We start from the raw sequence: 57671 nt of genomic DNA on the forward strand, positions 1-57671 counted from the left end.
GAGGTGGTACCTGAAGATATCGGCTACGTCTTGTCAACCCCTACAGTACCTGAGTTTTTGACGGGCAGGGAATTTCTTAAGTTTTTCCTTGATATCAATGAAACGTCCGTAAAAGACATAAAACCTATCGATGAATACTTTGAATATATGAGAATTGCACCTGCAGACCGTGATAAGCTTATGAAGGACTACTCACATGGCATGAAGAACAAGATGCAGATGTTGGTAAATATTATTGCTCAGCCTAATATACTCCTTCTTGATGAACCGCTGACATCCCTTGATGTCGTTGTGGCCGAAGAGATGAAGCAGATGCTTCGTACTTTAAAACAAGGTCGTATTACCATCTTCTCCACACACCTTTTAGATCTCGCTCTTGATCTGTGTGACGAGATTATCTTACTCAGCCACGGTGAACTTGAGGTTGTCGAAAAGTCCAATCTTGACAGCCAGAACTTCAAAGACAGAATTATCTGTGCTCTTCAGGAGGAAGGATATGAATAAGACGTTAAAGATTTCATTCTCCCTGAAAAATACATACCGTGTGAATACCATACTTTATTCACTCAAGCAGATTCCATTGCTGAAAAAAGTGCTTCCGGAATCCCTTTACAAAGTTAAGGCATTTAAAATTCTGGCCAATATATTCTCCTTTTGCTGGGAGATCATCTCGGTGTTTTTAGGGAAGTTTATCTATCTGGCCTTTATGATTTGTGAGGCTGGTCTGTTATATTCAGGTTCTCCGAAACGCCAGACTTTTCTGCATTTGCTTTTACTCTTAACCATCATGGGTGACTATCTGAATACGAGCGTTTTTAATCCGTCAAAGGATAAGTATTATGCGATGATCCTCATGCGGATGAATGCCAAAGAGTATACCCTGGTCAATTATCTATACTCTACGCTGAAAGTGATCATCGGTTTTCTTCCCTTTACCTTGTGGTTCGGTGTTAAGTGGGGATTGCCCGTATGGCTGTGTATCCTGCTTCCTTTTTCAATTGCAGGATCAAAGCTTGCTTTCACTTCCGTAAAATTACAAAATTATGAGAAGGGCAAAACCGTATACAGCGAAAACAGTATAGGGAATTTCACCTGGCTGTTCACCGGAATTCTTCTGGGAATTACGTACGGTCTTCCTGCTCTTGGAATCACGCTGCCGGAACTCTTATCTGCCGGAATTCTGCTGATCTTTATCCCTGCGGGATTGATCGGACTGAAAAAAGTTCTTTCTTTTGGTTCTTATCGGGAAGTCAATCAACAGCTGCTTTTCCAGACGATGAATCAGATGGATGCCGTTGCTAACATGACAAAGGAGATGAGCCAAAAAAACATCTCCGCAGATCTTTCAATCAACAGCAGCCGAGAGGGATTTGAATACCTGAACGATTTATTCATCAAGCGTCATCAGAAAATACTCTGGAAATCAACGAAACGAATTGCTATTGTCTGTACCTGCCTGATCAGTGCTGTTATACTTGCCTTACATTTAAAACCGGCAGCAAAAAAAGAGACCAATGAATTGATTTTGACATGGCTGCCTTACTTTGTATGGATTATGTATTGCATTAATCGGGGAACAGATTTTACAAAAGCTCTGTTTATGAACTGCGACCACAGTCTTCTGACCTACTCGTTCTATAAACAGCCGGGTTATATATTGAAGCTTTTTCAGATTCGTCTTCGTGAAATTATCAAGATCAATGTATATCCGGCTTTTATCATAGGAATTGGTCTTGTGCTGATTCTGTGCTTCTCGGGCGGTACAAAAAACCCGGTAAACTATCTGGTGATCCTTATATCGATCCTATGCATGAGCATCTTCTTCTCCATTCATCATCTTACGATCTATTATCTGCTGCAGCCTTTTAATTCCGGAACTGAGGTAAAAAGCGGAACCTATCGGATCGTGACATCGCTAACTTATATCCTCAGCTTTTTCATGATGAAGCTTCATATGTCAACGCTGATCTTTGGAATAATGACAATCGTGTTCTGTATCATATATAGCATTGCCGCCTGCATACTGGTCTATAAACTGGCACCGAAAACTTTCAGACTGCGGACATAAAATTCATGATTTTTATTTTGCACTTCCCTTTTTCTCTAATCTGTGGTAGAATAAGTCGGCCAGACTGGTATCTTTATGCCAATTGGTCGTGCAACATTCAACCACTAATTATCATTTACAGATAAAAAGGAGCAATGTTCAATGGAAAATGTTTCAAAAAGCTATGATGTCATCATCGTCGGAGCAGGTCCGTCCGGAATTTTCTGCGCATATAAATTGATTGCTGAAAAACCGGATCTCAAGATTCTGATGATTGAAAAGGGTCGTCCCATCGAAAAGCGTAACTGCCCCAAACGCCTGACAGGTGTCTGTGCGGGATGCAAGCCATGCGCCATCACCACCGGATTCGCAGGTGCAGGTGCATTTTCAGACGGGAAGCTGTCACTTTCCCCGGATGTAGGCGGAAATCTCCCTGAGATACTGGGATATGACCAGACACTGGATCTGTTAAAGCAGTCGGATGATATTTACCTGAAGTTCGGTGCGGATACCAATGTCTATGGTATCGACAAGCAAAAAGAGCTTCGTGAAATACGCCGCAAAGCCATCAATGCCAATTTGAAGCTTATTGAATGTCCCATCCGCCATTTGGGCACAGAAGAAGGGTACAAAATCTATACCCGTCTGCAGGAGCATCTTCTTGCTTCTGGTGTTGAAATGAAATTTAACACGATGGTAAAGGATATCATCATTGAAGATAATGAAGCAAAGGGAATTGTAACCGATAAGGACGAAACTTTCTGTGCCCCGGAGATTGTCTCCGCCATCGGGCGCGAGGGATCTGACTGGTTCAGCCACATCTGCCATGACCACGGCATTCATACTGAGGTCGGAACCGTAGATATTGGTATCCGTGTGGAAGTCCGCGATGAAGTCATGGAATTCCTGAATGAAAATCTGTATGAAGCCAAGCTTGTATACTATACACCAACCTTCGACGACAAGGTGCGTACCTTCTGTACTAACCCGTCCGGCGAGGTTGCGACGGAATATTATGAAAATGGACTCGCCGTTGTCAACGGACATGCCTATAAATCCCAGGAGTACAAGACGAACAACACAAACTTCGCTCTCCTGGTATCCAAGAACTTTACGAAGCCTTTTAAGACACCGATCGAATATGGAAAACATATCGCCCAGCTGAGCAATATGCTCTGTGACGGAAAAATCCTTGTACAGACATTCGGAGATTTTCAGCGCGGACGTCGCACCACAGAGGAGCGTCTCTGCCGGAACAACCTGATCCCGACCTTAAAGGACGCAGTCCCCGGCGATTTGTCTCTGGTACTTCCGCATCGTATCATGGTCGACTTAAAAGAAATGCTTCTTGCCCTTGATAAAGTGACACCGGGAATCGCAAGTGATGAAACTTTACTCTACGGCGTGGAAGTCAAGTTCTACTCCAACAAAGTCGTTGTAAACAAAGATTTCGAAACCAGCGTCAGGGGACTTCGCGCCATCGGCGATGGTGCATCCGTAACGCGTGGACTCCAGCAGGCATCTGCCAATGGGCTGTCTGTAGCGGGAAGCATATTGGAGAAGATAGGATAAGCATAAACAAAACTTTGTAAAAGCCAATCAACAAAAAGATAATAATACTTGACAATAACAATAAACCAATCAAAATATAAAGGCGGCAGAAATCCACAACAGATTTCTGCCGCTCTCTTAACATAGCTGGATATTTTATTCGCTCCAGTTAAAATCAGTTCAGATTACGACCTGACTTTTCCAGTATTGCCTTTACTTTCTCTCTTTGTTCGGTATCCAGTTTTGGCTTATTGCTCTCATATTTCTTTAACAGCCGCTCCATCTCTGTGTCGATGCTTTCCTTAAAATAGGCATCTCCTTTTCCACTTCGCGGTCCGACATGCGGAGAGTAAAGATCCCTGAAATTTTCCAACGTATAGTCTGCGGTGACAAAGCTTCCATCATGGCCGATCTCTTTGATCTCTTCCAGGTTTAAGGTCTCTTCGTTCACTTTAATCGGTGCAAAAGATGCTTTCACCTGACGGATGATCTCAAAATCGACAACCATTTTTTCAAATGATGTTGCATTTACACTGTCCATGACTCCGCCGGCTTCCATGATCAGATTGATTCCATGGCGATATGCGGATGAAAATGTCAGCATTGATTCATACCCGGCCTGACAGTTGATACGCGGTGCATCTGTCTGACATCCGCCTCCTCTTGAGGGCAGCCCATAGAATTTTGCCATATTTGTGGCAAATCCCTGCATCAGAGTTCCTTCGGGTGCCGCGCATGCAAAGGTGATCCCACCTCGCATATCCGCTGCGGTTGACTGAATTCCGAACACAACCGGTGTTCCGGGGCGAATCATCTCGGCCAGAACAATTCCGGCAAGACTCTCGGCTGCGCCGCTGGCAATCGTCCCCGCCATGGAAAGAGATCCCGTCGCACCCAACATGGCCGCAGGACAAACGATCACCGGCTGTCCATACTCGGCGAGTATCATCAGGCAGTCCAGCATTCTCTCATCTAACGTCAGCGGAGAGACTGTGTTGATCAGCGCAATCATTCTCGGTTTTTCTATGAAAGCATCTTTACCGCCAAACAGTTCACAGCCCGCTTCTACGATTAATTCCATCTCATCTTTAAAACCTGTCGGAAGCATAATGGCTTTTTCAGAATGCAAAAGCGCTGTATAGAACAATTCGACTGCGGCGGTTTTTTCAGGGATTTCTCCAGGCTGAATCATGATCCCTCCGTTAATCGAATAGCTGTCTTCCGCCTCAACAAGTTTTAAACATTTTATATAGTCATCCATAGTTCCGCGGCGGCGATTTCCATCCCAATCATCAATGAAGGCACATCCGTAGGTGGCCGCCGGATTGATATGATCTTTTCCGATCACTGTGTCATATTTTGGATTTCTTGCATAGAGGGTAAAGGATTCCGGTGCCTTTTTGACCCAGTGCATAACCTGTTCTTCCGTGAAGAATGCGGTGCCGCCTTCCATCTTAATCCCGTGATCCTTTAAAATCGCTGCTGCTTTTTCATTGTGAATTCTAACTCCCACATCGCGCATAATCTCCATAGCCGCGTTATGTATCATCTGTTCTCTTGTCATAGCAAATTGCCTCCTATCTTCCACTAAGTTGTCTATCGATTTCTTACACCAAGTTTTAAAACATCACGCAAATAACGTACACTTTCCTCACAGGCCTGCATCTCTCTGACCCTCGCTTCTTCAATCGGTTCCTCCATGCTCTTAAACGCAATTTCATTTTCAAAAATAATCTTATCCATACAGGAGTTTTCTCGAATCTGTGAAAGCATTTTCGGACAGTCCATAGAACCCTGACCATGTGCAGCCCCGATATCGTGTACGCCCAGAGGGTCGACCACAATTTTGTCATCACTGAAGTGACAGCAATATGCCTTTGGCAGCATACGCTCCATGGCATAATAGGGATTCTCGATGACCTGAAGAGAATTCATCGTATCCACACAGGTGCCGATCAACGGATGATTCAGCTTATCTACCAGCCATAAGATCTCATCTGCAAATGTGTCTGTATGATTCTCAATCGCGATCTGCATCCCATATTCTTCTATCAATGGCATTACTTTCATGAATTCATCATATCTGTCGGCCATCTGGCGCATAACATGCGGATGCATGCAGGATCCGTAGAATTCTTTCGGCCGAAGGATATCAAGGCTGAACTTTACAAGTTCCGCACCCAGATTATGACCAATCTCAAGTGCTTCTTTCGGAACGCAGTTTACACGGGAATCGCTGCCTGCTTGAAAGGAAGCATTAAATTCCAAAAATAAGCCATGATCTTTGGCAGCTTTTGCCACCTTCTTCAAGTTGTTCTCGGAGAAAGGTTCCTCTTTTGAAGTGGTGAGAAGATCCACTTTCGTGATCTGGAGACCATCCAGTTCCCACTCCACCGCCTTGTCCATCAGTTCATAGAGAGACATTGTCTGCTCAAAGAAATAATCCTTTCCAAATCCCCAACTCTCCCCAAAACCGAAAAAGTGCAGCGTGTATGTGTGCATCCCAAGCCGAAAAGGTCTGTTTTTGTTATTCATGTTCTATTCCTCCTTTTTTCATCCTCTTTTTTCATTCTTCTTTATTCGATTTAAGTCTCTTAGCGTATCGTACCGAAACAAAAGAAACCAAAATCCCGAGAATACCACAGCCAATCACCCAGTACCAGATCAGGTCATAGCCAAAGTTTCCATATTTGTCAAGCCAGATTCCGGCAAGCTTTGCAAAAAAGACATCCGGCAGATAGCAAATCAGCGAAATAATCCCCGTCGCGACACCCGTAAGTGAAAGTGGAATACCAACTTCACCCAAAGTTGCAAAGTAAATGCCGCGCATACCACTATAGACTATGGCAAAGACAAATGTGATGCCGATACAGAGAAACATTGCATTTTTTGTCAGAAGCACTGCCACGGTTAAAACCGTCGCGATGGCGAGATAGTATCCCAACGTTTTGATCTTCGACCCAATCTTATCGGAGATAAAACCAATGGCAAGTGTAGAAACTCCTGCGATTATGTAATTACGAACAACTGCAAAGGTGCTTGCCTGGGTCTGAGAAATTCCCAGAACATTTACCGTATAGGAACCCAGATATCCATTCGCCGCCGAAGTAAAGGAAAAGCAGAAAAAGATCAAAAGAGATAGCAGCCAAGTACCTGGCATCTTTAATACTTTGAATATAGATGCAGCTGACATTTTTTCCTGTGTGAGAGCCGTTCCTTTGGACTCGGCAAGTTCTGCATCCTCTGCACCGATGATGTTATCTGGCAGTACAATGAACACGATTACTGCCAATACGAGGAACAGCGCACCGTTAAAGAACAACATATTTCTCCACTGCGCCCCCAAAACAGACAAATCCGTTGTGTTTCCGGGCATAATAGCACGGTTTAGCAAAGCAACACCCAAAAAGCCCAGGAGCATACCCATGATTGCTCTGACAAATTCAGAAGTTGAAAACATGGAACCCTGTTCGTTAGAATTTCCCATCTTGCGCACGGTCTTAAGATATGCATTCCAGATAAAAAAGCTGGTGCAGGCACCATACAGAATATGAATGATAATTATGGACGTGCCACTTGGAACCGTCCCAAACCAGAAAGAACAGACGCCCATTATGACTGCCCCAATTATCAGCAGCCATTTCTCGCCAAATCGATCTACCAAAATTCCTCCAACCGGGTATCCGAATGTACAGACCAATCCAAACCAAAAGCTAAAATCCCCGATAAACTCATTGACATTCGCTGCGGATGCAACTGGTTTATATTCGGAAAACAGCATCACCATCTGATCATAATAACTGTACCGCAAAAAAGGGACATAAACCATAACCCCCGCCAACAGAGATACCATAATAAGTACAAACCAACGTTTCTTTCCTGTTATTACCATAAAGTTTTCCTCCACATGAGTAATTTTCCATACCATACTCCAATACACGGATTACTTCGCACTTTGTGCTCACGTATCTTCGCTCCGCTCCGGTCGGTGCTAAACGAACATCCACTGGATGTTCGTTTAGCACCCTACAAACATATAAAAGTTAACATGTACACTTTTTAAGGTCAAAAAAAGGTAATGTGCTCACGAACATGCAATTTGAATCTCTATCCCTCCTCACCTTCAGGCCTATGTTTCTCCAAAACATATACCTTTTCAAGATTTTTAAGAAGCAGCTGATTACATTCCTGCTCTCCCTGTCTTCTTTCTCTCAGATCGCGCCCCATATACATTTCCAGCATTCCCTTCACTATCAAGGTATTCGTTTTACTGAAATACTCAGCATCTTCATCTGACAGAAGATTATAATTTGCAGCTCGCCTTAAGATCAGAAAATCTCGCTCAATAACATTATCTGAGAACAGAAGTGTATAGTAATAAGCCGGATATCGCTCTGATCCTGTCACCGGAAACAGTTCATAATATTCCATCAGTGCATCGGCGAACAGCGTGTTATATTCACCCCAAAAGAGTCTGTAAAACAAATCCGGCCTGTCAAATGCATATTTGTTATATAACATCCATCCTTGAATATAAGCGTCCATCAGGTTATCATCGTTGTCCATCAGCTGACCATATTCAATCATATAGTCAATAAAGAATCGGATGGAGCCGAGAACAATCAGATATTCCAGACTTTCAAAATGCTTATACAGTGCGGCCGGAGAGCAATTGTTTTCCTTTGCGATCTCCCTGACGGTGATCGTTGAGGCATCCCTTTCTCTTAGTTTATTATACATCGACAAGATAAAACGTCGTTTTGTCTCAATCCCTTTTTCATAAACAGCCATATATATGATCCAATTGCATATTTTTTTGTTTTGTGAACACATTAACTCATTTTTTAATCTTATCTTTTTTTGATGCACTCGTCAAGGAATTTACTTAAGCCAACTGTTGATTAATTCCTCGTGTTCCTTCATCCACTCTTTGGAAACAGAAAGCGGATCACTCTCATCGGCTTCAATTGCCTCTATCAGATTATTTAGATCTTCATTCTTCAGATAAAACTTTTTAAAAAATGCATTTACCTCCGGCATATCCTCTGCCAGACCTTTTCTGACATATTTATAGGCCGTTTCTTTTTCTCCGAACGACTCTTTTGGATCCTCAAGTACCTTAAGGTCCCATTTATGAAACATCCAGTGAGGCGTCCATCCAGTGACAACAATAGGCTTTTGTTCTTTGATCGCCTTGCCAAGAGCTGCTGTCATGCTTGCCGCACTTCCGTTAATCAATTTATAATCCAGCTTATAATCTTTCAGCGCATCCTCGGCTGCAAGCATAAGTCCCGCACCTGCATCAATCCCGATAATCTTGCCGTCAAACAGTTCTTGTTGATCTTTTAGATCCTCGATACTATCAATATCCACATAGGTCGGAACCACAAAACCCAGAAGCGCATCTTCAAAAACAGGACCCAGATCCACCATATCATCCCCATATTTCTCGATATAGCTCTTGTGCGTGACAGGAAGCCAAGTATCCAGATAAGCATCCGTGTTCCCACTCGCCACGGAGGTGAAGATAGGAGCAATGTCCGCCATCTTTATGTCCACATCATACCCCATCTTTTCTTCCAGCACAGCCGCTGCAAGATTTGTTATCGCGACAGAATCAGACCAGTCTACATAGGCAAGATTTACTGTTTTTCCTTCCTCTTTTTTCTTCCCACACCCCGTCAATCCGGTCATAAGAATTACTAATGATAAAACTGCTGCCAACACTCTCTTTTCCATAATAATCTCCTTAGGGATTTTGCTTCTTCAACCGTAACCTGATAAACATTCTACCCGATTTATTATTCTCCTTTCCCAATCCCTGTGTCAGTCTGTCCAGAATCATGGCGATAATGACAACGGCTATTCCCCCTTCCAGACCATCTCCCAGTCTCATCTGTGTAATACCCTGCAGTACAATCTTGCCAAGCCCGTCCGCACCAATCATTGCGGAGATGACAACCATCGAAAGCGAAAGCATGATCGTCTGATTGAGCCCCGCCAGGATTGTCGGCATGGCAAGAGGAACCTGAATCTTAAAAAGCATCTGTGATGTGGTGGATCCAAAAGACTTTGCAGCTTCCACGAGATCGCCCGAAACTTCCCGGATACCCAGGTTCGTCAGCCGAATAATCGGCGGCATGGCAAAAATAACTGTGGATACTGCACCCGGAACTGTTCCCAAGTCAAAAAAATAAACCGCTGGAATCAGATAAACAAATGCCGGCATTGTCTGCATAAAATCCAGAATCGGGCGCAGGATTCTCTCTGCTCTGTTGCTTAAAGACATCCAGATTCCAACAGGCAGTCCAATCACCATGGCAATCAATGTCGTTGTAATAACAAGGCTTACTGTTTCCATAGCAGGCTGCCATAATTCCAGATTATCTATAAGCAGCAGACCAATCCCTGAAAAGATAGCCAGGCCCGTCCCTGACAACCACCATGCAGCCAACATGATAATGGCGACAAATAGAAAAATTGGTATCAGCATTAAAAACCAGCTGATTCCTTCAATGATACTTTCCAGTCCTACTTTTACCCCGTCAAAAAATCCGGAAAAGTTGAGTGTCAGCCAGTCAACAGCCTTCTCGGCATAATCACCGATTGGAATCTTTAAGAGAAAGGACATGTCAGATTTCCTCCTTTCTCATCATCTTCGCAGGAACTTTTGTCTTAAAGATAACCTCATTTTGATTGATATCTTGCGTGAAAGTTCTGACATAATCGTCTGCAGGTTGACAGAGAATCTCTTTTGGTGTTCCAATCTGTATGATACAGCCATCTTTCATGATTGCAATTTTATCACCAATTTTCAATGCCTCATCCAGATCATGCGTAATAAACAGAATGGTTTTTTTTATCTGCGATTGCAGTTCCAGCAATTCATTCTGCATGTTCTTTCTTATGAGAGGATCCAGTGCACTGAAGGCCTCATCCATCAACAAGATATCGGCATCAGTGGCAAGTGCTCTGGCAAGTCCGACTCTTTGCTGCATACCCCCTGAGAGTTCCCCAGGCTTTACATTCTGGTAATCTTGAAGCCCCACCAGTTGGAGCATCTCAAGTGCTTTTTTGTTTCGCTGCGCAGCATTTACTTTCTGAACTTCCAGACCATAGGCGACGTTCCATAGGATATTCCGATGTGGAAAAAGTGAAAAGTTTTGAAAAACCATTGCCGCTTTCTTTCTTCGTATCTCTGTCAGCCGGGACCGGTTCGCAGTTATAATATTTTCTCCATCTATGTAAACTTCTCCACTAGTCGGCTCAATAAGCCTGTTCATGCATCGAATCAGAGTTGATTTTCCACTCCCGGACAAGCCCATGATCACAAAAATTTCTCCTTCTTCCACTGTAAAGGATACATTGTTGACTCCTACAGTATGCTGATGCTTCTTAAACAAAGTTTCTTTGTCCTCTCCTTCCTCCAGAAAATGAAGCATCTGATTAGGTGACGGGCCAAAAACCTTATAAACATTCTTTACTTGAATTTTCTCCATAATTTCTCCATTCCCTCAAGGTTTTCTTTAATCACCAATGTGTCATTTGACTATAGTCTCTAGGTAAACGTGTTTACTTTTCTATATAATAGGATATTTATCATAAAAAGTCAAGTGTTTTTTAGGGAAGGATTGGTATATTAACCCATCTGCGGCTGCTCATGACTCCATATTTTGACCTGTAAATCACACGCAGCCTTTTATGTTCCTCTTATTATTTTTTTTTAATAAATTTCTGAAAACATTTATCAGCCTCGTATTGTGTTTTTTCTTCATCAATTGTTTTTAAATGTCCCTTGCTGACAACAATTTTTCCATTGATCACGGAATAATCCACAGGGCCTTTCAGGCCTACTGTTGCAAGAACGGACTTCGGATCTTCCATGGCACCTACGAATTCCAGTCTATTGGAATCTACCATAAAGAAATCTGCTGCTTTTTCCTTGGCAATTGAGCCTATATCGTTTCTTCCAAGGACACAGGCACTGCCTGTTGTTGCAAGTTTAAGCATATCATATCCAGATGGCGCCCGATTTCCATCATTTAATCTATGCAGAAGATAACCGACTCTCAGTTCTTCCAGAAGGTTGGATCCATCATTGCTTGCGCTTCCATCGACTCCCAGACCTACAGGCACTCCTAGTTTCAGCATATCTGAAATTCTGGCTGTTCCAGATGACAATTTCATATTTGATATTGGACAATGTACTACCCCTGTTCCCGTATCGGCCAGAAGTTGTATTTCTTCATCATTAAAATGAATACCGTGGGCGAACCAGACATCTTTGCCTATCCATCCCAGACTCTGCATATAAGCCAGCGGTCTCATTCCATAAGTCTCTAATGTGAATTTCTCCTCATCTTTCGTCTCTGCCAGATGCGTGTGAAGACGTACTCCCAGACTTCTTGCCAATTTTGCGGATTCTCTCATCAGCTCAGGTGTTACACTGAAGGGCGAGCAAGGTGCCAGAGCAACCTGCCTCATGGAATATGGATTTGGATCATGAAACTTTTCTACAAGTCTCTGGGAATCCCGGATAATCTCATCCGTTTCCTGTACTACACTGTCAGGCGGAAGACCGCCGTCTTTTTTACTCAGGGACATGCTTCCCCTGGATGCATGCATTCGTATCCCTAGTTCTTGTGCGGCACGAAATTGTGTATCTATTAAATCTGACTGCCCCTCCGGAAAGACATAGTGATGATCAAAGCAGGTTGTACAGCCATTTTTTACAAGCTCTCCCATACCAACAAGTGATGTTTTATAGATGACATCCTGGTCAATATTTTTCCAGAGTTCATACAGCGATACCAGCCACGGAAAGAGTTCCATATTTTGGACTTGCGGCAGATTCCGGGTAAAGATTTGATACAGATGATGATGTGCGTTGATGAGACCCGGATAAACACACATGCCAGTGCCGTCTATCACCTCATCCGCCTGTATCTCTTCATCCGTAATGGTTTTGATCACACCATTTTCTACATATAAGTTTACATGTTCCAACACCCGATCCTCTGTATCACAGGTAATTAAGTAACGTATGTTTTTTACAGCTAACGATTGTTTCATTAAGTTATTTCTCCTTATTTCTATCTGTTTTTTGATATATGCAAAAAAACTATTACATAGTGGTTATTGTAACATAGATGAAATATCAATTCCATTAATAAAAAGCACCCACTTTGCTTCCTAAACTTTTTTAGTTGCAAAATGGGTTCTTAGAATTAACTTTTCATGTAAATACTTTGAGTTATCTTAGTTCTTTCAACCTTTAATTCCCCCAGCCTGTATTCCATCCATAAATTGTTTACTTCCAAGGAAGAATAAAATAATAGAAGGTAATAATCCAATTATACTCATCGCAATAATTTGGTTCCAAGGTGTAACACCCCCTGATGTATCCATAGCCATCTTAAGTGCAATAGAAATTGGATATTTCTCGACACTTGAAATATAAATTAATGGTGTCAAAAAATCATTGATTGACCATAAAAACTGAAATAGGGTCACATTTACTAAAGCTGGTTTCAGTATGGGCAACAATATCTTGATAAGTACCTGAAAAGAATTGCACCCATCTATAATTGCTGCCTCATCGTATTCTCGTGGGATCCCACGCATAAATTGTACCATCATAAACACAAAAAACGGTTCCTGAGCAAATATTGTATTTGCAATTAATGGAACATAAGTATCCAACAGGTCTAAATTTTTCCATAAAATATACATTGGAATTCTTGTTACTACAGCTGGTAAAAACAGAGTTGCAATAACAAAGCCAAAGAGTACATTCTTATATGGAAACTCAAAACGGGCAAATCCATATGCCGTCAGACTGCATGAAATCAAAGTAAAAATCACTTTCGGAATAACAATCTTAAAACTATTTATAAAGTAAGTCCCAAAGGTAAACTCTGTTCCAGTCTTCCATCCATTTACATAAGCATCAAACTTAAAATGTTTTGGCCAAAATCCTATTGAAGAAAATATCTCTGCATTCGATTTAAATGATGCTCCAAGTAACCAAATAATAGGGTATAACATTAAAAATGCAATTACTGTTAAAAGAACATATCGGAAAAATGTACTCCATCTAATTTTCTTTTTGTGGTGCACCGAAGTTGATTGAATCGCTTGTGTCTGCATTGTCTACTCCCCTTCATCTGCGTAATAAACCCATTTATTTGATGATTTGAACAGAATTGTTGTTAAAACCATTATAATGATAAATAACACCCAGCTCATTGCACTGGCATATCCCATCTTATAAAATTTAAATGAATTCTCATAAATCATCAGGCTTGCCAAATATGTTGACTTTAATGGTCCCCCTTGAGTAATTAAGTAAGGTGCATTAAATTCTTGCATCCCATTAACTAACTGCATAACAAGATTAAAAAATATTGTTGGTGTAATAAGAGGAACTGTAATCTTAAAGAATATGGTCCATTTCTTGGCGCCATCAACTTGCGCTGCCTCATAAAGTTCTGTTGGTATTTCTTTTAGAGCAGCCAAGAAGATAACCATACATGAACCAAATTGCCAGACCTTCAGTATTGCAATACAAAGCATAGCTGCTGTCGGGTTTGATAACCAACCAACTGATTTCAAACCTATCGTTTCCAGTATCTGATTAACCAATCCATTCCCTGAAAATAAAAAACGCCAAAGAATAGAAACTGCAACATTTCCTCCTAAAATAGAGGGAATGTAATAAGCCGTTCTATATAGATTAATTCCTTTTAATTTAAAATTTAATATGAATGCAATAAACAAAGCAAATACAAGCTGTGCAGGAACAGTTAAAACTACATATTTTAAAGTTGCAATCAGTGATTTTGTGAATTCTTTATTCCCAGTGAATAATTTTATATAATTATCAATTCCAATAAATTTAGGCTTTGATATCAAATCATAATTGGTAAAACTTAACACCAACGAACTTATAAATGGGTATAAAGTAAAAATGCAAAATCCAATCAGCCAGGGTGCTATATAAATTAATCCAGTATATTTTCTTTTCCCCTTAACCTTTTTTTGCTCTTTCTTCATATGATCTCCTACTTATTATTAATTGTTTTAATGGTTTCCTTTATTCCCGAGATCGTTTGTTCAGCAGCTTTTTCAGAGTCAATCTCTCCCAGTGTAAAAGCTTCTGTCGCGTCTTGGTAAACCTCTGATATCTGTGCTCTTTCAAAGAAAGGACTCTCAGTTATTCCATCAGTATTTTTGACATAATCAAACAAATCCTCCGAAACTCCATCAATCTTCCCATCATCCTTAAGGATTTTAAAACCATTTTCATTAGATGGAACTCCACGAGTAGTACCTAAGGCTTTGATGCCATCTGGATCATTTATTAAAAAGTTTAACAGCTTAGCGGTCTCTTTTGGATGTTTAGTATCTTTAGAGATTGACCATAGCATAGATGGTTTCTTTATAATACCTGATGTTTTTGCCCCTTCTATTGTCGGAAATTTCGCGACCACTAGTTCCTGATTTGTCTCTTCTAATACAGATTCCAGACTTGACACCTGTGCCGGCCATGTCATACATCCTGCGATTTTACCCTCAATAAATTCTTTAACTGTACTCAGATCAGATTTCCCTGCAATTTCCAAAACCTCTTTTCCGGTCGGAACAATTTTTTTATCTATCAAGGATTGATACCAGTCAAAACCATCTTGCAGATCATCTTTACTTACTTGAATTTTTCCATCATCCGATAAGAATGCTTTTCCAGTCTTTTGAGATAAATATATATTTATCATCATAAACTCAACTTGAGGCGCTATTAATGGGTAATAGCCCTCATCAAATTTATTAGCAGCCTCAACAAACCCATCCCAATCTGTAGGGATTTCAGCACCAAATTTGTCATATGTAGTTTTATTTAAAACTATAACGGAACCATTATCGCTACACGATATACCATTCAATTTTTCGTTTATTTCTCCTGGTTCCAGAGTTTCCTTGCTGTATCCCGAAAAATCGATGATGCTTTTTAATTTATTCAGATCGTAAAAACCATTTCCATCTGGTGAAAACGCTTGATACCAGTCATAATTAATCTGCATTAAATCGGGATTAGTTCCTCCAGCAATCTGTGTTGTCATCTTTTCCTGAAAACCATCCCAACCAGCATACTCTGCCTTAACCTTAATATCCGGATTCTTTTCCTCAAATTTCTTAATAGCAGCTAAGGTTGCCTTATGCCTGTCATCATTCCCCCACCATGACATTCTTATCGTTGTCTTATTGTCCTTATTGCCGTCACCGTTATCCTTGTTTGCTCCAGAATTTGAACCACAGCCGCTCAGCAACATTCCCATTGCCAGCGCTACACATCCAGCCCTAAAAAGTGTATTTTTCTTATTCATCTTTTTCTCCTCCATTTATTTTAGTTAACTATATTCTAAACTAGTCACCTGACTTATAATAGATAAAAAAAGGTGTGAATTCCTTAAAAAACAGAGGTTCTGGTTTATTTCCAGAGCCTCTGCAGAGATAAAAACTATAGACCAAACATTAATTATTCTTTTTGTTCATTTTTAACCTTTTCCCATATTGAGAAGGTGTCAAGCCATATACCTTTTTAAATTGGGTACCAAAGTAATCAGGATTGTTTTCGAACCCCACTAGGCTAGCCACCTCAGAGACTCGTCTTTCATCCCTTATAAATTCTTCTGCTTTTTTCATTCTTATTTCCAACAATTTACTAGTAAACTTCTGAGAGGTTTCCTTTTGATAAACCTTTCCCATATATTCTGGATTGAGATACAGTAAGTTCTGAGATATCCATTTCAGGGATAATTCACTTATATTATAATACCTTTCAATAATTAAATTTAAGTTCTCGGATATTTTTCCATCAGCAAGCTCACCCACCTTATATTGACCCAACACCTGTATAACTTTATCCAGTACATCCTTTAATTTTTCACTATTACTCACCGTCAGAATCTCTTTAACTATTCCCGCTTGAATTGCTTCCTCACCGAAATTTTTCATCCATTCTCTGCAAAATTTTTCGGTTAGTTCCAAAAGTCTTTGTGGTGGTACCTTCCTTTCTCTACAAACCTTCAAGATTTTCCCAAACTGATCTCTCGCCTCAGAAAAATCATTTTTTTCCAATAACTTTGTAACCTTACGGAAGGGTAATTCTAATTGAAAATTCTGTAACTCTTTCTCTTCACCGACCTTTCCAGCCTCTATAACACAAGATTCATCAGTATAAAAACCATATGCAAACATACTTCGACCCTGCTTAAAAATTTCTTCTACTGTCAGTTCTCTACCTGAATCACAATAATAGATCACAATTCTTTCCCGCGAATGCCTTTTTGCAATTTTCTTAAGTCCAGGTAAAATCGAAATCGTATTATCTACATAATAGATCATTGTTCCCTTGATATTGCTAAATCCATATTCTCTGTCATATAATATCGTTTCTAAATCTCCATGTATACATTCATAATATCTTTCCTCATACATCAACATCTGAAAAGATGCCGTAAGAATATTATTTTCTTCATTTTTGATATTCTGATTTAGAATCTGCCGTTTTATAACCTCTTTCAAGCGGAGAAAACGTTCCTGTGCCTGACTGTCCCTTTCTCCCATACATTCTGATATGCTCTCCTTTAATTCTGATGGCGAGCATGGTTTTAATAAAAAATGTCGTACTCCATATCGCATAGCTTCTTTGGCATACTCAAGGCTACCATACCCTGTCAGAATAATAAAAAGTGAACGTGAATTAGCCTCCTTCATTTTTTCGATCATTTCCAGCCCCGATAATTCTGGCATACTAATATCTGTGATAACAATATCAATCGAATTTTCCTTCAAGTATTTTAATGCTTCAATACTCGAATAGAACACTCCATCCATATCAACCGCTAATCCGCTCTGTTCAACTAACATACTAACCCCGTCAGCACTAATCTCCTCATCGTCAATTACAATCATCTTATACCTTCTCATTGGTTCCTCCATGATTATCGCTCTACAGGCAATCACTGATTGTCCTGTGGAATACAAATTATAACTGTCGTATGTTTATCTGGTATTGATTCAACTTCAAGTTTCGCTTTTCCACTATATAACAGGTCCAATCGTTTTCGAATGTTTTTAAGTCCCAAACCTATTGATTTGTTCTCCCGCTTTTGATTTTCTATATCCTTTTTAAATCCAGGACCGTTATCACATACTTTGATGACTAATTTCAAACAGTCGAAATATACATTCAACTTTATCTCCATGGGTCGATTTACCTTCTCTACCCCATATTTCACGGAATTTTCGATTAATGGCTGAATAATAAGCCGTGGAATTTTACATACCTTTGTCTCTTCCTGAACATCGGATGTATAGGTCAAACGGGTCTTAAATCTTAATTTCTGAATTTTTATATATGCCTGTATGACACCAAGCTCCTCCTCAACACTTACAAATCGGCTATTGTTATCTAATTTATTTCGTAGTAAAAATGCCAGGGAAGTTATCACCCCCGACAATTCCGAGTCACCATTTTTTAATGCCATAAAATTCATTGAATTTAATGTATTATATAAAAAATGTGGATTTAACTGAGCCTGTAAGAATCGATATTCTATTTCCTGATTCAACAGCTTTGCTCTGTAATCATTAATAATTAATTCCTCAATCTGATTGATCAAATTATTAAAACTCTGATATAAGATCCCCACTTCATCATTACGCCTCATAGCCACTTGAGGAATCTGTAGATTCTTAAGTTTGTCGTAGTCTTTTCTCTCCTTGAACTGACTCATCAGCCTTGCCAATTCATTGATCGGTGAAATCAGACGCTCAAGCGACTTATTTAGTAATTTACTTCCCAGGGTCAACACTGCAAGAATAATAAGAAGAAAAATCTGCGTGATCTAAACTACCTTTTTGATCATTTGTTTATTAAGCAGAAAATAATAACATTTAAATTCCCTTGAATTTGATTCCATATTACTTTCAAGCACATAATAATAATGATTATTAACATTATGAAATGAATATGATTTCTTCTGTCCCTTCCAATTAATATTTTCTATAAAATTCACATATGAACGATAACCAGACAGATTTGTTGAAAAATATTGTCCATCCATCTCCAGTACAAAAAAATCTGCATCCGTAAAAACACCCGAGTTGTCTAGTATCTCCTGGATAAAAGATATGTTCACCTTTATAATCGCAGTACCGATATTCTTCATCTGGTTATCTCTTGTATTATATATACTGTGCACATAAATTGCTTCGTTTAAGTCCCTGTCAAACATCCAGACACCATGTCTGGGTTTTGCTTTTACCAAAGCAGCAATCTCTTCTAGCGACATGTTCTGAAAAAAATCACTTTTATCATATATAGTACCTACCATGTATTCATCTCTTTGATTAAGGATAATAAGACTTTCAAAATATTTTTGATCGGCTGACAGCCAATTCAATTCCCTGCGCATACTTGTAAGATTCAAATTTTCTGATTTTTGATTTGAATATGTCAGATTATCTTGTATATTTTTGTTTTGATGAATTTCTGTAATTACCCCTTCCACACTCTTAAATTTTTCTTCTATATTCGACGTCATCATAAACAGTTTTTCCTGATTTCGCTCATATATCTCTTTTGAGATCATCTCAACACAAATTATCCCAATTGATAACACCAATAATGTCACAGCAGTCAGAACCATATCTATAAGAAATTTTAGTTTCTTATAATAAGATGCATTTTCATAGTAATTCAGTATCTTCTTTCTCATATATGTAATCCTCCTTGAAAACAATGGTATTTGTGTGAAGACATTGCCGATCCTCTGTCCCCCTTTTCTCTAGCTGATCAGCCCGCATACGATTTCCGGCGTTCTTTTGATTACAAATTCAGCAAATTTTCTGGCAGCCAAAGACATTGTATCCCAGTTCTTCCATGTGAGGGCAACGGTGCGTTTCGGCGTTTGATCCAGACGTCTTATCACCAGTCCATCTTCAAACCCGGCGATAACCAGATGATATAAGATAGAAATTCCCAACCCCTGTCTGACCATAGCTAATATGGAGTAGTCATCATATACCTTATATTCAATATTTGGTGCAAGTCCCTGTTTTTGGAAGGCCTCCAGGGATACACTGCACTCTCCCTCATCAAGAAGAATAAAGGGAAACTTAGTCAATTGCTTTAAGGAAACACTATCCTGGCTGCTAAGAGGATGATTTTCAGGCAAAACCAGAACCATCTCATCTTCATATAAGGGTCTTGTAACTAATCCATCGCTCATTGTTTCACTGGTAAATCCAAAGTCCACGCTGTCATCTCTGATCCACTGGCTGATACTCGTATACTCTCCCTGCTGTAATACAAAATGAACACTGGGGTATCCTTCCTTGAACTGCTGCATCAGCTGTGGCAGGACATTTCGACTGATGCTGGTAAATGTGCCAATCCGTATGATGCTGTCTTCAAGACCATTCATTTCCCTTTGTTTCTTTCCAAGCAAATTTTCCGAATGATAGATTCTCTGTATAGATGGATAATAGCTTTCCCCATCTCTTGTCAGTGTGATTCCTGTTTTGTCTCGAATTACAAGGTGTGTTCCAAGCTCCTGTTCCAGAGCTTTTACCATCTGACTTACCGCACTTTGCGAATATCCGAGTTCTTCTGCTGCTTTTGTAAAACTTTTATTTTCAATTACCTTACAAAAAACGTGGTATCGTGAGAGCATTTCAATTTTCCCTTTCATAAGATTATCTAATGATATTATTATAATTATTCGTTTTACAAATAGCAATATCCGACTTAAAATTAAACAAAATACATATTTGGAGGGGATGATTGGAGATATGAACGATGAGATTCAGAAGAATGCATTCAAAATGTCAGATAGAAGTGACCGTACTTTCTCATCGAATATTATAGCATTAAAAAAAGGAATGAATGCCGGTATTCCGATAGCAGTGGGTTACTTTGCAGTATCCTTTACTTTAGGAATTGCAGCTCGAAACGCAGGGCTTAATGCCTTCCAGGGGTTTTTGGCCAGTCTTTTGAATAACGCATCAGCCGGAGAATATGCGGGATTCGCACTGATCGCAGCAGATGCCACATACTTGGAGGTTTTACTTGTAACACTGATCACAAATGCCCGATATCTGTTAATGAGTTTTGCTCTGAGCCAGAAGCTATCTCCTAATACGCCGATTCATCACCGCCTGCTGCTTGGATATGCCGTCACAGACGAGATTTTCGGGATTTCTGTTTCTCGTCCAGGCTATCTGAACCCATACTATACTTTCGGTGCAATACTCATCGCCATCCCCTGCTGGGCAGTCGGCACAATTATCGGCGTTGTAGCTGGAAATGTACTTCCTCTTCGTGCAGTAAGTGCACTGAGTGTTGCGTTATATGGAATGTTCTTAGCAGTAATCATTCCGCCGGGACGGAAAGATAAGATTTTGACTGTATTGGTCATCGTAAGCTTTGTTCTAAGTTTTATATCCGAAAAGCTGCCGCCGCTGGCCCATATGTCGGCAGGTACTCGTACCATTTTCCTGACAGTGATCCTATCGGGGCTTGCGGCGATCTTGTTCCCGGTTTCCAAGAAAGAGGTGGATGTGACAGATGAATCATAACGTGTATATTTACTTATTTATCATGGCAGGTGTTACTTACGCAATCCGAGTCCTGCCCCTCACCTTAGTGAGAAAACAAATCCAGAATCAATATGTCAGTTCTTTTCTCTACTATGTTCCTTATGTCACTTTGGCAGTGATGACCTTTCCTGCTATTTTATCCGCAGCGCAGACGCCTCTATCGGGTTTTCTGGCTTTGCTCGTTGGGATCTTTTTTGCATGGCGTGGAGCCAACCTCTTTAAAGTCAGCATCTTCTGCTGTATGACCGTATTTCTTGTGGAAATGCTTCTTTGCTGATTATACACTGCTGCCTGTTTTGTACTGCAGCAATATATCCTTTTTTATAATACACCCTAATTGGGTTCCTTTCTCATGTTTGTTCGGGTCCCAAGGTCATGCTTTTTCATGCGAGCATGAAACGCAGGACCTTTTGACCCTGGTATCATTCAAATTGTACTTGCAAAAAAACAATTTATTCATAGATTGGATTTGCTTATTTGGCTGCAATATCTTATAATAAACATAACGATAATTTTTTAACAATCATGTTAAGGAGGTAACAAAGATATGAAGGGTTATGGAATGTTATCCATCGATCATGCAGGGTGGATTGAAAAAGAAAGACCGGCTTGTGGTCCTCTTGATGCTGTTGTAGAGCCTATTGTTCTGGCTCCCTGTTCATCGGATACACATGTTCTTCACGGCGGAAATGGCCCAAAAAAGGATCTGATTCTGGGACATGAGGCCGTCGGCAGAGTTGTCGAGACTGGTAATCTCGTAAGCAAATTTAAAGCAGGGGATGTTGTAGTGGTACCATGCTGTACTCCCAATTGGCTCTCGTGGAACACACAAGGCGAATATAATCCTCACGATGAAGGACTTATGGCCAGTTTTAAATTTCTGGGGTCCAAAGACGGAACATTTGCAGAATATTTTCACGTCAATCAGGCAGATGCCAATCTGGTACTTCTCCCGGAGAATGTGTCTCCCGAAGCTGCCGTGATGACAGTCGACATGATGTCAACCGGATTTCACGGTGTTGAGAATGCGAATGTTGAATTCGGTGATACCGTTGTTGTCATCGGTATCGGTCCTGTCGGATTGATGAGTGTCGCAGGAACAAAACTTCACGGTGCCGGCAGAATTATCGCTGTCGGAACCCGTCCAAACTGTGTAGAAGTTGCCAAAGAATATGGTGCAACCGATATTATCAGCTACAAGGACGGAGACATCGTAAAACAGGTGCTGGAAATGACAAAGGAAGGTGCTGACTCTGTCATCATCGCAGGGGGAAATGCAGAGACATTCCGTCAGGCTATCGACATGACAAAACCCGGCGGCTATATCTCCAATGTCAATTTCTTCGATATCTCCGATACACTTGCAATGCCGGCTCTGTCCTGGGGACTTGGAATGGCAGACAAGACCATCCGCGGTGGCTTTTGCCCGGGCGGTGCACTGCGTATTCACAAAATGCTGGAAATGATTTCAAATGGTCGTGTTGATACCACAAAGCTGATCACCCATACATTCAACGGTTTCGATAAAATCGAAGATGCATTCAAACTGATGGACGAAAAACCAAAAGATCTGATAAAACCAATCATTGTTATCTGATTGCTTAAAGTTTCTGAAAAACAAAATCACCGGATGACCGGTGATTTTGTTTTTTCTTTCGCAGAAACTCTTCCTATTTATCTATCCTAATGGAAGTTTTTATCCTAATTGATGTTAAAAACCTCATATAAAGCATCCACATTATTTTATCAGCGCACGTGAACTTATTATTATTACCAGTAAGAAAATTACGCAGATAATGTGTGTTCTTTTATTCATAACCAATATAGCAGCAAACTCTCTCAGCAAGGCATTATACCAAAAATAGAATTTTGTTTTTGCACCGATCCCCTGTGCCCTCAGATGGACTTTTTTAGCATACATTCCGGCTCGAAACACATGATAATTAGTAGTAGAAAATAAGATATGAGTGTGGGACATATCTTTTTCTTTGCTTTCTATCAGTTCCTTTGAAAACAGCATATTCTGATATGTATTGACAGATTTGTCTTCAATTAATATATGGTGCTCAGGTATTCCCTGATCTATTGCATATTCCCTCATAGCATGGCTTTCCGGGAGTGCTTCATTAGGTCCTTGCCCTCCGGACATGATAATAATCGGAGAAACCCCTTTGTTTTTTAGCTGTTTTCTATAAACTTTAATTGCTCTGTCGATACGTCCTGCCAGCAGTGGTGAAACTTTATCGCCGTGGATTAAGCCTGCACCCAGAACAATAATATAGTCCTGCCTGCGTATTGGATAATAGATCCGATAGACAAAAGATGCAAGCAAGAAATTGGAAAACATAAATACTAAATAAAACAACACTGTGTTTAGTACCAGCATAATCGCAGAAAACGTCTTATTCATACTTGTGTTTTGAAATGAAAGTGTATTCAAAAGCAACCAGCCGATGATACCAATTCCCAAAAACAGGCTCAGCAGATTTGACAGACTCCTTCCCTCTCTCTTCAGCAATACATATGCACTTCCAAAAGACATAAGTAATATAGTAAATGTCCCGCTTAAAAGGACAATAGTTATGAGTACAGCAATTGCCGTTGCAAGATGCAGTAAAAATCTGCTTCCCGTTGTATCTGCTAATCTTATAAAACATAATCCACTAAGCAGCATCAGAACAAAAAACAAAAAACCATTGATCAGATTTCCTTTATCCTTTTTTAATCGTATTAAAAAAAACAGTAAATAAAGAACTGTAACTAGATAAAACCGCATATGAATTACCTCCTTATCTTATTCTTTATGATGATGATATCACAATACCGCAGATCTTATCAAGTAAATCCCTCTGTGTGTGACTGAATCACTGAACTTTTTTCTCTTTTTCTGTAAATTTATTTTATAAATCAAATGGAGGGTTTGGTAATGTCAAAAACAGTGATCATCGGTGGCGTGGCCGGAGGGGCAACTGCTGCTGCAAGATTAAGAAGAAAAGATGAATCTATGGAAATTGTCATGTTTGAAAGAGGAGATTATATTTCATATGCCAATTGTGGTCTCCCCTATTACATCGGAGATGTCATTCAAAGCCGTGATGCGCTGCTTTTGCAGACACCTTCCACCATGAAAGCAAAGTTCAACATAGATGTTCGTACTTCCTGTGAAGTGCAAAGTATTAACAAGGATAAACAGACCCTGAGGGTCCATAACCTGAAAACCAAAGAGGAATACGAAGAATCTTATGACACATTGATCATAGCCACTGGTTCTTCGCCCCTGAAACCACCGATTCCGGGAATTCACAGCAGTCATATCTATACTTTGTGGACAGTTCCTGACACTGATGCCATCAAAGAAGTGATTCAAAAAGAAGTTCCGAAAAGCGCTGCCGTGATCGGCGGGGGTTTTATTGGACTTGAAATGGCTGAAAATCTTAAAAAGGCTGGAATTGATGTGACCATCATAGAGATGATGGATCAGGTCATGGCACCGGTAGATTATGAGATGGCACAGCTTCTCCATGAAAACATCAGAGCAAATCAGGTGGAACTGATTTTAAAAGACGGTGTGGAATCTTTCCAGGAAGTCAACGATCAAACCGTGATACATCTAAAGAGCGGCAAGATCGTCACCACAGATATGGTGCTTCTTTCCATCGGAGTAAGACCTAACAGCTCTCTCGCCAAAGAAGCCGGCCTAAAGGTAAATGCCAGAGGCGGGATTGTGGTGGATGAATTTTTGCAGACTTCAGATGAACACATCTACGCTGTCGGTGATGTCATAGAGGTTACCCACTATATTTCAGACAGCAAAACAATGATTCCGCTGGCGGGGCCTGCCAATAAACAAGCACGTATCTGTGCAGACAATATAACCGGGGCGCGTGTTGCCTATAAAGGTTCGATGGGAACCTCTGCTGCACAGATCTTCGACTTGACTGCCGCTGCGGTGGGATTGAATGAAAAATCACTAAAGGCCTCCGGAAAGCAAAAGGGCAAAGATTATGAAACCATACTGATCAATCAAAAATCCCATGCCGGTTACTATCCCGGAGCCACACCAATCACCTTGAAGCTGATATTTGGCAAAGATGGCAGCATCTATGGTGCACAGATCATCGGCCAGGACGGGGTAGATAAGAGAATCGATACCATAGCCGTCACAATGCGAATGAAAGGTACCATAAGCGATCTGGCAGAATTGGAACTGGCCTATGCACCCCCTTATTCCTCAGCAAAAGATCCTGTAAATATGCTCGGCTTCGTCGCACAGAATGTTTTGGAGGGACTCGTGTCATTTATCGAACCTCTGGAATTGGATTCTTTGATGGCAGATCAGAGCCAGAAAGGTACATACACAATCCTGGACGTGACCGAGGATGTGGAGCGAATGGTATTTTCCATTCCCGGATCGGTCCATATTCCTCTCGGAAAGCTGCGCAGCCGTCTGGGAGAACTGGATAAAAATCAGCTCATCGTCCCCTACTGTTCCATCGGGATACGTTCCTATAATGCAGCCCGTATACTGATGCAGCATGGATTCACCCAGGTAAAAGTGCTTGCGGCCGGAACATCCTTTTATAAATCGATGCATGATGATGACAATTCCGGGACCGGGAAGGAATTACAAAAACAAAATAGTTCCGAGGATATTTCTTCGTGTGACTGTAAAGAAATCAAGATCATAGACTGCTGTGGCCTGCAGTGTCCCGGTCCGATTATGAAAGTACATGAAGAACTCTCTGCATTAAAACCGGGACAGATCCTGCAGGTTTCCGCGACCGATATGGGATTCGCAAAGGATATTGATGCCTGGTGCAGACGAACCGGAAATATACTTCTTAAAACAGAACGAAAAGAACGCGAGAACATTGTCACCATAAAGAAGGGATCTGATCGCTGCGAATGCGATGCATCTCAGGCAGAAGCTAAGGTTGCGCCTATTTCTCCTCAGGGAAAAACTTTAATCGTATTCAGTGGAGATTTAGACAAAGTTCTTGCTTCCTTCATTATTGCCAACGGCGCGGCCGCTATGGGACGTCCTGTCACGATGTTTTTTACTTTCTGGGGATTGAATGCACTTCGAAAGGAAACAAAACAACATGTTTCGAAAACATTTGTTGAAAAAATGTTTGGAACCATGATGCCAAGAGGTGCAGGAAAACTAAAACTTTCCAAAATGAACATGGGCGGTATGGGAACCAAAATGATGAGAAAAGTCATGAAAGATAAAAATGTGAGTTCCCTCGAAGAACTGATGAAAAAAGCTATGGATAATGGCATAAAACTAGTGGCCTGTACCATGTCCATGGACGTAATGGGCATAAAAAAAGAAGAGCTCATCGACGGCATAGAGTTCGCGGGTGTAACATCCTATCTCGGAAACGCAGAAGAGGCAAATGTAAATCTTTTTGTATAATCGGTTCAGATAAAGCAGAGCAATTCAAAGCAGACGGACATTACCGCCTGCTTTGTTTATTCGTTCTTCTTTAGCAATGCTCTGCTATACTTACAATAAATCCTGTCCATTGGACTTAATTACTTTATGATACCAATCAAAAGAATCTTTTTTTATCCGTTTCCCGCTGCCCTTTCCATAATCGTCAAGGTCAACATAGATGAAACCATATCGCTTACTCATTTCGCTGGATGAACAAGAAACAATATCAATCGGTCCCCATGCGTAATATCCACGGACATCAACACCATCCTTAATAGCCTCTTTTACTGCCTCAATATGATCACGATAATATTCCACACGATAAGGATCATGAATCTTTCCATTTTCTAGTTTATCATAACATCCCGTACCATTTTCGGTTATATAAATAGGTTTTTGGTATCGATCATAAACCTCGTTGAGAATAATTCTTAATCCTGCCGGATCAAAACTCCACCCCCATGGATTGGCCGGCAGTTCTTTATTGCGGAACACCTTATTTCCATTCTCATAACTTTCTTTGCTGCAAAGCATCGTATAATAATATGAGAAAGAGAAAAAATCAGCCGTATACTTTAAGTCTTCTTCATCCGTTTCTCCGAATTCCACATGTATATTATGATCCTCGAAAAATCGGAATGCATATCCCGGGTAATATCCCCGCAGCAATACGTCAGAAAAGAAATATTCCATCTGATTATGCTTGAATGTTGCCAATTGATCTTCCGGTCTGGTTGTCTGTGCATAGGCTCCGGCAAAACATAGCATCATTCCTATTTGCATATCCGGATAGTTTTCATGTGCATAACGTGTAGCACGTGCACATGCAACCATTTCATTGTGTACTCCTTGATATTTTGCTGAATTCAAATCGCTGACCTTATCTTCAGCAATGCCCAGATGATTAAACGACTCATGCCCAATTAAATTAATTTGATTTACAACAATCCAATATTTAACCTTATCATGGTAGCGGTCAAACAGCACCCTACAATATTTTTCAAACAAGTCAATCACTTCTCTCGAATACCATCCATCATACTTCAAGGTTAAATTAAGCGGCATTTCATAATGAGAAATCGTAATCATCGGTTCCATTCCATTTTTAATCATTTCATCAATCAGGTTATCATAAAATTCAAGCCCCTTTTCATTTGGCTCTTCCTCATCACCGTTAGGGAAAATTCGCGCCCAGCTAATGCTGGTCCGAAATGATTTCAATCCCAGTTCGCCTAATAATTTCAAATCTTCCTTATATGTATGATAGAAATCAATTCCCTGTCGTTTGGGGAATATTCGATTATTGCTGCTGATTGCCTCTCGGACATATTCCGTGGTAATTTCTGCGTTACCTTTTTTGTCTACTGCAATATCATCTCTAAATTCATTAATATCGGCTACACTAAGGCCTTTTCCATCTTCCAGATAAGCCCCCTCTAATTGATTGGCAGCAACAGCACCACCCCACAGAAAATCTTCTGGAAAATCTTTTGATATTTTGCGCATTCATTTCCTCCTCTTCACAATATGATGAATTATTTACTCTCCTCTGCCAGACACTGTCTTTCATAGATCTTGAAGAACGGATACCAGATGAGTATGGTTACGACAAAAATGACACATATGAGAATAACACTCGGTATCGAACCACTTGTAGCCAGCCATGTAACAATCGGATATGGACAGTACCACATCTGAAATAAGATATCCGGAATCTTAGCAAACGGAATAACCTTCGTAAAAAGCAGTGCAATGCTGCTGCACGCTACACTATTCAGGCACATCGGAATCATTAAAATCGGATTCCAGGCAATCGCTCCAAATACAATAGGTTCATTAATATTGAAAATGGATGGGACAATCCCCGCCCGCCCAAGTGATTTTAATTTTGTTGATTTTGAGCGGCACATCATAATTGCCAATGCCAGTGTCGAACCTGCACCACCAATCCGGATATAACTGTAAAGGTAAGATGTTGTAAACACATTTACAGCCGCACCTGCAATATTTGCTTCAATGGCAGCCATCTGGATGGGCGTGAGAATCGGGGTAAGAATCCACGCGGAAATGCCCATTGAATACAAGGCCACTATGATTAATTCAATCAGGACAAATCCCCAGAAAGTCTCCGTGACTGCTTTAAGCGGTGAAAAGATAGCTAAAATAACATTGTAAAAATCAAATTTCAGGATATCAACAACAACCCAGCCCAATACAACAACTGTAGCCACCGGCAACATTTGATCAAACCATGTTCGGACAAAATCCGGGATTACTGAGTCTTCTTTGAAAAACGAGAACCTGCCAAAAGCTTTCATAATAACACCGGTAATAATACCGGTAATAATAGCAATAAACATCCCCCCGGCACCAAATGCACTATGCGAAAAACCAACGGCTTCATCAAGTACCAATTGAGGTGTGATCGTAATCGCAAATAAGATCACCCCACTGATTCCTGCAATAATCCGGGATTGTCTTAATTTACTCTTTTCCATGAGATTGAATGGCACCAAAAAAGATATCATTAAAGAAATCATTCCCATTGTCCAGCCATTGGGAACCCAAAAATTCGGCCACCATTCAAGGTTAAAGATATCACCCGGCAGCGTCAGCATACAAAATGCTGAGCCCAAAAATATCAACGGCATGGTTTGATTGATAGAGTCCTTAATTGTCACTACCCATAGATTGCTATTCATCTTATTCATTTTAGGAGCGAAACTGTTTTCCAACCAACTTAATAGCTTTTTCATAGTGATCCTCCCATGCTTTCCATCAAATGCTCGATTGCCTTTTCACCATCCAGTGCAGCATAGTAATCTGACTTCATTAGAATCACCTTAACATCACGGCCATCGGTATATTCATCTATATCATCCATAATATAGGCCAGATGAGGGCCAACCATCAAAGCATCAATCTCATCAATATAGGTCTCAATTTCCGACTCACTTCTTGCTATAACCTCTAATTTAATTCCTTTTTTTGCTGCCGCTTTTCGCATATTGACAGCCATAAACCCTGAACTTGCACCTGATCCACAAACTAGTAAAACCTTCATCCTTTTTTCCTCCTACTGTTGTTCTTTTTGTTGTTCTTTTCTGCTGCATCGTATTGCTCTCCTGAATACCATGCTTTATAGATTTTCTTCCATAAAGTCCCTAAGGCCATCAGCAGCCTCATCCTCATCTGCTCCATCCAGTGAAATCTTGACTTCCTCACCACACTTGACTGCAAGTCCCATCACAGCGAAAATTTTCTTTACATCAACGCTCTTGCCGCCCTTTGTCAGTGTGATACTACTTTGATAACGAGATGCTTCTTTCACAAACTGTCCTGCCGGTCTTGCATGCATCCCCATAGGATCCGTAATGGTATATTTGAATTCCCTCATGCCGATTCCTCCCTGTTATTGCTTCATCTGTTCCGATAATTTGCGATACATATGAATGATATGCTTTGTCATATTTTGCTCTGAGTAGATAGTCATAAGTGTATCTTGAGCATGCGAGAATAAAAGTGTTGTCTGCAGTTCATTATCTTCAATGCTGCTCTGAATCATATCCGTCTGGATTCGATGTGCCTCTACTATTTTTTCTTTAGCACTTTTTATTTTTTCATCTACTTCTTCAGCAGATGCCCCCTCAAGCGTCTCATTTATCACTTCTGTCAACAAAGTTCTGCTATCACCGGCCAACATAATCATTTGCATTGCGGCTTGATTTAATTGCTCACTCGTTACTTTTTCCATATTTTCCTCCTGTTTTATTCTGTAACATCTAATGTTTAAACTAATTATAAGGGGTTTTTTGTGCAGATTCCAATAGTTTAAATTCCTCAAGTGCGGAACCCATGTTATGATACACAACCGTCTTATCCCAATATTTTGTTGTCTTCCTATGAAAATATAGTATAATATAATGATACCAGGGTCAAAAGGTCCTGCTTTTCATGCTTGCATGAAAAAGCATGACTTTGGGACCCGCACAAACATGAGAAAGCAACCCGATTAGGGTGTATTTCGAATGTTTGTAAGATTGTGAGAGCTCGAAGAGCGTAACAATCTGTGGATCTAATTTACGGCCCAATCTGGAGGTATGTTTTGGAAGAAAATCGTCAAAATCTTTTGCTGGAATACATGGTCAAAAAAAGTGATACGTGGATAAAGGCTCAAACGTTAGCAGATAAATTAAATGTTTCCACAAGACAAATCCGAAAGTATATCGCGGCGATTAATGACGTTTGCGATGATTGCATACTGATTAAATCTGGCCCTAAGGGTTATTATTTAATTGGCGACAACTATTTTTCATATAGAGAAAAAACAGACCATCAAAGAGCAGATACTCCACAGACACGTCAGAATTATATTATGCAAAAATTAGTCGCATCCCAAAATGGGTATGATGTCTTTGACTTTTCTGATGAATTACATATTAGCATTCCAACCATAGAAAACGACCTGAAAAATATCAGAAAAACCTTACAATCTTTTCAACTTTCTTTAAAACGTAAGAAAAATAATATATGTATTGTTGGTGACGAACGGGCCAAGCGCTCCTTAATGCGCAACATGATCATGCCCGACAGCTATAATTTTGCCTTAAAGGACGAAGTTCAGCTGCTGACATTACATTATCATTTCTGGGATTTACGAAAAAATATATTGCAAATACTGATACAGGAAAATGATTTATTTTCGAATGACTATACCCTAAACAATATTGCATTACATGTCATTGTGATGATCGAAAGAATACGTAACGGTGTCACCCTTGAAGATAATGAACACGATATTCGTACTTTTCAGAATTCCGAACAATATAACTCCGCAAAACAGCTGGCTCAATACCTTAGTTCCACCTATGATATTCAGATTAACAATGCCGAGCTTTATTATTTACTGGTGACCATTTCAAACAATACTACCATTATTGACCCTAATGCCGTTAACATTGAAAACATTGATAAATTTATCGATCAGAAGTATATTAACATAGGCGAAAATGTTCTTGATAAGGTTGTGCAAACGTATCATCTTGATCCTTTTGATAATGATTTTAAAGTACGGTTTATCATCCATATCAACAACCTCTTTAATCGTGTGCAAAGTGGATATCTTGTTAAAAACCCGTTAACCAACAAGCTCAAGGGAACCTATCCTCTAATCTATGATATCGCAGTTTTTATCGCTCAAGAATTCGAAAATGATTACCAAGTTCATCTAACTGAGGATGAGATTGCTTTTATTGCTCTGCACATCGGCGGATACTTCGAGAATAGTTTACACAACCAGAACAAAGTATCCTGTATCTTCATCTATGCCGATTACTACGGCATTTATAAGAAAACAGTAGAGAAAATATCAAACCTTTTTTCTGATACACTGCATTTAAAATATATTATTTCTCTAACTCAATATCAGCAGGGTATTTATAAAGCAGATCTTATTATTTCTGCAATCGATATGAACTTTAATGATCGCTATGTGATTATTGATCCATTTCTTACCGATGAAAATATAGATAATATCAGGAAAAGCACAAATCACATTCTGCAAGTCAACAGATCGCAGGCCTTAAAATCTTATCTTCACAATTTTGTTAAACCGGATTTGTTTTATAAAAATCCTGATTTCAAAGATAAGTTTGACGCTATTGAAAAAATGACAAAAATGGCCATTGACCAGGGCTTTGCACTTGACAGTCTGACAGAAAGTGTTTTTCAGCGCGAAGGCTTATCTGATACCGGTTTTAATGGTGTCGCTATTCCCCATTCGCTGCGAGAGGATGTTTTGACTGGATTTCTCTCCTTTGCCATCTGCGAAACGCCAATGACATGGGGCGAAAAATCTGTATATATTGTTTTACTAATTGGCGTAAATAGCGCTTCACGAAAAGTTTTTACAGGGGTATTTGATATCTTGGTAGAAGTATTGTCTGAGATGCAAAATGTAAAAGAATTAGCATATGCCAGGGATTACGATGATTTTTTAGAAAAACTAATCACTTTAACAACAAAAATTTAAAAATGATACCCATCAATATTTTGCCATCCATTATAAGGATGATAAAGTGTATTCTAGGGGGGAATTATGACATTACAGCAAATGAGGTATTTTGTCAAAGTGGCAGATTACGGTTCCATCAGTGAGACGGCAAAGCGATTGTTTGCAGCACCGTCCAGTATATCCGCTGCGGTCAGGACAGTGGAAGAATATTACGGTGTTACAGCATTTGTGCGTACTTCAAAGGGGGTTACCCTGACGGCCGCTGGAAAAGAATTAGTGATTGAATTCAATGGGATTTTGAATCGTTTATACTATCTGGACTTGAAATATGAAGGTAAAAAAGGGAATAAACAAAGCCTGTTTATCTCAGCGCAGCACCATATCTTTGGAATGGATTCTTTTATGTCAATGATTAAAACAATAGATTTACAAGACTATCATACCGGATTCCATGAATGCAAAACGTCGGAAGTATTCACTCATGTGGAAAAAGGATGGTCTGATCTGGGCCTGATTTTCTTTGACAGCCAAAGTAAGGGACAGATTATGCAGGAGCTTCGAGGAAGGGGAATCGTCTTTAACCATATCGCATATCGTACAGCCCATGTTTACCTCGCAGATACACATCCACTTGCCAGCAATAAAGAGATCAGAGGGGAGGAGTTAGAAGCTTTTCCGTTTATTACTTATGACCATGTGCCCGGTGTGAATTCGGCATATACAGAAATGATCATTCCCTATTACAAGATGAATAAAGTGATATCAGTCTCAGATCGTGCAGCTGCCTATTCGCTGATGCGTCACATGCATGGGTTTGTGATCGGAAGCGGCTATCACACATGCGATCTTGCATATCGAGATATTCTGGCTATTCCCCTCTGCGAAGGAGCGACACTCGAACTGGGGTGGATCGTAAGAAATAATTACATATTGTCAGATGCAGCTCAAGAGTTTCTAAAATTACTCAAAAAAAGTGAGACACAGCTGTAGTTTCATGAAAAGCGATGGATTCCCATCGCTTTTTTGTGTCTACATAGGAAATTATCTCTATGATATGATGATACTAGGGTCAAAAGGTCCTGCGTTTCATGCTTGCATGAAAAAGCATGACCTTGGGACCCGAACAAACATGAGAAAGCAACCCGATTAGGGTGTATTTCGAATGTTTGTAGGGTGCTGAACATCCAGTGGATGTTCGTTTAGCACCGACCGGAGCGGAGCGAAGATACGTGAGCACAACGTGCGGAGTAATCCGTGTATCATAGGGGTCAAAATATTAAAAGGATTTTTAAACACAGCAAATGAAAGGAGAATGAATGGATGGAGCATGCAAAAACAGCAGTTAAGAAGTACTGGAAGGTGTATGTCGCTGCGGTGGTTTTGGCAATACTATGTGATATGATTGGGACTGTAAAAATCAACACACCGATCGGAACACTGACATTATTTCCGATGGTATTTGCAGTCATACTTGGCGGTCTTTTAGGGCCGGATGTTCTGAAACTGCTGGATACTGAACAGTCTAAAGCCGGAGGATCTCTGGTACTGGTCGTATTAGCGCCATTTATGGCCAAAATGGGGATCTCAGCAGGGGCAAATCTGGGCAAACTAGTAGCTGTTGGACCGGCACTTATTCTACAAGAGTTTGGTAATTTGGGAACTATTTTTTTATCACTGCCGATTGCACTTCTTCTTGGTTTGAAAAAAGAGGCGATCGGAGCCTGTTATTCAATTAACCGAGATTCAAATCTGGGACTTACCACCGATATATATGGACCGGATGCAGCAGAGACAAAAGGTACATTCGCAGTCTATATTGTGGGCTCGGTAATCGGTACTGTCTTTATTAGCATATTGGCAAGTGCTGTGGCATCCTGGGACATCTTTCATCCCCTTGCTCTTGGAATGGCCAGTGGCGTGGGAAGCGGTTCTATGATGCTGGCAGCTACCGGTGTATTAGGGGAAATATATCCGACTTATGCAGATGATATCATGGTACTTGGAGGTACCAGCGATATGCTTACCGGCATCATCGGGATATATATGGGCACCTTTATAGGATTGCCACTGACCAGAAAATTGTACGCCTTGCTGGAGCCAAAATTAGGGAGAAAGAAGCAGAGGGAGAACTAGATGATGAAAAGATATGTTATTTCGCAGACGGCATTGTTATGTCTGGTGTCCGTCATCATGGTATTGACCAATCTGATTGGCTATCATATGCCCCTTGGTGATTCTATTCTCGGAATCTTCATACTCGATGCCATCGCCTTATTCGGTTTATCGCTGAGCAAATTAATGAGCCGCTTTATTCATCTGCCTTCCATGATGTATGTGTCTCTCACTGCTCTTTTACTTGCCTGTCCGATCTCACCGATACAGAATTGGATCATAGAAACCACCTCACAGGTGGCATTTATGGCTCCTGTGACAGCTTTGGGAGCTTTCGCCGGGATTTCTCTGGGTAAGGATTTGAAAAATTTTGTTAAAATGGGTTGGAAGATGGTGCTTGTTACGTTGTTGGTTATTTCGGGGACCTTTATATTCTCTGCGTTGGTTGCAGATATAGTTCTTAGATTAACCCATGTTGTTTAATCAGGATGAAATCAGAGAAAGAGAGGAAAATTGCAAATGGATACCTGTGATATTTTAATCAAAGGCTGTCGTATTCTGAGACCGGATATGTCAGTGTCAGATGTGTGTAGTGTAGTAATTCAAAACTCATATATCAAAAAAATCGGAAATGAAAAAGAGCTGGAAAATGAATTTACCGCAAAAGAGTCTCTTGATGGAAGTGGAAAGCTTTTGATGCCGGGTCTGGTGGACGGTCATACACATACTTGCCAACAACTGCTCAGAGGACGAGTTTCTGATGAATATCCGATGGTCTGGACGAGATTTCTGGTTCCTTTTGAAAGTAATCTAAGACCAGAAGACTCTTATGTCAGTGCTCAGTTATCTTGTCTGGAAATGATAAAAAATGGAACCACTGCATTTGCCGATTCCGGTGGTGTACATATGGATCGGGTGGCTGATGCAGTCCTGGAGTCAGGTATGCGTGCAGCGATAGCCAAATCAACGATGGATATGGGAAATGCCATCACCGGAGCGATGAAGGAAACTGCCGAAGAATCCATTGAACACACGCGGGAATTATACAAGAATTATCATAATGCCGGCAATGGAAGAATTTCTATTTGGTTTGCAATTCGCCAGGTAATGACCTGCTCACCAAAACTAATCGAGATGGTCAGAGATTCCGCAGCCCAGTTACATACGGGCATTCATGCTCACCTATGTGAACACAAGGATGAAGTAAGTTACTGCCTGCAAAACTATAAGCTCCGTCCGGTTCAATTTCTGGAATCTATGGGAGTACTAGGGCCTAATCTGTTAACCGCCCATAATGTCATGCTCTCAGATGAAGACATTTCCACTCTCGCAAAGCGGGATGTAAAGATTATTCATTGCCCAAGAGCGAATCTGGCAAACCACGGATTCCCTAAAGCACCTCAGATTGTAAATGCAGGTCTAAACGTCGGACTTGGATGTGACGGCGCAGCTCCTTCTAATCTCGATTTGTTTGATGAAATGAAGATACTGCGTTACAGTATGATTGCATATTGGGGACTTCCTTCCTTTGATCCTGTAGTGATGACCTGTCCGACCGTTCTTAAGATGGCGACCCAGGGAGGTGCGACAGCTATTGGTGAAGGCGAACGGCTGGGGAGTGTAGAAGAAGGAAAAAAGGCCGACGTTATCCTGTTAAATATCGATCAGCCACATCTGACTCCCTCACAAAATCTTGTGAATACGATTGTAGAGGCTGCGAATGGACACGATGTGACGGATTCTATTATTGATGGCAGAATTGTTATGAAGAACAGAGAAGTGCTGACACTGGATGAAGAAAAGATACGCAGAGAAGCACAGCTTCATATGGAGAGCATTATAAAAAGGGCATATTAAGTACCATGACCCATGGCATATCACAACTTCCTTACTACATGAGCAGTGATACTGGTTTCCGTATTAAACTACTTTTTAAGTTATGTTGAAGTACTTTTTAAGTTATGTTAAAATACAAACAAAATATTGAGATAAGTGAGGATCGAATATGATTAATAAAAAAGAAAAACGATTTGTCATAAAGGGTGAGGAGAGTTTTGAAGGTGGAAAATTAGTGGTCATCGTCGATAAGGAAACTGGTGTAAATTACATTTCTTATGTAGGTTTAGGTGCATCGGCATTAACACCTTTGTTAGACGAAAAGGGAAATGTTATCGCGGAAAAATAGATTAGCGTCTATAAAGGAGGGTAACACTGGAACATATGATGCCATGGTATTGTACCGTTGGCAACAGGTAATAAGGGAATATTGTAAAACAGGGGTCAAAATTTCTTTTGACCCCTGCATCATAGCATTGAGAGGTATACACCTGCACATCCCACTCTCTCCTATCATATATCACGCACGCTTAATACGCACTGCGCATGCTTTATATTCCGGTACATTTGCGAAGCTGTCGATTGCCGCATTTGTCAGGTAGTTGACATTTCCGTCTTCAAAATGGAAGGGCATAAATACTTCTCCGGACTTGACTTTATCTGCGACAATCGCTGTTGTCTCGATCTCGCCGCGCCGAGAGGCTACTTTTACCCGATCTCCATTCTTAATTCCAAGAGAATCTGCATCGACTTTATGCATCTCCATATAGGAGGAGGGACAAAGTTCGTTAAGTCCTTCCGTACGCTGTGTCATGGCTCCTGCATTATAGTGATACAACATACGGCCTGTAATCATGGTAAACGGGTATTCTTCATCCGGAAGTTCTGCGGAAGGCTGATACTTCGCCGGATAGAAATATCCAAGTCCTCTGGTGAACTTGTCTACATGTAAAATCGCCGCGCCTTTATCTTTTTCATCCTTGCATGGCCACTGCAAAGTTTCCCCTGCATCCAGGCGGGCATGGCTGATACCATGGTAGGAAGGCGTAAGTTCTGCAATTTCCTGCATAATCTCACTTGCACTCAATGTGGGCTGTGGATATCCCAGTCGGTTCATCACATCGTAAAAGATCTCTGCATCCGGCCTCATATCTCCTTCAAGTTCCACTGCTTTCCGAATCCGCTGCACTCTTCTCTCAGAATTGGTAAAGGTGCCTTCCTTTTCTGCATATGACATGCCTGGCAGGACCACATCCGCATATTCGGCTGTTTTGGTCATAAACAGTTCCTGGACAACCAGAAAATCCAGGCTTTTGAGCATCTTTTTAATATGTGTGATATCCGGGTCGGTGCGCACCGGGTCTTCTCCGAAAATATACAACGCCTTCACCTTGCCCTCCGCAACGGCTTCCGGTATTCTTGTCGCTGTAAAACCGTCTGCAGAGCTTAGTGTTGTCCCCCAGTGTTCGGAAAACTTCTTTCGCACATCCGGATTCTTTACCTTTTGATAACCCGGAAAATCTCCCGGCAGGCATCCCATATCGCAGGCACCCTGCACATTGTTTTGTCCTCGTATCGGATTAATTCCGCAGCCGGAACGCCCAATTTTTCCCACCATCATAGCCAGGTTGGACAGGCTCATCACACCTTCCGTACCGGTAGAGTGCTCCGTAACTCCCAGACTGTACATAATTGGAGCCTTCTTGGCTTTGGCATACAGATGTGCCGCCTTTCGGAGGTCATCGGCATCAATACCGCAGATTTTTGCCACCTTTTCGGGTGTGTAATCTTTCAAGATCTCCTTCAATTCTTCAAAGCCCTCTGTGCGCTCTTTGATATATTCCATATCGGCCAGACCATCTTCCAGAATGATATGCATCATACCGTTGGCAAAGGCCACATTCGTTCCGGGCTTTATCTGAAGATGTACTGCGGCACTTTTTGCCAGTCCAATACTTCTGGGATCGACAACGATTAATTTGCACCCCTCGCGTACTGCGCGGCGAATCTTTGACCCGAACACCGGGTATGCCTCCTCCGGATTGGTGCCTACAATCAGCATCACGTCTACATCAGGAGCTGTAATGTCATCGAATGGGTTTGTCATGGCACCCGATCCCAGTGTCGTTGCAAGACCCGCAACGGATGGGCTATGACAGACACGGGCGCAATTATCCACGTTGTTAGTTCCCACTGCCGCACGCATCATTTTCTGGAACATATAATTGTCTTCATTTGATGAACGAGAGCAGGAGAATCCGGCAATTGCATCTGGTCCTTCTTCTTTCTTAATCTGCTTGAATTTATCTGCGATAAGGCTTAGCGCTTCCTCCCAGCTGGCCGGCTCGAAATTGCCATCTTTCTTTATTAGAGGACTCGTCAACCTGTCACCCGCATGTACAAATTTATAGGAACCATATCTTCCTTTCACACAAAGCATTCCCTGATTGGATGGACCTTTGGCAGGATCGACTCCAACGATTTTGCCGTTTTTGACCAACAGGTCATACTGACAGCCGACTGCACAATGTGGGCAGGTGGTTCGTGTAGAAGTCACTTCAAAGGACCGGTAATTCTTTTTTTGGTCGTAGGAAGAAAGAGCACCTGTAGGGCATGCAGAAACACAATTTCCGCAGGATTCACAAGTCGGATCTGTTCGGGCAATATCATAACAAGTAGAGATATGGGCATCAAATCCGCGCCCTGCTATACTGAGTACATCGCGGCCCTGCAGCTTTTCACAGACACGTGTACATCTGTGGCACATGATACATTTGTCAGGGCGGAACTCATAAAAGCGATTCGTAGTGTCCGCCTCTGCGGATATGTGTTTTCCGATTGCAAAGCTGGTTCTCTCAACTCCATATTCCAGACAGTACTCCTGCAATTTACAGCTTCCGTTGCGCGCGCAGGTAAAACAGTCCAGATTGTGGTTGCTAAGAAGCAGATCCAAGATAAATCTGCGTGCTTCCACAACTCGCTCGGAGCGAGTATAGACAACCATGTCTTCGGCACAGTGCTCGGAACAAGAGGGTACAAGACCTCCCTTTCGCCCGCCCTTTATCTCAACAATACACATACGACAGGAGGCATCGGGAGCCAGTTCTTTTAAGTAGCAGAGTGTCGGGATATTGATTCCCAGACTTTCGGCCGCTTTCAAAATCGTTGTACCTTCCGGCACAGTACACGACTGATTGTCTATGGTAAGTGTCACCATCTTGGTAGCAGAATTTATAACCATCTATCCATACTTCCTTTCTGAATTAATTATTTTCTTTATTGTTAATCCCAATAAATAACTTCTACTGTATCGCCGGGTGAAATCGCTGTTCCCTGCTTCTGGTCAATAATACAGTTTGAATAGAGCATCTCCGACAAGACCGAGGATTGCTGATTCCTGTCATAAATATGTACCCCCTCATCATCGGCAAACGCCTGAAGAAACCGCCTTTTTTTTGCTTCCTTCATGTTTCCCTGTGCTACTGTCTTCCCTGTTTTTCTCCATACGAGGGAATCATCCCCTGTCATCTTCGCCACAGCCGGCCAGAAAAACAACTGGAAATTCACCATCGCGGCAAAGGGGTAACCTGACAGACTCAGTATCAGTTTACCTTGAAACAACGACGCCATAACAGGAGTACCGGGACGCATGTTCACTTTTTGAAAAATCCTTTCTGCTCCCATCTCTTCCAGTGCTCCTGCCAGAAAATCTCTCTTTCCCACAGAGAGTGCTCCAGTAGTAATAAGCAAATCTATCTCATTGATTTTCGTATTCACCAGTTCCGAAAAACTACTGGCATCGTCAGCACACACTTCCATAAAGGACACATCCATGCCTTTGGACTTCAGCTTGGCTGCAATTGTATAAGCACTGCTTGGATAGACGCCCACTTTTCCTATTGGGCACGCAAGAGGCCTCAGCTCATTGCCTGTAGAGATAATACCCACCTTGGGAACGGTAAACACTGTGATCTCCGGAATTCCCAAACTGGCGAGAACACCGATATGTCCTGCATTCAGGCGAGTCCCGGAAGATATTATATGTCTTCCGGCTTCAATATCTTCCCCGATGTGACAATAGTTCTGCCAGGGCTCTGCTTCCACATAGATTTCTACTTGTTCCTGTCCATAATCGGTGTCTTCCTGCCGTATCACACAGTCGTATCCCTTTGGCACCATACCACCGGTCATGACGCGAACGGCTGTAAAAGCCTCTGCCGTCAGATAAATTTCATCCCCGGCACAAATCTCGCCGACAACCCGAAAGTGAATGGGGTGATCCCTGGAAGCCCCTTTTGTATCACAGCTTCGAAGTGCATATCCATCCATTCCCGACTTTGGGAAATGAGGAACAGGCACCCTCGCTGTCACCTCCTCTGCACAGACTCTGCCGAGAGCCGATAAAAGATCCAGCTTCTCTGTTTTTGTATTCTTGTTCACACGTTTCGTCAGCAGTTCAAGTGCCTCTTCTAATTCTATTGCAGCCAATCGTGCGCATCCTTTCTCTCTCTTGTCTTTTGACAACACTTTCGTTGCCAAATCATCAGCTGATACATGCTTCGAATTCATGCCTATAAGCATTCACGGCAGACCTAGCGGAAATAGATACGGACTGACCAAGTCCGCAGGCTGACAGATTTGTGATAAGTTCGAGCATTTTTTCCAACTTTTCCATATCACCTCTCTCGCCTCCATGCCGCTGGAATTTCTGCAGCAACTCCAAAAGACGTGTCGTGCCAAGTCTGCATGGGGTGCATTTCCCGCAAGATTCATGTACAAAGAACTCCATCACACTTGTCATATAATCCACGATATTTACACTGGTATCCATGACTACGATCGCTCCCGAACCGATTGCCAGCTTGTTGCGCCGGAACTCTCCGTAGTCATACAGCAATCCATTTACCTGCTCACCCGTCCCAATCGGACCTGACTGACCGCCAAAGTGGATAAACTTGATAGGTCTTCCTGTAGCAGTTCCTCCGCCATATTCTTCACTGTAAAGTATTTCGTCCAACGGAGTGCCAAGCGCAACCTCGTACACGCCACGATTTTTTATATGGCCGGACAGGCAGATGAGCTTTGTGCCCCCTCCATCTTTTGTCCCCAGATTTAAAAAGGCTTCTGCGCCCATATTGAGAATCGCAGGAACACAGGCAAAGGATTCCACATTGTTAACTAGTGTGGGTTTCAAGTAAAGCCCCACTTCTGCCAGATGTGGAGGTTTTACTCTCGGTCGTCCTGTTTTTCCCTCAATAGAGTTCAGGAGCGCAGAGTTTTCCCCACATACATAAGCACCGCCGCCGGAAACAATATGAAGATCATAGTTAAATCCCAGAATCCCCATGATATTTTCTCCGAGATATCCGGCCTGGCGCGCATGATCCAAAGCCTGTTGAAAAACTGCCTGAATATGCCGATATTCTCCTCTGATATAGATATAGCCATCATTTGAACCAAACACATAGCCTGCGATAATCATACCTTCTATCACACTCAGCGGATCCTGCTCCAAAAGCATCTTATCTTTAAATGTTCCCGGTTCACCTTCATCTGCATTGCAGACGATATACTTAGGTGTCTCCTGACTGCTATACAAGTGCCGCCATTTTTTTCCCAGCGGATAGCCAGCCCCGCCTCTGCCCATAAGCTTCGCTGTATCCAGTTCATCCAAGATCGCCTCTTCGTCCATAGCAACGGCCTTTTTCAATGCGTCAAAGCCACCATATTTTATAAACTCCTCCACAGAAGTGGAATCTGTCATCTTTCTTACTCTTTTTAAGAGTACTGGTTCCGTCAATGCCATATTCATTCTTCTCCTTTCGCCTATACGCGCTCTTTGCCGCTTCGCAGATCGTCAATCAATGCAGATATTTTTTCATCATCAAGATTGCCGATTACGGTGTCTTTGATTTTAATAACCGGGCCGATATCACAAGCTCCCACACAGGGAATATAGTGATAGGCGAAAAGACCGTCATCCGTTGTCTTTCCGATCGGTACGCCAAGTTTCTTCTCCAGAGATAAACAGACTTCTTCCGATCGCGAAAAGTGGCACGGAGAACTATTGCAGATTTTCAGGACATAGTTTGCCTGTGGTTTTTCCTTTAACATTGCATAAAAACTTATGATTTCATAGACTCTGCTTTCCGTCATATGCAGCTCTTCTGCTACCAGTGCCGCTGTCTCCTCATCAATATATCCTTCTTTTGAGTCAAACTGGAGATTGATTAAAATCTCCAAAATATTTTCCTGTTTTCCCCCATTCTGACGAATAATCCTAAGTTTTTCTTCTTTTTCTCTTATATCCATCCCAATGCGCCTCCCTTAAAAACACTTACTGCTTGTTGTTTGTTTGATTCCATTTCTGAATGTCTTTCGGCGTGTTCAGATTCACAATGCTTTTTTTCTCCTCATCGTTTAGTTCATATATCCCAACTTTCAGAAAAGAAAAGGTACTGCGCGGTCTTAATTCCCCTTTCTCGATGTGCTTTTCAAAAACAGGCAGACAAGATTTATGATAGAATGCAAACAAAGGTTCTGGCTTTTTTCGATAACTACAGACGAAAACCTGTTCCAAGTTAAGACCCCGATACATCTTTCCGATAAGATTGACATCCGGCAGTGGCATATCACAGGCCATAATAAAAACATACTCTGTCTGTGCCTGCTTGAGTGCAGTACTTATCCCACCGATGGGACCTTTTTCGCTGAAAAGATCCTCCAAGACAGGAATCCCACAAAATTCTTTCTGGTCAGAAAACTTAGTCTTTGTATTGCTGATCAGGACGACCTGTGTGAACAAAGTCTGCAGTTTTTGAACCGTCTGCACCAACAGATACTGCTCATTATCTTTCAGAAACGCTTTGTCAAATCCCATTCTGCTGCTTTTTCCGCCGCACAAAACAGCGGCTGTTACGTTTTTGATTTTTTCACTCATAATTGAAAGATATCCTCGTGTCTTTCTTTGTGAATCTAGCCAGTAACGACACTACAAAATTCATTAACCTAATTCTTTTTTATTTCAGAAAAAATTTTTTGTGAGAATATTTTATCACGAAATTTTATCATTGTCAACTTTTATAAATATGTGTACTCATTTGATTGTTATTTTATCTACAATGTACAAATCCGACTCCTCTGAATTTTTGCTTTGGCTTTTATTGCCATATGACTCGATCTTTATTCTTGGTATTCTGACAGTTTTTGAGTAAGATAAAAAATTCTCATTGATTTTCTCACCTAAAACCATTATAATCGGATGATGCGATACTAGAATTCCAATATTTAATTTTAATACAGGTGAAATTACATGAGCAGAGAACTAAATTTTAAAAAAACAACGGCTATGAATGCCAAACGAATGGTAATGATCGGGGCAACAGGAAGAAACAGCGGAAAAACAACACTTGCACTTCAGATTATTGATGCCGTTAAAGATAAGATGCCAGTTGTCGCATTTAAACTGATTTCCATTCGCGATCACGGTGATATATGTCCCAGAGGAGGGCAGGGCTGCGGAATATGTAAGGGAGTAAATGGACGTTTTGACATACAAGAGGAAAACGGAACCGGTACAAAAGATACGATGTTACTGAAGAAGGGCGGTGCTAAAAAAGTCTACCTGATCCGCGCTTATAAGGAATCTATCAGAGAAGCATTAGAGGCGGCACTGATCTGTGTCCCGGAAGATGCACTTATATTATGTGAGTCCAACAGTGCTCGGCTGGTCGCGAATCCCGCTCTCTTTGTTATGATTCAGAGTAACTCATCCTCTGCTGTAAAACCAACAGCGAAAGCCGTGATGGAATATGCAGATGTTCTCCTGCCTCAGGATGAAAAGGCTTTTGCCAAATTTGTTGACGATGAACTTCCGGCACTCCTGCAGATTTCTTGTAACTGCATCCCGGGCACAGAGTAAATAGCCGAAAAAACCTTACTGATTTTCAGCATTTAAGATCTAAAAATCAATAAGGTCTGAGTAACATCGACGATTGAATCAGCAAGGTATTTAATGTCGCCTATACTAGTTCTTCATTCCAGTAATCGCAATACCCTGAATAATCTGATTTTGGAAAAACATATATACCACCAATACCGGCAATACGGAAATAACCGTTCCAGCCATAAGCAATGGGTAATCTGTCGCATAAGTTCCCTTAAAAAAATTTAAAAGCAAAGGAACTGTGAAAGTTTCTGTTTTGTTCAAAAATATAAGTGGATAGAGAAAGTTATTCCACTGTCCCAGGAATACGAAAATCCCATAAGCAGCTAACGATGGTTTTACAAGCGGCAATATGATTTTAACAAAAATCTGTGGTACTTTTGCACCATCGATGATTGCTGCCTCCTCCAACTCATCCGGAAGCCCGGCAATAAACTGTCTCATCAGAAAAACACCAAAAGCATTAAATAGCGATGCAGGAAGAATCAGTGATAAATGGCTTCCGAGAAGGCCCACATTCTTCATTATAATGAACAATGGTATCATGGTAACTTGTGATGGTATCATCATTGTTGCCAAAAACAGAATAAATATTGCGTTATGCCCTCGGAATTTTAATTTGCCAAATGCATACCCCGCCATGGTAGCTGTAAGTAGTTGTATGACTACCACGATAAACGCAATATAAAAGCTGTTGAAATATGCCCGTCCAAAGGGAAGTGCGGATAGTGATTTCGGATAATTTTCCCACTTAACAGGGTTTGGGAAAATTACCGGTGGTGAGGTAAATGTCTGCCCCATGGTTTTTAGTGAGCTTAAAATTGTCCATATAAAAGGAAGTACCATTAAAAATGCGCCTAAGCTGAGTATGATATACAGTAATACTTTTCCAGGTTTCAGTTTTTTTCTATTGTTCATAATTCACCCACTTTTTAGAACCGTACATTTGAATCAATGTTATCGCCAGGATAATTAAAAACAAAAGCATTGATGATGCACATGCCCGACCCATTTTAAAATCAATAAAAGCTGTCTGGTAAATATGATAAACCAGTGTATAGCTTGCTTTCACAGGACCCCCTTTTGTCATAACAAAAGCCTGGTCAAAGACCTGGAAAGAATTGATAATCGTCATGATTACTACAAAAAACAAAGTCGGTGATATCATCGGAATCGTAATATGACGGAATGCCTTCCACTTGTTAGCCCCATCAATTTCCGCCGCTTCGTAGTAGACCTCCGGTATATTCTGTAAGCCTGCAAGAAGCAAGACCATATTATACCCCACATTCCACCATACAGAAACAATCGCAATGGATAATAAAACCATCTTAGGATCTGTCAGCCACTTCGGTCCGTCAATCCCAATCTTGGCTAAAAAACCATTAATAAGCCCAAAATCTCCATTTAAAATCCACGTCCAGATAACGCCTACGGAGACAGAACCGGTAACTACCGGCATAAAGTAAAACAGCCTATATAACGTCTTTCCTTTAATCTTTTGAACCGCCAGTGCCAACGCCATAGCCAGTATGATATTAACCGGGATAAACATGAGCGAATAAATTCCCGTATTTATTAATGCCTTCCTAAAATCCGGGCTTTTTATCTGGCCGATAAAATTCTGGAATCCCACAAATTTCATGGATTCCGCAATTCCATCCCAATCGTGAAAACTAATAAAGAAACTCATACAAAGTGGTATTACAGCAAATATAATCAATCCGATTAATTGTGGGGCTACAAATACCCAGCCCCACATTCTTCGTCTTTTCTGCATTTTCTCAATATACTCATATAAAATCACACTCCTTTTGAAATCATTTAAAAAAAATTTATGGCATTGATTTTTGATAGCATTTATGCTATCATTAAGTCAGGAAATAAATAAACTAATCTGGAGCATACTAAGGATGTATACAATCGAATTCTATGAAAAAGATAATGGAGAATCCGAAATATGGGAGCTTCTTGAAACATTGCGAATAAAAGCATCCACAAATAAAGATGCACGCATACAATATAAACAGGCAGTTCTATACATCCAGCTTCTCCAGGACAATTGAACACGCCTGCCTGAGAATGTCACAAAACATCTGGAAGATGGCATCTGGGAATTGCGCCCTGGAAATAATCGTGTATTCTATTTCTATTATGAGAATGACACCTTTGTCCTTCTTCACCAGTTTCGTAAAAAATCACAAAAAACACCGCGCCGTGAAATTGCCAGAGCAAAAGCAGAGCGCGATGAATACCTTTCCAGAAAGGAGGCTGAAAAAGCATGAAAACTTGGAATGACTATAAAAACCATGTAAAAACAATTGACCCTGAAAGCAAAAAAGATATCGAAGAAGCTGAAAATCTTGCTTCTATTGTCGGTGCTATGATTGAACAGCGCAATGCCCTTGGAATCAGCCAGCGGGAGCTTGCCTCTATCTGCGGAATCCCCCAGTCTTCCGTGGCAAGAATTGAATCCTTTAAAACCACACCAAATTTGGAGACTCTGCTCAAAATTTTCCAACCGCTCGGCTTGAAACTTTCCGTATCCGCTACAAAGCAAACCGGACGGTAGTAACAATCAAATAATAAAGCAGTTAACTGCAGGAGGTTTGCTTCCTGCAGTTTTTATATAAAAAAAGATGAATAACATCTATCCGGCTTATAACTCCCGAATAGATGTCATTCATCCATTCTTATCTGCATTGTGTAATTGTTATTATAATTAACAGGATTGCTCCTGAAAGATAAGTGAATCAGGCTTTCCCTAATGCGTTATTGCGGTTACCATCTCCTAAAAAAGCACCAGACTTTTCACGGTCTGATGCTTCACATTATAACTTATCTTTATAGTTTTCTAAATGATGAAAAATACCAAGTATATATACGACATCATCATCAATTCGGAAAATCAAAATATAATCCATATCCTTTACTACTGCTTCTTTGTATCCTTTACTCTTAAGAAAAGAATCTCTGCAATCTGCAAATTGATATGGATTATCCTCCAAACGGTCATATATCTGTTCAATTCCGTCCAGCAAATGTTTCGCTGCAGGTTCATTCTTGAATTTGAACAGGATATAATTTACCAACTGATCAAGTAATTCCTCCGCTCTATCAGTAATATTAAGTCTATAACCCATATTTTTCCCTTATAGAACTTAAAGAACTTCTTGCGTCTTTTGTTCTTCCTTCTTTAATTTGCTGTTCGGAAATCTCAAGTTCTCTATACACACTAAGTCTACGAATCGTCTCTTCATAGTTCTCCATGCTCATGATAACCATATCCCCATATCCATTTTTTGTAATATAAATAGGTTCTTCAGCTTTGTGACACATTTCTGATATTTCTGAAGTGTTTTTTAAATCTTTAATTGGAATAATCTGTGGCATAATATGCACCTCCTTAACTATGGATTAATTATACCATTATTATCCCATACTTTCAATCAGTTATTCATAGCAAATTTTCCTTCATCGTATCTTCATTTACATATTGTTTTCAACTGCCTGCGCAAATACGATGTTGAAAACCTGTACCTTCTTGTTTGCATCATCTACCCAAAAGTAGATTAGAAAGTTCTTCACAACAGCCTTTCTAATTCCTTTTGTATGCCAAGGTTCTTCATCTACCAAAGACATTCGTTTAGGCATATCAGCAAAGGATGAAATCATACTTTCCATTTCTCCGACATCTATTACACCCTGGTTCTTATCTAGAATATTTTTTATATAATAACAACTTCAATCATTATTATTTTGATAAATAATATCCTTCAATAAATAAACCATCAATACCTGAAGTTGTAAATACCGCTACTGCGTCTTCAACAGAATGAATAATAGGTTTTCCCATGACGTTAAAGCTAGTGTTCAATAAAACCGGTACTCCTGTAATTTCATAAAAAGCATGAATCAATCTATAGTATTGCGGATTCCATTCTTTCTTTACAGTCTGTAATCTTCCTGTTCCATCGAAATGAACAACCCCTGGAACAACATCATATTTATTTTCATTAAAAAGAAGTGTTTTCTGCATGTATGGTGAATCCTCGGCATCCATAAAATATTCCTCTGCAAATTCCTCCAAAATAGACGGTGCAAATGGTCTAAAGGCTTCTCTAAATTTCACATGCGCATTTAAATGATCCTTAACCTCAGAATATCTTGGATCAGCTAATATAGAACGATTTCCTAAAGCTCTTGGTCCAAATTCCGCTCTTCCATTAGCCCAACCAATTATCTTTCCATCTGATAACAATTTTGCGGCTAATTCATATTGTTTCTCCCCGACATATTCAATATTACCCCATCCATACTTGTTAAGTTTATAAAGCTTATCCTGTTCAAAGTTACTTCCCAAATAAGGAGTAAGCAGTTTTAAATTATCCTTCTTTCCTCCCATTGAAAGGAAACTTAAGTAAGCAGCTCCAAGGGCGTTGCCATCATCAGAAGGTGCCGAATATATATGAAGTTTCTCGAAAGGGGTATTCTTTATTATTAATCCATTTGCTTTTGAATTAAGTGCACATCCTCCTCCAAATAAAAGATTTTTATTTGGGTGCTTTTCATAGCAAATATTAAGAAATTCAAGAAGAATATCTTCAAAATATTTCTGTCCTGTAAAAGCAATATCAGCAACCTCTAAAAAGTCCTGACCTTCTTTTATCTTATATCTTGTCAGCTTCTCAACTACTTTATTTTTTTTCAGTACTTCCTTTTCAATGATATGTCCATTTTCAATCCAGATTAATTCACGAAGTTCATTATAGAACTCTGGATTTATTTTTCCATAACAGGCAAGTCCCATGACCTTCCATTCTTCTCCTTTTAATGAATCAAATCCACAGAATCTGCATATCAAAGAATAATAACTGCCAAGACTTGCCGTACTCTTGTAACTAAGATCTTCATCGCAAACAAACATCTTTTCCCATGATTCTTCATTTTGATTATATTCATAGACTGCCCCAGCACTTTCTTCACCATAACCATCTAGGATTACACACAATCCCGATTCGATTCCTGATGTAAGACACGCCGTAGCCGCATGAGACAAGTGATGATTCCATCCAATGTTTTTAATAACTTTTGCAGTACTATTCTCTCTGCTTTTTAACTCATGTTCAAATGATACCCCTGGACATGCAAGCATATTCCTACTAGCATATGCCATGAATTTACCATAAAAGAATTCATATATCAGTTCATCATTAATTTGAGAAGAATATTTGTCAATAATAGGTTCTGATTCTATTACCTTTGCAATCTGCCCATCCACAATGCTGTTCATTTTATCAGACCAGCTTCTTGAAAGAACAATTTGTGTAGCATCCTTAGCATAAGTATCCAATACCTTTCTTGTCCAGACAAAGTGATCTGGTGAAACGCCAATTGCACGTTTATTCTGAAGGTATCTTTCAGTACTTTCAGCAAACAAAACATTTCCATCTTCATCAACAATTGCCATAGCAGAATCATGTACTGAATTAGCCAGTCCCACATAAATCCTTTTACTTTTCATATGTGGCCCTTCTTTCTACACTATTTTCTTCTCTTCTGCTTCTGGAATCAATTCTACAAATCCGTAAGCACCTGCGTACTCTTTGTATACACCACCACATAAGTTTCTCTTAGCACACTCCTTACATACCTCCCCCTTCATTTTGGCATTGTTTTCCATAAAGGTATTATAGTTTTTAAATACAAAACTCTTATAAAGCATCTTAAACTGATTCTCTTCCCAGTCAATTAGATATTTTGAATAATCACCCAATACACACATTGGATAACCTTCAAGAGTAACTTTCACACCTGCTTCAACACATGCATCAACTGCCACTTTAACATATGGAATAGCCTCACTAAGTTTAGGTACTACAAGTTCAAAATTCTTAAGGCAGTTTCCTGCTGTATGCAGATTTGAAATATTAATATGGGAAACACCCAGACTCATTGAATACTTAACGATATCTGCCAACTGAGTATAATTCTGCTTACAGACACATATATTAGTTCTAACTTTACATCCCAATGAAATTACATTTTTAATTCCCCGAACTGCTTCATCAAAACTATTCTCTACATCTGCAAAATAATCCTGAAGTTCCTTAGTATGACCATGAAGAGATATGACACATAAGTTAACACCATCATTTATTGTCTGCTTTGCAAATTCCATATTACTTAATAAACGTCCATTGGTCTGAACAGAAATATTAGGATATCCCAACTCCTTAATCATTCTTATAATGTCTGGGAACTCTTCAAGAAGTGTTGGCTCTCCACCGTGAAGATTTACAAACTCGAACCCTCCATCTTTGTTTTCCTTTAAGAATTCATATACTAACTTTCTATTTACTTTTTCAGGTGTTCCAACATGAGAACCTACTACACAAAAAATACATGAATTATTACAAGTATCTGTTAAATGTACACTTAAATTTTTCATTTTAATCTACCTAGCCTTCCCTACACTTACCTCAAGTCATGTAACTTACAACAGTCATCAAATATTTTACAATTGCTAAAACACAAATGTCCTTTTTTAAATGCCTGCATTTTTTCAGATTCTAATATCTCTGAAATGCTGCTTTCAAAAATGTTTCCACAAACATACTTAGAATTCACGCCATGGCAACATGGGAAAAAATCACCTTTCAAGTTAATGTAATTAACAAGATTAGACCAACTCAGACACTTAAAGTTTGTTGAATTATCCATAAAAAATACTCGATTTTTCTGAGCAATTTTTTTTGCTTCCAGAAGAATCTGATTAACATCTTCTCTGTATTCACCATTTTCGACTCTTCTGATATCCATTGTAAAACTAATAGCACTAAGACCTTTTTCAGCTGCAAACTGAACAAGACTTGTAAGGTCCTTAATATTTTCTTCTGTGATAGTGCAGTTAATTATTCTTGTAAATCCCCTTGCCTGCGAAAGATTATATTGAAGGTTTTCCCAGTTGTAAGTTGATGCTATTTTTTTCATTCCCTCTTCTGTAGGTGAATCAACTGAAAAAATCATTACCTCGATACAATTACCGTGCTTAAGTTTTTCAAAATCAATTTTTACACTTCCACTTGTAATCAAAACTACCCTTTTATCCTTTAGTCTTTCAAGAACCTCATATAGATGTGGATAAACAAATGGCTCACCTATTCCACATATAACAACTCTTTCATAATTTTCTATTTTTTTATATAATTCTTCAAATTTCTCCATCGAAAGGTTCTGATCACAACGTTCATTAATTTTTCTTGTACAATATATACAATCTAACGGGCAAAAAGTTGTTAATTCGATTCCGATGGTATTAGATACCTTATTGATCTGACTTAAAATTTTATTTTCTAAAACTTTCTCTTTACTCTCCTGCATTGACTTCTCCTTTGCGAAGCTTATCCATTCGCATCATAAAACATTTTTCGCATAATCCGCCTTGTCTAAACGAACTATATTGTTCTCCATTCCAAATATCTTCAAAACTCTCCTTAATCAAGTTTCCAACTTGATAATTCTGGTGAAGTGCAAATCCACAAGGGAAAACATTTCCTTCAATATTTACGAAAGGTAAAATAGAATCATACTGAATACAGCAATATGAACGGAAAGGATTATCGCAAAGAATATGTGCCTTACTTGCAATTGACTTTGCTTTCATAATTCCCAATTCTATTTCTGCTAAATGTTCTACTATAAATTCTTCCATTCCCCAAGGTAATGAAAAATGGACAATTTTAAACTGATGTTCCTTCGCAAACTCTACAATCTCAGGAAGTGTATCATAATTATATTTATTGATCGTGCAATTCAAAAGAGACATGACACTCCTGTCACCTTTTGTTAATTCACGAAGTTTTTTTAAATTTTCAAACAGGATATCATATCGATAGTTTTCACCACAGGTATTCTTAATCGTTTCCTCTGTCACTGCATCAATTGAAAATATAGCCAGTTTTAATTTTCCCATTTCCTTTAATTCATCAAACTTAATTGGTAACATTCCACTTGAAATAATACTAATTCCCTGAAATGGAGAAGTTTTTACCATTTCATAAAATGCAGTATTCATGAAACTTTCTCCAATACCACAATAAACGGCATTCTTAATATGTTCAGTTTCCTCTATGCGTTTCATAAGTTCCACATATTGTTCTTTTTCCATATTCTCGCCTTTACCTTTTCTTTCACAGTATACGCAATTTAGTGGACATTTTGTGGATACCTCCAATGAAATACTTGTAGGTCGAACATCTAATATATCCATTGGTAACATTACATTCTCTCCTCTCTCATTCAAATGAAAAACGAACCTGATTCATACTACATTTGTCACAATCAAATTCATTGATAAACGTTTTCCAGGGAGTATCATTCATAATCTCCTCCATATTGTTTTTCTGAATCTGACCATCGACACGTACACCCCGGTTATGTGAACAACATGGTCTCACGTATCCTTCCACTGAAATGTAAGGAATTATATAGCCATTATACATACAAAACATAGTATCTGGCAGGTTAACAATCATTGTATAATTTTTTTCTTCTACATATTTTCTAAGTTCTGACAGCACTTCATGGATTCTATCATAATTATTACTAACCCATTTTAAATCTGTAGTAGGTAATAATAAATTTAAAGCGCTTACCTGATACTGATTGCAGAAATCTGCCATTTCAAACAAGTAATCCACATTATCTTTAGAAATAACAAAATTGATTGATATCTGGATACCTTTCTGTTCCTGCAATTTTTCTAGATTGCTGATTAGGATATCAAAGCGATATCGACTACATGCTTTTTGGGCAGTTTCCTCATCATGTCCATCAACTGAAAATGTGATGCTTTGAACATTCTTTGCCCGTGTCAATCTGTCCATATCGATTCTTATAGTTCCATTAGTAACTAACTGAATCCTATGATTTCCTGCAAGCTCTAAAAAATCGTAAAATTGTGGATGAGTGAGTTGCTCTCCCATTCCACAAAAGAGAATTGCTGTATTCTCCTTGATTCTTCCAAGTCTGAATAGCAGTTCCTCCTGTGTCAACATTTTACCTTTAAGTTTTAACCTACTTCTATAGCAATATTCGCAATCAAGGTTACAACCATTAGTTAATTCAATCATAATAAGGTTGTAGTCAATTGCCGTTTTTGTTAAGTCACTCATATGCTGCTCCTATAAAAAATTTACCTCTTTCGCCTTAATCATCATATCTCGACGCAACAATTGATTATTTCCCGAAAATACATACTCAGTCATATCTGCTCCATACAAAATGCCTGTTTCATAATCAATTGCAATGTTTCCTCTATAATAGGAAAATCCTTTTTTAGATTTATTCTTGTCGCTCATTTGAAAAGAAGCATTATCACATGAAAAATAGTAAACCACTGTTTTTCTATCATGATAAACGGCTTCTCCCAAATATCCAACCTTCATGTCTCCATTCTTATATTCACTGCTTGCATCATATAATCCCGCTGACATATCAAATGATTTATGATCAAGAGAATTAATAGATAGTCTGTCGTCAAAATCCACATAATTACTGTCACTTGATACAATATGTGACAATATCTGATCCATACCTATAATGTCATATACAAAGGCATGAATAAGACCGGTTACAGGTAATTTAGGAAACATTGAGAATAGTTCATTTATTATCTCCCATTGTCCATCTAATAACTCTTTTCCTTCCTTTTGATAATAATCTACCGCCAAATCTACCGACATATTAAACAATACACTAGAAAAACTTTTTTCCTTTGCAAAAGTCCATTCAATTGTTTTTTTACCGCTTGGGGAATAAAACATATTTACAATCTCGTATTTTGTGTCTAATAAACTAGCGTGTTTCGATTGTCTTTGGGGAATCATATTATACTCGCTTGTAAGGAAATGGGTCATATTGATTGTTCCATTTTCTGCAATATGATCCATTTTTACAGAATACTCATATAATACGGAACTAATATTTTGGGCTTGAAAACCTTTTTTAGTCCACTCCATTTTAAACTCCTTTTTTATCACATATTTGTATCATGATTTCGTTTGGGGAATCTAACTCTAACAAATGATTTAGATAGGTATTTAATTTTTCTGTTTTTGTTTTGTAATACTGATTACTATCAAGAGCTTCGCTAATAGCAGCTTTCATCTTTGAATATGAAAAAACTGGAACTGTTGTAAAAAGATCATAGTAATCATTGTTTTGAGTAATTGACCTAATAAACTTGTACCATCCAAATGTACTCGCGTAATATGGATATGCAATATGTATTCTTTTTACAATTTCACCATATTGAGCGGGAAGTTTCTTGATAGTATCTTCAAGAAGAGCAAAATTCAAAACCTTCTCATTAATCATCAATATTGAAGGAACCTGATTTAGAATTGCTCGACTCAAGCTTACAGAAACCGCATTAAATGACATAAAAATATCACTGGAAACTATACATTTCTCATACAGATCTGAATTCATTGATGATATATTTTTATATGTAACATTCCCTGTTGGTTTGTAATTTATTTTTTGCTTTCCAACATGTAGTAAACAAACCATCTCGTTTAATTTCAACTCATCAAGATAAAACAAAACAAGGTTCAAGAGATTCTCAATAAACCCATCCAAAATAGGCAAACGATTCATATTAACACTTTCCCAAGACGACACTGGAAGCATGATAAGTTTAGCATCTTCATCAATCTCTAATTCTTCATTAACTGATTTTCTTATCTTTTCTTTTTGTGAAATATTAATATCTTCACTGCTAAATAAAGAATATCTCCATACTTTATTATCAACATAATCATTCATTGGATTTACAGGCACATCCTGAAGCAAATAATCACATTCTTCAATCAAATCACGATCATTAACTAACATACCGCCATAGTAATCTTTCTTTCTCTTAAATTCTTTTAAATCATATTCGTCCAGACCTATGATTGGTATTTTAAACTCCTGTATATTTGAAAATGAATATCCTGTCCAGGAACTTGCAAAATGAGCCGTATACGGATCAGATAAAAAAAAGAAATCTGGAGAAAATTCATCAACAATTGATTGTATTTTTTGTTTATTTTCAATTTTACTGTCTTCTGGATTTAAAGTGAAACGCTTTGTCTTTTCCGGAATAACATCCTGATAATTCTTAGGTAATAAATACAATACATCAAACAGTTCATCTGACAATCCCTGGGTAAACCTAACTGCTATTGAAATCTCACCTGCAGAAATTGTTCCAAGTGTCCAAACCATTATTTTCGTTCGATTCATCTTTTTCCCTTCCAAGCCTATACTACAAACAACTTGTCCTGTATCTCTTTTACTTCATCTGCAAATTCATTTTCCTGACATATAATCATCTTTCTATAAAGAGATGAAACCTGATTAAAAAAGAAATCTTTTAATCTAACAATCTTCTTAGGATTGTCCAAAATCTGCTTTAACAATTCTTTACTTTCACCATATTTTTTCATATTAAATAAAGATTCTGCTTTCATAAGTTTAGTCATCTGAGTATAGACAATATCGTCCATCTTTTCATCTTGCTCGAACTCAACTATCTCATCATAAATGTCTTTATCATTTCTGAAATCATCTGAAACAAGCATATTTAAACGGATACTGAAATATCTGGCAAGCCATTCATTTTTATCCATCTGTCTGATCATATTAAATACTCTTTGTGCTTCAACTATCGCATCTTTCTGGTCAAGGATATCTCCCTTTTCTCCGTAAAGGAAACAATATGCACCATATGTATATGCAATTTCAATATTTCCAGCATTTTTTTCATATTGAACGCTTAACATTGCTTTACGCTTTTCTCTTCCCTTTTCAAACTTATTCATAAATATTGCAGTACGAAAACATTCTTCTCTTACTTTATCTGGCATTATCATAGTAAATCATCTTCCCCCTGACTGTTAGAATCTAATAAGTCTTCATCGGTTTCTGGAGTGTAAACAGCTGAATCTGCTGAGAAAAATTCTTCAACATTTTCAGGAGATAATTTCATAATATCTTCCTGTTCAAGTGACATTAATAATAATCTCTGTGACTCGTTTAATTCGTAATCCTTTAATACTTCCTCTGGATTAGCAATGAATTTCTCTTTCATTTCCTCGTCAGTTATTAATACTTCGATAAACTCTTGTAATGCACTAGTATCGTTTAAGTTTTCTAAATTCTTTTCATTGTTGTTTTCCATTTTCTAATCTCCATTTCTCAATATTAATTCTTGTTTTCCCAAATTTTTTCTAATTCCTTTATGCTTGAAACGTCAATACAAACAACATTTTCAAACTCATAAGCGTAGGCTCTTTTTTGTGCGATAAACTTTTGCATGATTTCTGCAATTATCATCTCTTTCTCATTACCCTGTGATTTTTTCTCATTGATGCAGTGCACAACTTCATCCGTGAATTTGTCTCCCCACACAATACAGTTCCAAGTATTGTACACAGTAGGTCCTTTAGGCTTATCTTCTAGCTTAGATATCATTCCAGCCTTATCCATATGCACTGGACCAAGCCTTTCAGGATATGCAGTCTGAAATATTCCCAATGTTAAATCAGAATTATTTGATTCGTGACACTTGAGCAAGCCTTCCAGATTAACATCAGCCAAAAGTAATGTATCTGGGAATCTCATTACCACTGTTTTGCCTTTTAGAAAGTTATATGCACTTTCAATTGCAAACGGCACCCCATAGTGTTTTCCGTCAATTCGCTGATAGATAAATGCAGCCTGTATCTTCTGTGGATAAACATACTCTCTATTTATATAATTGATCAGTTCTCTTTTTTCATCATTTACAACAAACACTATAGTTGTAATACCATTGTCAATCATGGAACGAATCGCATTATCTATTAAGATTGATGTTTTTTCATCCTTACTTACAGAAGCTGGCATAGGTAACATTTCCTTCATAATTGGAAACCCACTCATTCTGCTTCCAACTCCTGCTGCTGGAATAAACCCAACCACCTCTTGCATTCTTCTTCCTCCTACTCTTTTATATTTTTCATTATTCTCAAAG

At 39.6% G+C, this 57671-nt stretch carries 58 protein-coding genes (1 of these 58 cut by a window edge); 17 read left to right on the forward strand and 41 right to left on the reverse strand.

The features are described from left to right. From INP51_RS14650 to INP51_RS14660, 3 genes are all read left to right on the forward strand, one after another. On the forward strand, window positions 1-504 hold the 3' portion of the coding sequence (locus tag INP51_RS14650) for an ATP-binding cassette domain-containing protein (RefSeq protein ID WP_193735515.1). 204 nt of this gene lie to the left of the window's left edge; 504 of the gene's 708 nt are visible here — the last part of the coding sequence; its start codon lies beyond the left edge, outside the window; the stop codon is at window positions 502-504. After that, window positions 497-2068 (forward strand): hypothetical protein, encoded by a 1572-nt coding sequence (locus INP51_RS14655; RefSeq protein ID WP_193735516.1) that lies wholly within the window; start codon window positions 497-499, stop codon window positions 2066-2068. The genes INP51_RS14650 and INP51_RS14655 overlap by 8 nt, the downstream gene beginning before the upstream one ends. A 141-nt stretch (window positions 2069-2209) precedes the next feature. Further along, a complete protein-coding gene (locus INP51_RS14660) occupies window positions 2210-3619 on the forward strand; it encodes an NAD(P)/FAD-dependent oxidoreductase (RefSeq protein WP_193735517.1) in 1410 nt (469 codons plus the stop codon). A 154-nt stretch (window positions 3620-3773) separates the two neighbouring features. Here the strand turns inward: INP51_RS14660 and INP51_RS14665 are convergent, their stop codons facing one another. From INP51_RS14665 to INP51_RS14735, 15 genes are all read right to left on the reverse strand, one after another. Further along, a complete protein-coding gene (locus INP51_RS14665) occupies window positions 3774-5162 on the reverse strand; it encodes a trimethylamine methyltransferase family protein (RefSeq protein WP_193735518.1) in 1389 nt (462 codons plus the stop codon). A gap of 32 nt (window positions 5163-5194) precedes the next feature. After that, entirely contained in the window at window positions 5195-6133 is a 939-nt protein-coding gene (locus INP51_RS14670) for a sugar phosphate isomerase/epimerase family protein (protein ID WP_193735519.1), read from the reverse strand. Between the two features lie 31 nt (window positions 6134-6164). Then, the gene (locus INP51_RS14675; protein ID WP_193735520.1) at window positions 6165-7490 is read right to left on the reverse strand and encodes an MFS transporter; all 1326 of its coding nucleotides are present in this window, start codon (window positions 7488-7490) and stop codon (window positions 6165-6167) included. A 215-nt stretch (window positions 7491-7705) separates the two neighbouring features. Continuing rightward, window positions 7706-8389, reverse strand: coding sequence for a TetR/AcrR family transcriptional regulator (locus INP51_RS14680; protein WP_193735521.1), 684 nt, complete (start codon window positions 8387-8389; stop codon window positions 7706-7708). Window positions 8390-8479: 90 nt separating this feature from the next. After that, window positions 8480-9337: a glycine betaine ABC transporter substrate-binding protein gene (locus tag INP51_RS14685; RefSeq protein WP_193735522.1), complete on the reverse strand. Its 858-nt coding sequence runs from the start codon at window positions 9335-9337 to the stop codon at window positions 8480-8482. 10 nt (window positions 9338-9347) lie between these two features. Then, window positions 9348-10229 (reverse strand): ABC transporter permease, encoded by an 882-nt coding sequence (locus tag INP51_RS14690; RefSeq protein WP_193735523.1) that lies wholly within the window; start codon window positions 10227-10229, stop codon window positions 9348-9350. Window position 10230: 1 nt separating this feature from the next. Continuing rightward, a complete protein-coding gene (locus INP51_RS14695; protein WP_193735524.1) occupies window positions 10231-11097 on the reverse strand; it encodes a quaternary amine ABC transporter ATP-binding protein in 867 nt (288 codons plus the stop codon). Window positions 11098-11311: 214 nt separating this feature from the next. Continuing rightward, window positions 11312-12670 (reverse strand): 8-oxoguanine deaminase, encoded by a 1359-nt coding sequence (locus INP51_RS14700; RefSeq protein WP_193735525.1) that lies wholly within the window; start codon window positions 12668-12670, stop codon window positions 11312-11314. 195 nt (window positions 12671-12865) lie between these two features. Next, window positions 12866-13747 (reverse strand): carbohydrate ABC transporter permease, encoded by an 882-nt coding sequence (locus tag INP51_RS14705; protein ID WP_193735526.1) that lies wholly within the window; start codon window positions 13745-13747, stop codon window positions 12866-12868. 3 nt (window positions 13748-13750) lie between these two features. Further along, complete coding sequence (locus INP51_RS14710) at window positions 13751-14653, reverse strand: carbohydrate ABC transporter permease (RefSeq protein WP_193735527.1); 903 nt, start codon at window positions 14651-14653, stop codon at window positions 13751-13753. An 8-nt stretch (window positions 14654-14661) separates the two neighbouring features. After that, window positions 14662-15981 (reverse strand): ABC transporter substrate-binding protein, encoded by a 1320-nt coding sequence (locus INP51_RS14715; RefSeq protein WP_193735528.1) that lies wholly within the window; start codon window positions 15979-15981, stop codon window positions 14662-14664. Window positions 15982-16129: 148 nt separating this feature from the next. Then, a complete protein-coding gene (locus tag INP51_RS14720; RefSeq protein WP_193735529.1) occupies window positions 16130-17587 on the reverse strand; it encodes a response regulator transcription factor in 1458 nt (485 codons plus the stop codon). A gap of 32 nt (window positions 17588-17619) precedes the next feature. Then, entirely contained in the window at window positions 17620-18474 is an 855-nt protein-coding gene (locus INP51_RS14725) for a sensor histidine kinase (protein WP_193735530.1), read from the reverse strand. Between the two features lie 33 nt (window positions 18475-18507). Further along, window positions 18508-19380: a cache domain-containing protein gene (locus tag INP51_RS14730; protein WP_193735531.1), complete on the reverse strand. Its 873-nt coding sequence runs from the start codon at window positions 19378-19380 to the stop codon at window positions 18508-18510. 69 nt (window positions 19381-19449) lie between these two features. Next, entirely contained in the window at window positions 19450-20355 is a 906-nt protein-coding gene (locus INP51_RS14735; RefSeq protein WP_230406821.1) for a LysR family transcriptional regulator, read from the reverse strand. Between the two features lie 133 nt (window positions 20356-20488). On the opposite strand from INP51_RS14735, the gene INP51_RS14740 reads away from it, so the two are divergent. The 3 genes from INP51_RS14740 (at window position 20489) to INP51_RS14750 (ending at window position 22859) form a co-directional block, all read left to right on the forward strand. Continuing rightward, a complete protein-coding gene (locus tag INP51_RS14740; RefSeq protein WP_408610555.1) occupies window positions 20489-21241 on the forward strand; it encodes an AzlC family ABC transporter permease in 753 nt (250 codons plus the stop codon). After that, window positions 21231-21539, forward strand: coding sequence for an AzlD domain-containing protein (locus INP51_RS14745; protein ID WP_193735532.1), 309 nt, complete (start codon window positions 21231-21233; stop codon window positions 21537-21539). The genes INP51_RS14740 and INP51_RS14745 overlap by 11 nt, the downstream gene beginning before the upstream one ends. 270 nt (window positions 21540-21809) lie before the next feature. Next, window positions 21810-22859 carry an NAD(P)-dependent alcohol dehydrogenase gene (locus tag INP51_RS14750; protein WP_193735533.1) on the forward strand — a complete coding sequence of 350 codons (1050 nt, stop codon included), beginning with the start codon at window positions 21810-21812 and terminating at the stop codon, window positions 22857-22859. A 141-nt stretch (window positions 22860-23000) separates the two neighbouring features. Here INP51_RS14750 and INP51_RS14755 read toward each other — a convergent pair whose 3' ends face one another. Beyond that, a complete protein-coding gene (locus tag INP51_RS14755; RefSeq protein WP_193735534.1) occupies window positions 23001-24038 on the reverse strand; it encodes a YdcF family protein in 1038 nt (345 codons plus the stop codon). Window positions 24039-24188: 150 nt separating this feature from the next. Between INP51_RS14755 and INP51_RS14760 the strand changes: the two genes are divergently transcribed. After that, complete coding sequence (locus INP51_RS14760) at window positions 24189-26681, forward strand: FAD-dependent oxidoreductase (protein WP_193735535.1); 2493 nt, start codon at window positions 24189-24191, stop codon at window positions 26679-26681. A 90-nt stretch (window positions 26682-26771) separates the two neighbouring features. Here the strand turns inward: INP51_RS14760 and INP51_RS14765 are convergent, their stop codons facing one another. From INP51_RS14765 to INP51_RS14785, 5 genes are all read right to left on the reverse strand, one after another. Beyond that, the gene (locus INP51_RS14765) at window positions 26772-28208 is read right to left on the reverse strand and encodes a glycoside hydrolase family 1 protein (RefSeq protein ID WP_193735536.1); all 1437 of its coding nucleotides are present in this window, start codon (window positions 28206-28208) and stop codon (window positions 26772-26774) included. A 29-nt stretch (window positions 28209-28237) separates the two neighbouring features. Continuing rightward, a complete protein-coding gene (locus INP51_RS14770) occupies window positions 28238-29458 on the reverse strand; it encodes a PTS sugar transporter subunit IIC (protein WP_193735537.1) in 1221 nt (406 codons plus the stop codon). Then, entirely contained in the window at window positions 29455-29766 is a 312-nt protein-coding gene (locus INP51_RS14775; protein ID WP_193735538.1) for a PTS sugar transporter subunit IIB, read from the reverse strand. The genes INP51_RS14770 and INP51_RS14775 overlap by 4 nt, the downstream gene beginning before the upstream one ends. A 75-nt stretch (window positions 29767-29841) precedes the next feature. Further along, the gene (locus tag INP51_RS14780; RefSeq protein WP_193735539.1) at window positions 29842-30099 is read right to left on the reverse strand and encodes an HPr family phosphocarrier protein; all 258 of its coding nucleotides are present in this window, start codon (window positions 30097-30099) and stop codon (window positions 29842-29844) included. Between the two features lie 15 nt (window positions 30100-30114). Further along, complete coding sequence (locus tag INP51_RS14785) at window positions 30115-30456, reverse strand: PTS lactose/cellobiose transporter subunit IIA (protein ID WP_193735540.1); 342 nt, start codon at window positions 30454-30456, stop codon at window positions 30115-30117. 351 nt (window positions 30457-30807) lie between these two features. On the opposite strand from INP51_RS14785, the gene INP51_RS14790 reads away from it, so the two are divergent. From INP51_RS14790 to INP51_RS14815, 6 genes are all read left to right on the forward strand, one after another. Next, window positions 30808-32733: a BglG family transcription antiterminator gene (locus INP51_RS14790; protein WP_193735541.1), complete on the forward strand. Its 1926-nt coding sequence runs from the start codon at window positions 30808-30810 to the stop codon at window positions 32731-32733. Window positions 32734-32799: 66 nt separating this feature from the next. Beyond that, window positions 32800-33705: a LysR family transcriptional regulator gene (locus INP51_RS14795; RefSeq protein WP_193735542.1), complete on the forward strand. Its 906-nt coding sequence runs from the start codon at window positions 32800-32802 to the stop codon at window positions 33703-33705. Between the two features lie 330 nt (window positions 33706-34035). Continuing rightward, window positions 34036-34848, forward strand: coding sequence for a DUF3100 domain-containing protein (locus tag INP51_RS14800; protein WP_193735543.1), 813 nt, complete (start codon window positions 34036-34038; stop codon window positions 34846-34848). Continuing rightward, window positions 34849-35310: a hypothetical protein gene (locus tag INP51_RS14805; protein WP_193735544.1), complete on the forward strand. Its 462-nt coding sequence runs from the start codon at window positions 34849-34851 to the stop codon at window positions 35308-35310. It begins immediately after the preceding gene. A gap of 36 nt (window positions 35311-35346) precedes the next feature. After that, the gene (locus INP51_RS14810) at window positions 35347-36684 is read left to right on the forward strand and encodes an amidohydrolase family protein (RefSeq protein ID WP_193735545.1); all 1338 of its coding nucleotides are present in this window, start codon (window positions 35347-35349) and stop codon (window positions 36682-36684) included. Between the two features lie 148 nt (window positions 36685-36832). Further along, a complete protein-coding gene (locus tag INP51_RS14815; RefSeq protein ID WP_193735546.1) occupies window positions 36833-37012 on the forward strand; it encodes a DUF6440 family protein in 180 nt (59 codons plus the stop codon). 171 nt (window positions 37013-37183) lie between these two features. On the opposite strand, the gene fdhF is transcribed toward INP51_RS14815, so the two are convergent. From fdhF to INP51_RS14840, 5 genes are all read right to left on the reverse strand, one after another. Further along, on the reverse strand, window positions 37184-39880 hold the full coding sequence (gene fdhF, locus INP51_RS14820) for a formate dehydrogenase subunit alpha (RefSeq protein WP_268885833.1): 2697 nt from the start codon (window positions 39878-39880) through the stop codon (window positions 37184-37186). A gap of 65 nt (window positions 39881-39945) precedes the next feature. Beyond that, window positions 39946-41232: a molybdopterin molybdotransferase MoeA gene (locus tag INP51_RS14825; protein WP_193735548.1), complete on the reverse strand. Its 1287-nt coding sequence runs from the start codon at window positions 41230-41232 to the stop codon at window positions 39946-39948. After that, window positions 41207-42469: a complex I 51 kDa subunit family protein gene (locus tag INP51_RS14830; RefSeq protein WP_193735549.1), complete on the reverse strand. Its 1263-nt coding sequence runs from the start codon at window positions 42467-42469 to the stop codon at window positions 41207-41209. The genes INP51_RS14825 and INP51_RS14830 overlap by 26 nt, the downstream gene beginning before the upstream one ends. Window positions 42470-42489: 20 nt before the next feature. Next, window positions 42490-42975, reverse strand: a complete 486-nt coding sequence (locus INP51_RS14835) for an NADH-quinone oxidoreductase subunit NuoE family protein (RefSeq protein WP_193735550.1) — start codon at window positions 42973-42975, stop codon at window positions 42490-42492. Between the two features lie 25 nt (window positions 42976-43000). Further along, window positions 43001-43603: a molybdenum cofactor guanylyltransferase gene (locus tag INP51_RS14840; protein WP_193735551.1), complete on the reverse strand. Its 603-nt coding sequence runs from the start codon at window positions 43601-43603 to the stop codon at window positions 43001-43003. Between the two features lie 372 nt (window positions 43604-43975). Here INP51_RS14840 and INP51_RS14845 point away from each other — a divergent pair, with 372 nt between their 5' ends. After that, window positions 43976-44584: a hypothetical protein gene (locus tag INP51_RS14845; RefSeq protein ID WP_193735552.1), complete on the forward strand. Its 609-nt coding sequence runs from the start codon at window positions 43976-43978 to the stop codon at window positions 44582-44584. A gap of 105 nt (window positions 44585-44689) precedes the next feature. Here INP51_RS14845 and INP51_RS14850 read toward each other — a convergent pair whose 3' ends face one another. Both INP51_RS14850 and INP51_RS14855 read right to left on the reverse strand, forming a co-directional pair. Further along, entirely contained in the window at window positions 44690-45526 is an 837-nt protein-coding gene (locus tag INP51_RS14850; RefSeq protein WP_193735553.1) for a carbohydrate ABC transporter permease, read from the reverse strand. Then, window positions 45516-46388, reverse strand: a complete 873-nt coding sequence (locus INP51_RS14855; RefSeq protein WP_193735554.1) for a carbohydrate ABC transporter permease — start codon at window positions 46386-46388, stop codon at window positions 45516-45518. The genes INP51_RS14850 and INP51_RS14855 overlap by 11 nt, the downstream gene beginning before the upstream one ends. Before the next feature lie 133 nt (window positions 46389-46521). Here INP51_RS14855 and INP51_RS16240 point away from each other — a divergent pair, with 133 nt between their 5' ends. From INP51_RS16240 to INP51_RS14865, 3 genes are read left to right on the forward strand one after another with little or no spacing between them, the layout of a single operon-like run. Beyond that, a complete protein-coding gene (locus INP51_RS16240) occupies window positions 46522-46674 on the forward strand; it encodes a hypothetical protein (protein WP_230406822.1) in 153 nt (50 codons plus the stop codon). Window positions 46675-46680: 6 nt separating this feature from the next. Beyond that, a complete protein-coding gene (locus tag INP51_RS16540; RefSeq protein WP_268885834.1) occupies window positions 46681-46893 on the forward strand; it encodes a type II toxin-antitoxin system RelE/ParE family toxin in 213 nt (70 codons plus the stop codon). Then, a complete protein-coding gene (locus tag INP51_RS14865; protein WP_193735555.1) occupies window positions 46890-47180 on the forward strand; it encodes a helix-turn-helix domain-containing protein in 291 nt (96 codons plus the stop codon). Before INP51_RS16540 ends, INP51_RS14865 begins: the two co-directional genes overlap by 4 nt. A 259-nt stretch (window positions 47181-47439) precedes the next feature. On the opposite strand, the gene INP51_RS14870 is transcribed toward INP51_RS14865, so the two are convergent. From INP51_RS14870 to INP51_RS14930, 13 genes are all read right to left on the reverse strand, one after another. Next, a complete protein-coding gene (locus INP51_RS14870; protein WP_193735556.1) occupies window positions 47440-47751 on the reverse strand; it encodes a type II toxin-antitoxin system RelE/ParE family toxin in 312 nt (103 codons plus the stop codon). Beyond that, a complete protein-coding gene (locus tag INP51_RS14875) occupies window positions 47741-48001 on the reverse strand; it encodes a type II toxin-antitoxin system Phd/YefM family antitoxin (protein ID WP_193735557.1) in 261 nt (86 codons plus the stop codon). Before INP51_RS14875 ends, INP51_RS14870 begins: the two co-directional genes overlap by 11 nt. 96 nt (window positions 48002-48097) lie before the next feature. After that, on the reverse strand, window positions 48098-48262 hold the full coding sequence (locus INP51_RS14880) for a hypothetical protein (protein ID WP_230406824.1): 165 nt from the start codon (window positions 48260-48262) through the stop codon (window positions 48098-48100). A 100-nt stretch (window positions 48263-48362) separates the two neighbouring features. After that, complete coding sequence (locus tag INP51_RS14885) at window positions 48363-50132, reverse strand: carbamoyltransferase family protein (protein ID WP_193735559.1); 1770 nt, start codon at window positions 50130-50132, stop codon at window positions 48363-48365. Between the two features lie 15 nt (window positions 50133-50147). Further along, window positions 50148-51059, reverse strand: coding sequence for a radical SAM protein (locus tag INP51_RS14890; protein ID WP_193735560.1), 912 nt, complete (start codon window positions 51057-51059; stop codon window positions 50148-50150). Window positions 51060-51085: 26 nt separating this feature from the next. After that, window positions 51086-51991 carry a radical SAM protein gene (locus INP51_RS14895; RefSeq protein WP_193735561.1) on the reverse strand — a complete coding sequence of 302 codons (906 nt, stop codon included), beginning with the start codon at window positions 51989-51991 and terminating at the stop codon, window positions 51086-51088. Further along, a complete protein-coding gene (locus INP51_RS14900) occupies window positions 51978-52880 on the reverse strand; it encodes a radical SAM protein (RefSeq protein WP_193735562.1) in 903 nt (300 codons plus the stop codon). Before INP51_RS14900 ends, INP51_RS14895 begins: the two co-directional genes overlap by 14 nt. A 25-nt stretch (window positions 52881-52905) precedes the next feature. Further along, the gene (locus INP51_RS14905; RefSeq protein WP_193735563.1) at window positions 52906-53784 is read right to left on the reverse strand and encodes a radical SAM protein; all 879 of its coding nucleotides are present in this window, start codon (window positions 53782-53784) and stop codon (window positions 52906-52908) included. Between the two features lie 9 nt (window positions 53785-53793). After that, complete coding sequence (locus INP51_RS14910) at window positions 53794-54630, reverse strand: hypothetical protein (RefSeq protein ID WP_193735564.1); 837 nt, start codon at window positions 54628-54630, stop codon at window positions 53794-53796. Between the two features lies 1 nt (window position 54631). Continuing rightward, window positions 54632-55900 carry a DUF6365 family protein gene (locus INP51_RS14915; RefSeq protein WP_193735565.1) on the reverse strand — a complete coding sequence of 423 codons (1269 nt, stop codon included), beginning with the start codon at window positions 55898-55900 and terminating at the stop codon, window positions 54632-54634. Window positions 55901-55917: 17 nt separating this feature from the next. Continuing rightward, window positions 55918-56478, reverse strand: a complete 561-nt coding sequence (locus INP51_RS14920; RefSeq protein WP_193735566.1) for a hypothetical protein — start codon at window positions 56476-56478, stop codon at window positions 55918-55920. Between the two features lie 47 nt (window positions 56479-56525). Beyond that, window positions 56526-56837 carry a hypothetical protein gene (locus INP51_RS14925; protein ID WP_193735567.1) on the reverse strand — a complete coding sequence of 104 codons (312 nt, stop codon included), beginning with the start codon at window positions 56835-56837 and terminating at the stop codon, window positions 56526-56528. 23 nt (window positions 56838-56860) lie between these two features. After that, window positions 56861-57628, reverse strand: a complete 768-nt coding sequence (locus INP51_RS14930) for a sugar phosphate nucleotidyltransferase (protein WP_193735568.1) — start codon at window positions 57626-57628, stop codon at window positions 56861-56863. Window positions 57629-57671 lie beyond the last annotated feature (43 nt).

Source organism: Blautia liquoris (genome assembly GCF_015159595.1).
Classification (GTDB): domain Bacteria; phylum Bacillota; class Clostridia; order Lachnospirales; family Lachnospiraceae; genus Novisyntrophococcus; species Novisyntrophococcus liquoris.

Coding starts and splice junctions, on each gene's coding strand:
- INP51_RS14890 (WP_193735560.1), bottom strand. CDS start 51,059: ATGAAAAATTTAAGTGTACATTTAACAGATACTTGTAATAATTCATGT.
- INP51_RS14745 (WP_193735532.1), top strand. CDS start 21,231: ATGAATCATAACGTGTATATTTACTTATTTATCATGGCAGGTGTTACT.
- INP51_RS14760 (WP_193735535.1), top strand. CDS start 24,189: ATGTCAAAAACAGTGATCATCGGTGGCGTGGCCGGAGGGGCAACTGCT.
- INP51_RS14825 (WP_193735548.1), bottom strand. CDS start 41,232: ATGAATTCGAAGCATGTATCAGCTGATGATTTGGCAACGAAAGTGTTG.
- INP51_RS14700 (WP_193735525.1), bottom strand. CDS start 12,670: ATGAAACAATCGTTAGCTGTAAAAAACATACGTTACTTAATTACCTGT.
- INP51_RS14815 (WP_193735546.1), top strand. CDS start 36,833: ATGATTAATAAAAAAGAAAAACGATTTGTCATAAAGGGTGAGGAGAGT.
- INP51_RS14925 (WP_193735567.1), bottom strand. CDS start 56,837: ATGGAAAACAACAATGAAAAGAATTTAGAAAACTTAAACGATACTAGT.
- INP51_RS14785 (WP_193735540.1), bottom strand. CDS start 30,456: ATGGAAAAAGTAACGAGTGAGCAATTAAATCAAGCCGCAATGCAAATG.
- INP51_RS14850 (WP_193735553.1), bottom strand. CDS start 45,526: ATGAACAATAGAAAAAAACTGAAACCTGGAAAAGTATTACTGTATATC.
- INP51_RS14915 (WP_193735565.1), bottom strand. CDS start 55,900: ATGAATCGAACGAAAATAATGGTTTGGACACTTGGAACAATTTCTGCA.
- INP51_RS14655 (WP_193735516.1), top strand. CDS start 497: ATGAATAAGACGTTAAAGATTTCATTCTCCCTGAAAAATACATACCGT.
- INP51_RS14710 (WP_193735527.1), bottom strand. CDS start 14,653: ATGAAGAAAGAGCAAAAAAAGGTTAAGGGGAAAAGAAAATATACTGGA.
- INP51_RS14910 (WP_193735564.1), bottom strand. CDS start 54,630: ATGGAGTGGACTAAAAAAGGTTTTCAAGCCCAAAATATTAGTTCCGTA.
- INP51_RS14770 (WP_193735537.1), bottom strand. CDS start 29,458: ATGAAAAAGCTATTAAGTTGGTTGGAAAACAGTTTCGCTCCTAAAATG.
- INP51_RS14690 (WP_193735523.1), bottom strand. CDS start 10,229: ATGTCCTTTCTCTTAAAGATTCCAATCGGTGATTATGCCGAGAAGGCT.
- INP51_RS14930 (WP_193735568.1), bottom strand. CDS start 57,628: ATGCAAGAGGTGGTTGGGTTTATTCCAGCAGCAGGAGTTGGAAGCAGA.
- INP51_RS14765 (WP_193735536.1), bottom strand. CDS start 28,208: ATGCGCAAAATATCAAAAGATTTTCCAGAAGATTTTCTGTGGGGTGGT.
- INP51_RS14665 (WP_193735518.1), bottom strand. CDS start 5,162: ATGACAAGAGAACAGATGATACATAACGCGGCTATGGAGATTATGCGC.
- INP51_RS14685 (WP_193735522.1), bottom strand. CDS start 9,337: ATGGAAAAGAGAGTGTTGGCAGCAGTTTTATCATTAGTAATTCTTATG.
- INP51_RS14675 (WP_193735520.1), bottom strand. CDS start 7,490: ATGGTAATAACAGGAAAGAAACGTTGGTTTGTACTTATTATGGTATCT.
- INP51_RS14795 (WP_193735542.1), top strand. CDS start 32,800: ATGACATTACAGCAAATGAGGTATTTTGTCAAAGTGGCAGATTACGGT.
- INP51_RS14905 (WP_193735563.1), bottom strand. CDS start 53,784: ATGAGTGACTTAACAAAAACGGCAATTGACTACAACCTTATTATGATT.
- INP51_RS14740 (WP_408610555.1), top strand. CDS start 20,489: ATGTCAGATAGAAGTGACCGTACTTTCTCATCGAATATTATAGCATTA.
- INP51_RS14855 (WP_193735554.1), bottom strand. CDS start 46,388: ATGCAGAAAAGACGAAGAATGTGGGGCTGGGTATTTGTAGCCCCACAA.
- INP51_RS14750 (WP_193735533.1), top strand. CDS start 21,810: ATGAAGGGTTATGGAATGTTATCCATCGATCATGCAGGGTGGATTGAA.
- INP51_RS14705 (WP_193735526.1), bottom strand. CDS start 13,747: ATGCAGACACAAGCGATTCAATCAACTTCGGTGCACCACAAAAAGAAA.
- INP51_RS14830 (WP_193735549.1), bottom strand. CDS start 42,469: ATGGCATTGACGGAACCAGTACTCTTAAAAAGAGTAAGAAAGATGACA.
- INP51_RS14720 (WP_193735529.1), bottom strand. CDS start 17,587: ATGAGAAGGTATAAGATGATTGTAATTGACGATGAGGAGATTAGTGCT.
- INP51_RS14775 (WP_193735538.1), bottom strand. CDS start 29,766: ATGAAGGTTTTACTAGTTTGTGGATCAGGTGCAAGTTCAGGGTTTATG.
- INP51_RS14755 (WP_193735534.1), bottom strand. CDS start 24,038: ATGCGGTTTTATCTAGTTACAGTTCTTTATTTACTGTTTTTTTTAATA.
- INP51_RS14780 (WP_193735539.1), bottom strand. CDS start 30,099: ATGAGGGAATTCAAATATACCATTACGGATCCTATGGGGATGCATGCA.
- INP51_RS14875 (WP_193735557.1), bottom strand. CDS start 48,001: ATGCCACAGATTATTCCAATTAAAGATTTAAAAAACACTTCAGAAATA.
- INP51_RS14870 (WP_193735556.1), bottom strand. CDS start 47,751: ATGGGTTATAGACTTAATATTACTGATAGAGCGGAGGAATTACTTGAT.
- INP51_RS16240 (WP_230406822.1), top strand. CDS start 46,522: ATGTATACAATCGAATTCTATGAAAAAGATAATGGAGAATCCGAAATA.
- INP51_RS14880 (WP_230406824.1), bottom strand. CDS start 48,262: ATGCCTAAACGAATGTCTTTGGTAGATGAAGAACCTTGGCATACAAAA.
- INP51_RS14805 (WP_193735544.1), top strand. CDS start 34,849: ATGATGAAAAGATATGTTATTTCGCAGACGGCATTGTTATGTCTGGTG.
- INP51_RS14735 (WP_230406821.1), bottom strand. CDS start 20,355: ATGAAAGGGAAAATTGAAATGCTCTCACGATACCACGTTTTTTGTAAG.
- INP51_RS14695 (WP_193735524.1), bottom strand. CDS start 11,097: ATGGAGAAAATTCAAGTAAAGAATGTTTATAAGGTTTTTGGCCCGTCA.
- INP51_RS14840 (WP_193735551.1), bottom strand. CDS start 43,603: ATGAGTGAAAAAATCAAAAACGTAACAGCCGCTGTTTTGTGCGGCGGA.
- fdhF (WP_268885833.1), bottom strand. CDS start 39,880: ATGGTGACACTTACCATAGACAATCAGTCGTGTACTGTGCCGGAAGGT.
- INP51_RS14670 (WP_193735519.1), bottom strand. CDS start 6,133: ATGAATAACAAAAACAGACCTTTTCGGCTTGGGATGCACACATACACG.
- INP51_RS14920 (WP_193735566.1), bottom strand. CDS start 56,478: ATGAATAAGTTTGAAAAGGGAAGAGAAAAGCGTAAAGCAATGTTAAGC.
- INP51_RS14715 (WP_193735528.1), bottom strand. CDS start 15,981: ATGAATAAGAAAAATACACTTTTTAGGGCTGGATGTGTAGCGCTGGCA.
- INP51_RS14660 (WP_193735517.1), top strand. CDS start 2,210: ATGGAAAATGTTTCAAAAAGCTATGATGTCATCATCGTCGGAGCAGGT.
- INP51_RS14885 (WP_193735559.1), bottom strand. CDS start 50,132: ATGAAAAGTAAAAGGATTTATGTGGGACTGGCTAATTCAGTACATGAT.
- INP51_RS14865 (WP_193735555.1), top strand. CDS start 46,890: ATGAAAACTTGGAATGACTATAAAAACCATGTAAAAACAATTGACCCT.
- INP51_RS14900 (WP_193735562.1), bottom strand. CDS start 52,880: ATGGATATATTAGATGTTCGACCTACAAGTATTTCATTGGAGGTATCC.
- INP51_RS14680 (WP_193735521.1), bottom strand. CDS start 8,389: ATGGCTGTTTATGAAAAAGGGATTGAGACAAAACGACGTTTTATCTTG.
- INP51_RS14835 (WP_193735550.1), bottom strand. CDS start 42,975: ATGGATATAAGAGAAAAAGAAGAAAAACTTAGGATTATTCGTCAGAAT.
- INP51_RS14845 (WP_193735552.1), top strand. CDS start 43,976: ATGAGCAGAGAACTAAATTTTAAAAAAACAACGGCTATGAATGCCAAA.
- INP51_RS14800 (WP_193735543.1), top strand. CDS start 34,036: ATGGAGCATGCAAAAACAGCAGTTAAGAAGTACTGGAAGGTGTATGTC.
- INP51_RS14895 (WP_193735561.1), bottom strand. CDS start 51,991: ATGCAGGAGAGTAAAGAGAAAGTTTTAGAAAATAAAATTTTAAGTCAG.
- INP51_RS14730 (WP_193735531.1), bottom strand. CDS start 19,380: ATGAGAAAGAAGATACTGAATTACTATGAAAATGCATCTTATTATAAG.
- INP51_RS14810 (WP_193735545.1), top strand. CDS start 35,347: ATGGATACCTGTGATATTTTAATCAAAGGCTGTCGTATTCTGAGACCG.